At 37.9% G+C, this 57,671-nt stretch carries 56 protein-coding genes (1 of these 56 running past the window's edge); 31 read left to right on the top strand and 25 right to left on the bottom strand.

Translation table 11 applies throughout. The features are described from left to right. The 3 genes in view from AC1DG9_RS02120 to AC1DG9_RS02110 are tightly spaced (at most 1 nt apart) and all read right to left on the bottom strand, a layout consistent with a single transcriptional unit that may run on beyond the window. On the bottom strand, positions 1 to 447 hold the 5' portion of the coding sequence (locus AC1DG9_RS02120) for a DUF4129 domain-containing protein (protein ID WP_337717304.1). It extends 276 nt beyond the left edge of the window; 447 of the gene's 723 nt are visible here — the first part of the coding sequence; its start codon is at positions 445 to 447; its stop codon lies off the left edge, out of view. Position 448: 1 nt separating this feature from the next. Further along, a complete protein-coding gene (locus AC1DG9_RS02115) occupies positions 449 to 1,339 on the bottom strand; it encodes a hypothetical protein (RefSeq protein ID WP_477634257.1) in 891 nt (296 codons plus the stop codon). Beyond that, positions 1,332 to 2,291, bottom strand: coding sequence for a stage II sporulation protein M (locus AC1DG9_RS02110; RefSeq protein ID WP_172661789.1), 960 nt, complete (start codon positions 2,289 to 2,291; stop codon positions 1,332 to 1,334). Before AC1DG9_RS02110 ends, AC1DG9_RS02115 begins: the two co-directional genes overlap by 8 nt. Before the next feature lie 130 nt (positions 2,292 to 2,421). On the opposite strand from AC1DG9_RS02110, the gene AC1DG9_RS02105 reads away from it, so the two are divergent. Further along, positions 2,422 to 3,153 (top strand): RDD family protein, encoded by a 732-nt coding sequence (locus tag AC1DG9_RS02105; protein WP_288883775.1) that lies wholly within the window; start codon positions 2,422 to 2,424, stop codon positions 3,151 to 3,153. A 7-nt stretch (positions 3,154 to 3,160) separates the two neighbouring features. Here the strand turns inward: AC1DG9_RS02105 and AC1DG9_RS02100 are convergent, their stop codons facing one another. The 5 genes from AC1DG9_RS02100 to AC1DG9_RS02080 all read right to left on the bottom strand — a co-directional run bounded on the left by AC1DG9_RS02100 (position 3,161) and on the right by AC1DG9_RS02080 (position 6,171). Continuing rightward, on the bottom strand, positions 3,161 to 3,874 hold the full coding sequence (locus AC1DG9_RS02100) for a GDSL-type esterase/lipase family protein (RefSeq protein ID WP_172661791.1): 714 nt from the start codon (positions 3,872 to 3,874) through the stop codon (positions 3,161 to 3,163). Positions 3,875 to 3,921: 47 nt separating this feature from the next. Next, positions 3,922 to 4,257, bottom strand: coding sequence for a DUF2752 domain-containing protein (locus AC1DG9_RS02095; protein ID WP_172661792.1), 336 nt, complete (start codon positions 4,255 to 4,257; stop codon positions 3,922 to 3,924). A gap of 6 nt (positions 4,258 to 4,263) precedes the next feature. Continuing rightward, positions 4,264 to 4,743, bottom strand: a complete 480-nt coding sequence (locus AC1DG9_RS02090) for a DUF5684 domain-containing protein (RefSeq protein WP_048907804.1) — start codon at positions 4,741 to 4,743, stop codon at positions 4,264 to 4,266. Positions 4,744 to 4,822: 79 nt separating this feature from the next. After that, positions 4,823 to 5,518 (bottom strand): lipoyl(octanoyl) transferase LipB, encoded by a 696-nt coding sequence (lipB, locus tag AC1DG9_RS02085; RefSeq protein WP_172661793.1) that lies wholly within the window; start codon positions 5,516 to 5,518, stop codon positions 4,823 to 4,825. Positions 5,519 to 5,529: 11 nt separating this feature from the next. After that, positions 5,530 to 6,171: a 4'-phosphopantetheinyl transferase family protein gene (locus AC1DG9_RS02080; RefSeq protein ID WP_172661794.1), complete on the bottom strand. Its 642-nt coding sequence runs from the start codon at positions 6,169 to 6,171 to the stop codon at positions 5,530 to 5,532. Positions 6,172 to 6,238: 67 nt separating this feature from the next. On the opposite strand from AC1DG9_RS02080, the gene dcd reads away from it, so the two are divergent. From dcd to AC1DG9_RS02060, 4 genes are read left to right on the top strand one after another with little or no spacing between them, the layout of a single operon-like run. Then, the gene (gene dcd / locus AC1DG9_RS02075; RefSeq protein WP_048907807.1) at positions 6,239 to 6,775 is read left to right on the top strand and encodes a dCTP deaminase; all 537 of its coding nucleotides are present in this window, start codon (positions 6,239 to 6,241) and stop codon (positions 6,773 to 6,775) included. A 47-nt stretch (positions 6,776 to 6,822) separates the two neighbouring features. Then, positions 6,823 to 9,507 carry a carboxypeptidase-like regulatory domain-containing protein gene (locus AC1DG9_RS02070; protein ID WP_477634256.1) on the top strand — a complete coding sequence of 895 codons (2,685 nt, stop codon included), beginning with the start codon at positions 6,823 to 6,825 and terminating at the stop codon, positions 9,505 to 9,507. Positions 9,508 to 9,513: 6 nt separating this feature from the next. Next, positions 9,514 to 10,275, top strand: coding sequence for an enoyl-CoA hydratase/isomerase family protein (locus AC1DG9_RS02065; protein ID WP_337717301.1), 762 nt, complete (start codon positions 9,514 to 9,516; stop codon positions 10,273 to 10,275). A gap of 3 nt (positions 10,276 to 10,278) precedes the next feature. Next, a complete protein-coding gene (locus AC1DG9_RS02060) occupies positions 10,279 to 11,154 on the top strand; it encodes an SDR family oxidoreductase (protein WP_288883771.1) in 876 nt (291 codons plus the stop codon). A 12-nt stretch (positions 11,155 to 11,166) separates the two neighbouring features. Here AC1DG9_RS02060 and AC1DG9_RS02055 read toward each other — a convergent pair whose 3' ends face one another. Next, complete coding sequence (locus tag AC1DG9_RS02055; protein ID WP_477634255.1) at positions 11,167 to 12,048, bottom strand: 3-oxoacyl-ACP synthase III family protein; 882 nt, start codon at positions 12,046 to 12,048, stop codon at positions 11,167 to 11,169. Between the two features lie 46 nt (positions 12,049 to 12,094). Between AC1DG9_RS02055 and AC1DG9_RS02050 the strand changes: the two genes are divergently transcribed. Next, positions 12,095 to 12,358, top strand: coding sequence for an ATP-dependent Clp protease adaptor ClpS (locus AC1DG9_RS02050; RefSeq protein WP_477634276.1), 264 nt, complete (start codon positions 12,095 to 12,097; stop codon positions 12,356 to 12,358). Here AC1DG9_RS02050 and AC1DG9_RS02045 read toward each other — a convergent pair. After that, a complete protein-coding gene (locus AC1DG9_RS02045) occupies positions 12,355 to 12,954 on the bottom strand; it encodes a thioredoxin family protein (RefSeq protein ID WP_288883770.1) in 600 nt (199 codons plus the stop codon). The genes AC1DG9_RS02050 and AC1DG9_RS02045 overlap by 4 nt on opposite strands. 96 nt (positions 12,955 to 13,050) lie before the next feature. Between AC1DG9_RS02045 and AC1DG9_RS02040 the strand changes: the two genes are divergently transcribed. From AC1DG9_RS02040 to AC1DG9_RS02030, 3 genes are read left to right on the top strand one after another with little or no spacing between them, the layout of a single operon-like run. Beyond that, a complete protein-coding gene (locus AC1DG9_RS02040) occupies positions 13,051 to 15,540 on the top strand; it encodes a TonB-dependent receptor (RefSeq protein ID WP_288883769.1) in 2,490 nt (829 codons plus the stop codon). Between the two features lie 20 nt (positions 15,541 to 15,560). Beyond that, entirely contained in the window at positions 15,561 to 16,115 is a 555-nt protein-coding gene (locus tag AC1DG9_RS02035) for an NUDIX domain-containing protein (protein ID WP_172661801.1), read from the top strand. Between the two features lie 40 nt (positions 16,116 to 16,155). Further along, the gene (locus AC1DG9_RS02030) at positions 16,156 to 16,902 is read left to right on the top strand and encodes a lysophospholipid acyltransferase family protein (RefSeq protein WP_288883768.1); all 747 of its coding nucleotides are present in this window, start codon (positions 16,156 to 16,158) and stop codon (positions 16,900 to 16,902) included. Between the two features lie 13 nt (positions 16,903 to 16,915). Here AC1DG9_RS02030 and AC1DG9_RS02025 read toward each other — a convergent pair whose 3' ends face one another. Continuing rightward, entirely contained in the window at positions 16,916 to 17,665 is a 750-nt protein-coding gene (locus AC1DG9_RS02025; protein ID WP_477634254.1) for a LytR/AlgR family response regulator transcription factor, read from the bottom strand. Further along, on the bottom strand, positions 17,662 to 18,693 hold the full coding sequence (locus tag AC1DG9_RS02020; RefSeq protein WP_172661804.1) for a sensor histidine kinase: 1,032 nt from the start codon (positions 18,691 to 18,693) through the stop codon (positions 17,662 to 17,664). Before AC1DG9_RS02020 ends, AC1DG9_RS02025 begins: the two co-directional genes overlap by 4 nt. 229 nt (positions 18,694 to 18,922) lie before the next feature. Between AC1DG9_RS02020 and AC1DG9_RS02015 the strand changes: the two genes are divergently transcribed. Further along, a complete protein-coding gene (locus AC1DG9_RS02015; protein ID WP_161662359.1) occupies positions 18,923 to 19,099 on the top strand; it encodes a hypothetical protein in 177 nt (58 codons plus the stop codon). Positions 19,100 to 19,207: 108 nt separating this feature from the next. Here AC1DG9_RS02015 and AC1DG9_RS02010 read toward each other — a convergent pair whose 3' ends face one another. After that, entirely contained in the window at positions 19,208 to 20,566 is a 1,359-nt protein-coding gene (locus tag AC1DG9_RS02010; RefSeq protein WP_288883767.1) for a M20/M25/M40 family metallo-hydrolase, read from the bottom strand. A 168-nt stretch (positions 20,567 to 20,734) separates the two neighbouring features. On the opposite strand from AC1DG9_RS02010, the gene AC1DG9_RS02005 reads away from it, so the two are divergent. Together AC1DG9_RS02005 and AC1DG9_RS02000 are read left to right on the top strand one after the other, a co-directional pair. Continuing rightward, positions 20,735 to 21,112, top strand: a complete 378-nt coding sequence (locus AC1DG9_RS02005) for a BlaI/MecI/CopY family transcriptional regulator (RefSeq protein WP_048907820.1) — start codon at positions 20,735 to 20,737, stop codon at positions 21,110 to 21,112. Further along, positions 21,109 to 23,409 carry a TonB family protein gene (locus tag AC1DG9_RS02000; protein WP_477634253.1) on the top strand — a complete coding sequence of 767 codons (2,301 nt, stop codon included), beginning with the start codon at positions 21,109 to 21,111 and terminating at the stop codon, positions 23,407 to 23,409. Before AC1DG9_RS02005 ends, AC1DG9_RS02000 begins: the two co-directional genes overlap by 4 nt. A gap of 77 nt (positions 23,410 to 23,486) precedes the next feature. Here AC1DG9_RS02000 and AC1DG9_RS01995 read toward each other — a convergent pair whose 3' ends face one another. The 4 genes from AC1DG9_RS01995 to AC1DG9_RS01980 form a co-directional block, all read right to left on the bottom strand. Further along, entirely contained in the window at positions 23,487 to 24,257 is a 771-nt protein-coding gene (locus AC1DG9_RS01995; protein ID WP_172661807.1) for a succinate dehydrogenase/fumarate reductase iron-sulfur subunit, read from the bottom strand. A gap of 23 nt (positions 24,258 to 24,280) precedes the next feature. Beyond that, a complete protein-coding gene (locus AC1DG9_RS01990; protein ID WP_288884288.1) occupies positions 24,281 to 26,260 on the bottom strand; it encodes a fumarate reductase/succinate dehydrogenase flavoprotein subunit in 1,980 nt (659 codons plus the stop codon). Between the two features lie 24 nt (positions 26,261 to 26,284). After that, the gene (locus AC1DG9_RS01985) at positions 26,285 to 26,965 is read right to left on the bottom strand and encodes a succinate dehydrogenase cytochrome b subunit (protein ID WP_172661809.1); all 681 of its coding nucleotides are present in this window, start codon (positions 26,963 to 26,965) and stop codon (positions 26,285 to 26,287) included. A gap of 170 nt (positions 26,966 to 27,135) precedes the next feature. Next, a complete protein-coding gene (locus tag AC1DG9_RS01980) occupies positions 27,136 to 28,659 on the bottom strand; it encodes a Do family serine endopeptidase (protein WP_288884287.1) in 1,524 nt (507 codons plus the stop codon). Between the two features lie 174 nt (positions 28,660 to 28,833). Between AC1DG9_RS01980 and dapF the strand changes: the two genes are divergently transcribed. After that, complete coding sequence (gene dapF, locus AC1DG9_RS01975; RefSeq protein WP_288884290.1) at positions 28,834 to 29,619, top strand: diaminopimelate epimerase; 786 nt, start codon at positions 28,834 to 28,836, stop codon at positions 29,617 to 29,619. 5 nt (positions 29,620 to 29,624) lie between these two features. On the opposite strand, the gene AC1DG9_RS01970 is transcribed toward dapF, so the two are convergent. After that, a complete protein-coding gene (locus tag AC1DG9_RS01970) occupies positions 29,625 to 31,919 on the bottom strand; it encodes a helix-turn-helix domain-containing protein (protein WP_288884286.1) in 2,295 nt (764 codons plus the stop codon). Positions 31,920 to 32,070: 151 nt separating this feature from the next. On the opposite strand from AC1DG9_RS01970, the gene AC1DG9_RS01965 reads away from it, so the two are divergent. Both AC1DG9_RS01965 and AC1DG9_RS01960 read left to right on the top strand, forming a co-directional pair. Next, entirely contained in the window at positions 32,071 to 34,878 is a 2,808-nt protein-coding gene (locus AC1DG9_RS01965) for an outer membrane beta-barrel family protein (RefSeq protein ID WP_288884285.1), read from the top strand. A gap of 4 nt (positions 34,879 to 34,882) precedes the next feature. Continuing rightward, complete coding sequence (locus tag AC1DG9_RS01960; protein ID WP_337717297.1) at positions 34,883 to 35,659, top strand: GLPGLI family protein; 777 nt, start codon at positions 34,883 to 34,885, stop codon at positions 35,657 to 35,659. Here the strand turns inward: AC1DG9_RS01960 and AC1DG9_RS01955 are convergent. The 3 genes from AC1DG9_RS01955 to AC1DG9_RS01945 all read right to left on the bottom strand — a co-directional run bounded on the left by AC1DG9_RS01955 (position 35,656) and on the right by AC1DG9_RS01945 (position 38,932). Next, positions 35,656 to 36,351 carry a response regulator transcription factor gene (locus AC1DG9_RS01955; RefSeq protein ID WP_172661814.1) on the bottom strand — a complete coding sequence of 232 codons (696 nt, stop codon included), beginning with the start codon at positions 36,349 to 36,351 and terminating at the stop codon, positions 35,656 to 35,658. The genes AC1DG9_RS01960 and AC1DG9_RS01955 overlap by 4 nt on opposite strands. 10 nt (positions 36,352 to 36,361) lie before the next feature. Next, positions 36,362 to 38,203 carry a sensor histidine kinase gene (locus AC1DG9_RS01950; protein WP_172661815.1) on the bottom strand — a complete coding sequence of 614 codons (1,842 nt, stop codon included), beginning with the start codon at positions 38,201 to 38,203 and terminating at the stop codon, positions 36,362 to 36,364. A gap of 363 nt (positions 38,204 to 38,566) precedes the next feature. After that, positions 38,567 to 38,932, bottom strand: a complete 366-nt coding sequence (locus tag AC1DG9_RS01945; protein ID WP_068887713.1) for a DUF3127 domain-containing protein — start codon at positions 38,930 to 38,932, stop codon at positions 38,567 to 38,569. A 72-nt stretch (positions 38,933 to 39,004) separates the two neighbouring features. Between AC1DG9_RS01945 and AC1DG9_RS01940 the strand changes: the two genes are divergently transcribed. The 5 genes from AC1DG9_RS01940 to AC1DG9_RS01920 all read left to right on the top strand — a co-directional run bounded on the left by AC1DG9_RS01940 (position 39,005) and on the right by AC1DG9_RS01920 (position 43,683). Beyond that, positions 39,005 to 40,192: a THUMP domain-containing class I SAM-dependent RNA methyltransferase gene (locus AC1DG9_RS01940; protein ID WP_172661816.1), complete on the top strand. Its 1,188-nt coding sequence runs from the start codon at positions 39,005 to 39,007 to the stop codon at positions 40,190 to 40,192. A gap of 4 nt (positions 40,193 to 40,196) precedes the next feature. Beyond that, positions 40,197 to 40,844 carry an HD domain-containing protein gene (locus AC1DG9_RS01935; protein WP_172661817.1) on the top strand — a complete coding sequence of 216 codons (648 nt, stop codon included), beginning with the start codon at positions 40,197 to 40,199 and terminating at the stop codon, positions 40,842 to 40,844. A 62-nt stretch (positions 40,845 to 40,906) separates the two neighbouring features. Continuing rightward, positions 40,907 to 41,935, top strand: coding sequence for a sensor histidine kinase (locus AC1DG9_RS01930; RefSeq protein WP_477634252.1), 1,029 nt, complete (start codon positions 40,907 to 40,909; stop codon positions 41,933 to 41,935). Positions 41,936 to 42,019: 84 nt separating this feature from the next. Then, on the top strand, positions 42,020 to 42,661 hold the full coding sequence (locus tag AC1DG9_RS01925) for a DUF47 domain-containing protein (protein ID WP_048907832.1): 642 nt from the start codon (positions 42,020 to 42,022) through the stop codon (positions 42,659 to 42,661). Between the two features lie 11 nt (positions 42,662 to 42,672). Next, the gene (locus AC1DG9_RS01920; RefSeq protein WP_172661819.1) at positions 42,673 to 43,683 is read left to right on the top strand and encodes an inorganic phosphate transporter; all 1,011 of its coding nucleotides are present in this window, start codon (positions 42,673 to 42,675) and stop codon (positions 43,681 to 43,683) included. Here AC1DG9_RS01920 and AC1DG9_RS01915 read toward each other — a convergent pair. Together AC1DG9_RS01915 and AC1DG9_RS01910 are read right to left on the bottom strand one after the other, a co-directional pair. Next, positions 43,680 to 44,786, bottom strand: coding sequence for a hypothetical protein (locus AC1DG9_RS01915; protein ID WP_216854419.1), 1,107 nt, complete (start codon positions 44,784 to 44,786; stop codon positions 43,680 to 43,682). The two genes, AC1DG9_RS01920 and AC1DG9_RS01915, sit on opposite strands and share 4 nt — an antisense overlap. Beyond that, entirely contained in the window at positions 44,779 to 45,357 is a 579-nt protein-coding gene (locus tag AC1DG9_RS01910) for an RNA polymerase sigma factor (RefSeq protein ID WP_172661887.1), read from the bottom strand. The genes AC1DG9_RS01915 and AC1DG9_RS01910 overlap by 8 nt, the downstream gene beginning before the upstream one ends. 98 nt (positions 45,358 to 45,455) lie before the next feature. Between AC1DG9_RS01910 and AC1DG9_RS01905 the strand changes: the two genes are divergently transcribed. The 9 genes from AC1DG9_RS01905 (at position 45,456) to AC1DG9_RS01865 (ending at position 55,025) form a co-directional block, all read left to right on the top strand. Continuing rightward, positions 45,456 to 47,351 (top strand): YfbK domain-containing protein, encoded by a 1,896-nt coding sequence (locus tag AC1DG9_RS01905; RefSeq protein WP_288884326.1) that lies wholly within the window; start codon positions 45,456 to 45,458, stop codon positions 47,349 to 47,351. Continuing rightward, the gene (locus tag AC1DG9_RS01900; RefSeq protein WP_172661822.1) at positions 47,338 to 48,072 is read left to right on the top strand and encodes a DUF4197 domain-containing protein; all 735 of its coding nucleotides are present in this window, start codon (positions 47,338 to 47,340) and stop codon (positions 48,070 to 48,072) included. The genes AC1DG9_RS01905 and AC1DG9_RS01900 overlap by 14 nt, the downstream gene beginning before the upstream one ends. 90 nt (positions 48,073 to 48,162) lie before the next feature. Further along, positions 48,163 to 48,999, top strand: coding sequence for a M23 family metallopeptidase (locus AC1DG9_RS01895; protein WP_288884325.1), 837 nt, complete (start codon positions 48,163 to 48,165; stop codon positions 48,997 to 48,999). Then, positions 48,999 to 49,385: a bactofilin family protein gene (locus AC1DG9_RS01890; RefSeq protein WP_172661824.1), complete on the top strand. Its 387-nt coding sequence runs from the start codon at positions 48,999 to 49,001 to the stop codon at positions 49,383 to 49,385. Before AC1DG9_RS01895 ends, AC1DG9_RS01890 begins: the two co-directional genes overlap by 1 nt. Before the next feature lie 55 nt (positions 49,386 to 49,440). Continuing rightward, the gene (locus AC1DG9_RS01885; protein WP_172661825.1) at positions 49,441 to 50,673 is read left to right on the top strand and encodes a DEAD/DEAH box helicase; all 1,233 of its coding nucleotides are present in this window, start codon (positions 49,441 to 49,443) and stop codon (positions 50,671 to 50,673) included. Positions 50,674 to 50,719: 46 nt separating this feature from the next. Beyond that, positions 50,720 to 52,000, top strand: coding sequence for a replication-associated recombination protein A (locus AC1DG9_RS01880; RefSeq protein ID WP_337717295.1), 1,281 nt, complete (start codon positions 50,720 to 50,722; stop codon positions 51,998 to 52,000). Position 52,001: 1 nt separating this feature from the next. Beyond that, on the top strand, positions 52,002 to 53,474 hold the full coding sequence (locus AC1DG9_RS01875; RefSeq protein WP_172661827.1) for a DUF5687 family protein: 1,473 nt from the start codon (positions 52,002 to 52,004) through the stop codon (positions 53,472 to 53,474). A gap of 2 nt (positions 53,475 to 53,476) precedes the next feature. Next, positions 53,477 to 54,175, top strand: coding sequence for an ABC transporter ATP-binding protein (locus tag AC1DG9_RS01870; protein WP_172661828.1), 699 nt, complete (start codon positions 53,477 to 53,479; stop codon positions 54,173 to 54,175). A 169-nt stretch (positions 54,176 to 54,344) separates the two neighbouring features. Beyond that, entirely contained in the window at positions 54,345 to 55,025 is a 681-nt protein-coding gene (locus tag AC1DG9_RS01865) for a YiaD family glycine zipper/OmpA-like lipoprotein (protein ID WP_099440429.1), read from the top strand. 78 nt (positions 55,026 to 55,103) lie between these two features. Here the strand turns inward: AC1DG9_RS01865 and AC1DG9_RS01860 are convergent, their stop codons facing one another. Continuing rightward, positions 55,104 to 55,448, bottom strand: coding sequence for a hypothetical protein (locus AC1DG9_RS01860; protein ID WP_048907844.1), 345 nt, complete (start codon positions 55,446 to 55,448; stop codon positions 55,104 to 55,106). A 134-nt stretch (positions 55,449 to 55,582) separates the two neighbouring features. Here AC1DG9_RS01860 and AC1DG9_RS01855 point away from each other — a divergent pair, with 134 nt between their 5' ends. Next, positions 55,583 to 56,596, top strand: coding sequence for a Gfo/Idh/MocA family oxidoreductase (locus tag AC1DG9_RS01855; protein ID WP_288884367.1), 1,014 nt, complete (start codon positions 55,583 to 55,585; stop codon positions 56,594 to 56,596). Between the two features lie 3 nt (positions 56,597 to 56,599). Further along, positions 56,600 to 57,379: a M90 family metallopeptidase gene (locus AC1DG9_RS01850; RefSeq protein ID WP_288884366.1), complete on the top strand. Its 780-nt coding sequence runs from the start codon at positions 56,600 to 56,602 to the stop codon at positions 57,377 to 57,379. Here AC1DG9_RS01850 and AC1DG9_RS01845 read toward each other — a convergent pair. Next, a partial coding sequence (locus tag AC1DG9_RS01845; protein WP_477634251.1) for an alpha/beta fold hydrolase occupies positions 57,374 to 57,671 on the bottom strand: 298 nt, incomplete at its 5' end. The genes AC1DG9_RS01850 and AC1DG9_RS01845 overlap by 6 nt on opposite strands.

The raw sequence follows: 57,671 nt of genomic DNA, 5'->3' as shown, positions 1-57,671 counted from the left end.
TATCTCCTCATTAAAATTAATTTCATGGATGTTATCATCAGACTCATTATAGGGCACCTCCACTATTTGAGACTTACGGGAAAATATTTTCAGATCTGCACCAATTATTTTTAAGACAATGAAAACTACCAATCCAACCAGTGCAATAATTGCTAAGTATTTTATTAAACCACCAGACACCTTGTTACTTAGTGCTTGGCCTATCAAGCGCCAAAACCATCGCCAAAACCTGTCCCAAAAGCTAAGATTTGGCGCAGGGACATCATCATAAATGAAGTCTGTTTCTTTACTATGTGCTTCCAGTTTACTTTTATCGAACCCACGCAGATCAACCTTAGTCGTATCCAGTCTGACGACTGTTTTTTGTGCAACAGAATCCTGCTTTTCTACATTAGCCTGAACCTGTAGCATTCCAAAAAAAAGAAAAATGAAGAGCAGTAAACGCATGCTAATAATCCTCAGGGGTAGAATTTAAATTCGTTTCGGACTTTCCAAGTTGATTTATCCTTTCCAATAATCCGGTATTATCCAAACGTTCTACCAGATTAAAATAACAGAGTGTAACACCTATAACAGGCAAGATCATAAACACCTGACATACATATTGAATAACTGTAGAAATAACAATGATAAAAGTACTCATACCACCGGATGCTTTGGTAAATGCAGAAACCATAGTAAGTATTATAGCTGGCATAGAGGCCATAGACATGCATGCATAGGTAATTATCCATATAACAAAYATTGCTCCTGCGGTTACCCACCATTGATCTTTTAAGAGTTTGAAAGATCTGCTAAATGAATATTCAAAGCTTCCATTCTCTACCACCATTATGGAATAAAAAAGAGACATCGCCGGAAACACATAAAAAAACGGCAAGCCACAGAATAGAAGGCAAATAATAAGAAAAATACACACAGCAATACTACTCCCAAATACCCTAAGGAAATAATATTTGAAATATGACCAAACTTCTTCCACAGTTGGCGCCTGGTTTCCTTTTTGAACGTATAATGCAATAAAGCTTAAGGTTGAAACAGTTATTGCAGTATAATTGAGTAATGAAAATATGATCACAACGAAATAATTGAATGAGAACAACTGACCAAACCTGTTGAAAGGGTTGGCGTTTGCCTGATTGCCACCGTAGCCGAAATTAATCTTTTGTAAGCCAACCTGATACATTATTGCCGCTAACATTCCGGCAAGTACAAAGAAGCCGCATAAATAAATATAGGTTTTCATTAATGGCTTAAAGTTCTGTTTTATGAACTGGAACATATCATTAATGATCTCACCAAACTCTCTGAGCTTTCTAAATTCTAATTTATCAGACATTGTTTATATTTTGAGTGCGTTTAATAAGTTGGGCAGGATACAATACTACATACCAAACCATAAATAAAAATGAGCCTCCAAGAATGGAAACACTTAACCAAATCGGCATATCGGTATGCCTGGTAACAAAACTTTCAAATATTGCTGCCACCACAATTATAGGTAATATTCCCAAAGCTATTTTAGTTCCGTCTTTTGCACTTTTTATAAATGCCTGAAGGCGTGTATATGTTTTAGGAAACAATAAGCCATGCCCTAAAACCAAACCTGCACCACCGGCAATTATGATGGCAGATATTTCCAAAGTCCCATGAATCCATATTACCAATATAGATTCCAGTCCCAAACCTTTACTAAAGAAATAATATTCGAATGAGCCAAGCATTATTCCATTTCTTAAGATAAAGAATACAGGCCCAATCGAGAAGAATATTCCACTTACAAACATCAATAAAGACACATAGATATTGTTGGCAGCAATCATAAAAAACATGCTGAACTCACCTTGCTTTTTATAAACGCCAAATGGATCTCCCTTAGCAATGTTCTCATTGGTCATATTTACATACCCATCTCCAAGTATTAACCTTAAGAAAGAATCATCATATTTTGCAGACAGAATTCCTATTAAGCTTGAGATTACAAAAAATATTAGTGCATACAGCAACTGCCTGCGATAGGTATAAAAAAGGATAGGTAACTCAAATTTCCAGAATTCAATGAACGTATTGGTGTCCTCTTTTTTATTCTTATAAATAGATTGATGCAGCAATGCAGCAATTCCGTTTAAATATTCTGTTGTTTTTGATTTTGGATAAAATGTTTTGGCGTAAGCCAGATCATTGGTAATGTCAACAAACCTATCAGCCAGCTCATCTGGTGTGGCTGCACTCATTTGTTCATAGGATTTCCATTTACTGGAATTCTGCTTAACAAACAACGATTCTCTCATAGGTTTTGTGAGGGCTCTAATTTTCATGTAAAATAGCATAAAAAAGATTTTTACAAGAAAAATTCACTATCATTATTTTAATTCTCCTGAACATTTCTTTGTTTTAAATTTTATCTAAGTTTGAGTTTATATGGAAACAATACAGGTAAACACAAGTCAGCATGTGGCTATAGACTATCCGGTTGCAGGATTGGGAGAACGGGTGGCTGCAAGGTTGATTGATTTGGGCGCTTTTATCGTCGTAGCAATTCTGCTTATGGTATTAACTGCACTTACAGGCTCTGCACAGTCAAAAATCCTTGTCATTTCCATATGGTCAATTTATGGTGCTTGCTTTGTTTTTTATGACCTTATTTCTGAGATCTTTATGAACGGACAAAGTATCGGCAAAAAGTTACTAAAGATAAAAGTGATTAGCTTAAACGGAGGCCAGGCAAGTTTAGGTCAGTATTTTATCCGCTGGTTGTTTAGACTCGTAGATTTTACACTAACCGCTCAGGTAGGCGGATTAATTTGTGTGGCTATAACAGAAAACAAGCAAAGAATTGGCGATATAGTAGCCGGCACCACACTCATAAAAACAGTTGCCCGTACTGGCTTTAACCACATTGCTTTTCATCCGGTAGAAGAAGAATATACCCCCGTTTTTGCCTATGCTGATCAGCTTACAGATAGAGATGCAGAGCTAATCCATGAAGTTATCAGTACTTTTTACAGAACAAATAATGCTGATTTAATTTATGCAATGTCAGCAAGAATCTCAACACATCTTGCCATTAAAGTGCCAGTGGGAATGAACGAATTAGAATTCTTAAAAACGGTAATTAAAGACTACAGACATATTACTTCAAAGAGAGATTAGGTAATAATTATTTCAAATTCGTCAATACTAACGGAGCAACATTCGCAACCCATCCGGCATACATCTTTCCTGAGGGATGCAGGCCATCTCCGGCAACCAAGGTTTTGTCTGACAGTGCTAATCTGGAAAATGGTGTAATGTTGGAATAATTCAAACCCGCGGCCAATGTCTCTTCTTTGTTTATTACATTAAAAGCATCTATTTCCTTAGCAATGACTTGTGGATCACGTCCGCTTTGCTGGCCATGCGGTGTAGCTCCCCAATCGGGAATTGATATCACAAAAACATGCGATTTTTTGTCTTTTGTGAAATTAATAGCGATTTGCAGGAGCTCTTTAAATTCCTTACGGTAAACATCTTTTGATTCACCTCTATATTGATTATTTACACCTATTAGTAAAGTAACAATATCAAATTTATGCTCAGGTACCCCAGAGTCTTTGATTCCAGATTTCAATTCGCTGGTTGTCCATCCCGTCCTCGCAACTATGATCGGGGAGTTTATTATAAGGCCCTTTTTTGTAAGGTCATTTGCAAGCTGGTTTGGGAAATTCTCATAACGTTCTACTGACTCTCCTATGGTATAGGAATCGCCAAGCGCAAGATAATTTAACGGGTTCACAACCGTGTTTGTAGTGCTATCATTAACCATCGACTTTACCTCTCCTTTCTTACAGGCTAATATCAGTAATAATGATAGAATTACCATCGAATATCTCATATTCGACATTTACGGAATAACAAGAGATACGGATTTGAGAAATTTTACTAGTGCGGATGAGGTATCCACATTTTATAAACGTAACTGACTAATATAATTGACCCCGTAATAAGATATAGTGTTTTAATGAGCTTATCACTTCTTTTGCCGAACCAGTAGTTTGCCGATAACCCTACAATAAAAGTAATGAGAAGAGGAACCGTTGGTGGATACATATCAAAACTCTTTTCCCAATCCCCTTTTAGGAGAAATATTAGTGAGCGTTGAAATCCACATCCCGGACAGTCGATTTTAAAGAGATACTTAAACGGACATGGCAGCAAAAAAATATCCGCCTTGTCTAAGAAAGAAGACCAGGCGGATAAGATATATGTTATAAACACTAACAATTAAATTCCAGGGGTGGTAGGTGGTTTGTTAAATGGATCGTTGAACGGATTATTATTACCAAAAGGGTTGTTTGGATTATTAAAACCATTTTGTGCTTCTGCAGCAGATGGGCCTAAATACTTAGCATCACCAAAGCCTAATATAGGATAGAACACAATTGGCAAAATAATAAGTCCGACGGTAAAGCCTTCTGTTTTTCCGAAACTTTTACTTAGCAGATTCATTAGCCAAACACTAAATACAATATTTACACATGGTATTAATAACCAAAGTATCCATATTGTCGGTTTACCAACAATTTCGATAAGGACAATTAAATTGTAAATTGGTATTATAGCCGCCCATCCTGGTTTTCCGGCTTTAACGAAGGTTTTCCATAATCCGGCATAGACAATAACTAGCACGATTAAACAAAAGAAAACGGTTCCGGCGCCCAATCCGGCGGCGGCTGCTGAAGAGTACTCTGAATTGTAGTCCATAGGTTTTTGAGTTTTAATTTATATAAAGATAATCTTTATGTCAAAAAATCAAAATTTCAAATCCCTTTTTCAAGATGAATCAGATCAGCTGCATGCCAAACAGACTGGCAATATGATTTTTCAGCTTACCTTTAACCTCTTCCATATCTAGCGGATAGCCTAATTCACGTTGTATCGAGGTTACATCCTTATCGTCTATCCCACAAGGAACAATATTTTTAAAGTAGTTAAGATCTGTATTTACATTGAACGCAAAGCCATGCATGGTTACCCACCTGCTGCACCTCACACCCAATGCACATATTTTACGTGCTCTCTCATTATCAGCGTCCAGCCATACTCCTGTATAGCCTGGATACCGACCAGATATAATCCCGTAATCATTCAAGGTTAAAATAACCGCTTCTTCAAGTGTTCTTAAATAAAGGTGGATATCAGTAAAAAAATTATCCAGATCAAGAATTGGATAACCCACTATTTGCCCTGGCCCATGATATGTTATATCACCACCACGGTTAATTTTATAATATTTTGCCTCTTTTTCTAATAAACCTTGTTCATTAAGCAACAAGTTTTCCGGGTGACCACTTTTCCCTAAGGTATATACATGAGGATGCTCACAAAACACCAAAAAATTAGGGGTCTCCAGATTTGTGTTATTTGTTCGGTTTTGTGTTTTCAAAGCCACGCTTTGATTGAACAAAACTTCCTGTTTATCCCAGGCATCCTGATAATCAACAAGACACCAGTCTATAAATTCAACTTTCTTATTCATTTTATGAAAAGTTAAGCTACCACGTAACCTAACATATAGCCATCGTTAGTTTTAAAATAGTGCACAGTAAGCTCCAAAGCTCCTTCAGGAAGATCAACAAGAGCCTTAAGACTTCCTTCATCTTTAAGCTTAAAGGGCTTGATATGAATGTCTCGTTTAAACTCCAGTCCCTTTCTCCCATTCCATTTATAGATAGCTTCTTTTGCACACCAGCACACATATAATCCATTAGTGTTATCACCAATTTGTTTTTGAGCAAGTTCCGAGTCAGACAGAAACTTATTCCTTATGCTCTTTATTTTGTGTTTAATAAGTTCAATATCAACCCCCACCTTCTTCTTCTTACCAACAATTACCGACGCGTAATCGTAAGAATGACTTAAAGAAATATGGTATCCGAGGTTAGGAAGATATGGCTTACCGTGCTCATCCATGCGGCAGTCGATATATTCTGAAGTATTAAGCATTGTTCTTAATAGCACCCTTGTGCTTAGCCAATGAAGCAACCGCTTTCCATTATTTAACGATGAAATCACATCAAGCTCATGCTGCTTCAGTTGTAAACCCGAAATCAGCTGCTCTTCAGTTTCTTCGATTTTCCATACAGCAAGTATGGTATCCTCGTCAATATTTTTATTAAAAACTACAGGCATCTCTATTTTAGAAAACTATGCAAAAGTATCTTAAATTAATCATAATTTCGTCCAAATACTAGATAAAATGATACTGTCCGACAAACGAATACTGGAAGAAATAGATAAGGGAACCATTATAATAGAGCCTTTTAACCCCGAATGCCTTGGCACAAACTCATACGATGTTCATTTGGGCAAGTATCTGGCTACTTACAAAGACAGGGTTCTTGATGCAAAAGCACACAATAAAATAGATCATTTCGAAATTCCAAAAGAAGGATATGTGCTACATCCAGGCACACTGTATCTAGGTGTTACTTTAGAATATACAGAAACCCATGCCCATATTCCCTTTCTTGAAGGAAAATCAAGCACCGGTAGATTGGGAATAGATATCCATGCAACCGCGGGTAAAGGTGATGTTGGTTTTTGCAATACATGGACATTAGAAATTTCATGCGCACAACCTGTAAGAATATATGCCGGAATGCCAATTGGCCAATTAATTTACTTTATGGTTCAAGGCGATATTCAAACAATGTATAACACCAAAACTAACGCTAAATACAACAACAAAACCACAAAACCTGTAGAAAGCATGATGTGGAAGAATAAGTTCTAAAGTTAATATTTCGTATATTGAGGCTTTATTTGTTAAGGTTCTTATTTATGAAACGTAAGCTAATTCTGCCTTTGTTACTATGCTTTGGGATACTTATAACTTTTGCTTACAAAGCGGATGACGATCCGTTTAGTGCATTGATAAAGAAACTGGAGGCATATATTGAAAAGTATCCTCAGGAAAAAGTGCACTTGCATCTTGATAAACCCTTTTATGCCATCGGCGATGACATTTGGTTTAAGGCTTACGTTGTAAATGCTCAAACAGGAAAACCATCAACAATCAGCAATGCACTATATGTTGAATTGATCAGCGAAAAAGATTCCGTTAAAAAGCAGATTAAGTTGCCTGTGATTTCGGGATTTACCTGGGGCGACTTTAAACTTCCTGATTCTTTTACGGAAGGGAACTATCGAATAAGGGCATATACCCAATGGATGAAGAATGCGGGAACAGAATTCTTTTTCGATAAAACCATAAAAATTGGCAATTCATGGGCTAATAATGTTTACACAAACACCAGCTATGCTTTTAGCAAGCAAAATACCGCAGAAAAAGTAGATGCCAACATCAGGTTTACAGATAAAAAAGGTGTTCCATATGCACAAAGTGATGTCTCATACGAGGTTCAGTTAAACTTCAGAAGCCTGGCAAAAKGAAAAGCAGTAACCAATGATCAGGGAGAGGTAAACATCAGTTTTTTAAATACTCAGCCATCTTTGTACAAATCCGGAAAAATTATAGCTACGCTGACTCTTCCAGATAAGAAAAAGATGATCAAAGAAATTCCCGTTAAAGCAACATCAAATGCAATAGATGTCCAGTTCTTCCCCGAAAGCGGAAACCTAGTAGAAAGCCTACCTAATAAAATTGGAATCAAAGCCGTAAATGCTTCTGGATTGGGCGAAGATGTAAAAGGATCAATAATAGATAACGATGGTCAGGAAGTTACTCAATTTAGCACACAACACTTAGGAATAGGTAGTTTTATACTCAATCCACAGCCTGGAAAAACTTATGCTGCTAAAGTAAAATATAAAGACGGGTCTGAAAGCACTATAAATCTACCCCGAGTATTACCAAGTGGTTATATCATTACGGTAAACAGCAATACGGAAAATGTTGTTGCTAAAGTTTTATTGAGTCCCGATCTAATAGGAAATGGTGAGTTAAAACTAGTTGCACAAAACAATGGAAATGTTTATTTCATATCCAAAGCCGCTTCTCAAAAACAAATTATAACCACCTCAATTCCTAAAAAAGATTTACCATCAGGCATAATTCAGCTCACCTTATTCTCTGCTCGGAACACTCCCGTTGCAGAGCGCCTTGTTTTTGTAAATAATGTTAAGGACAAGATAACAACAAAGGTTTCAACCGCTAAAGAAAGCTACGCARGGAAGGAAAAAGTTAACGTAAATCTTCAGGCAGATTTTGCGGAAAAGCCTGCGCAGGCAAGTTTTTCTATAGCTGTTACCAATACTACATCAGTAAAGCCTGACGAAGAAAATGAAAGCAACATTTTTACGACCCTGCTGCTTACTTCAGATCTTATTGGTTACATAGAAAAACCTAACTACTACTTTTTACATGATGATCAAAAAACACAACAGGATTTAGATAACCTAATGATAACCCAGGGATGGAGAAGAATATTATGGAAAAATATAATTAATAATGCAGGTCCAAATATTCGCTATGAACCAGAAAAATCATTAAAAATCAGCGGAGTAGTTACAAGTTATGGCGGCAAACCTTTACCAAACTCCAAGGTATCACTTTTCTCCTCCTCTGGAGGATTGTTCGCAATTGATACATTATCTGATGCACAAGGACGTTTCAATTTCGACAACCTGATCTTTAATGACAGTACTAAATTCATTGTACAGGCAAGAACCGCAAAAAACAAAAAGAGTGTAGATATAGTTCTTGATGTTGTATCAGGACAGATAGTTACTAAAAATAAAAATACCGGCGACATAGAGGTGAATGTTAATGAGGCCTTATCAGGATATCTGAAACAAAGTGAAAACTATTTTGACGATCTAACTAAACGCGGAATACTGGAACGTACAATTTTGTTAAAAGAGGTGAATATTGTAGAGAAAAAAAATCCAGCTAAAAATTCCTCAAATCTAAATGGTGCCGGTAACGCCGATGCTATTATAACGACAGACCAGCTTCAATACTGCACTACATTGTCGCAGTGTTTACAGGGTCGTGTTGCTGGCTTGATTATTAGAAATGGAACTCCATATTTAATGAGAAACAACGGCACACCAATGTCAATAGTTTTAGATGGTATGCAAATGGAAGGCGATTTTCTGGATAATATTAACCCAATGGATATTGAGACGATTGAAGTATTAAAATCTGCTGGCAACACTGCAATTTATGGTAGTCGTGGAGGTGGCGGTGTATTAGTCATTACCACTAAACGCGGAGGCGGCTATTCCAGCGCATCTACGTTTACACCAGGCATCATTCCTTTCTCGCCCAAAGGATATTATACACCAAGAGAATTCTATTCACCAAAATACGATGCTCCTGATAACAGACCAGATTACAGGACCACCATTTACTGGAATCCTAATATTGTCACAAATGAAAGTGGAAAAGCAGCCTTCAACTATTTCAATTCAGATGAACCCGGAACCTACAGAATCGTTATAGAGGGCATGGATATGCTTGGAAATTTAGCACGTACAGTTTACACCTATGAAGTAAAATAAATATAAATGAATACAATTAGAGTCACCATAAAAGATCACTTAAGCATTATCACGCTCGATAGAGGTAAATCTAACGCACTTAACCGTGAAATGATTACTGAATTAAATGACATACTCATAAACATAGCGGGTGATCCCAATATTGCTGGTGTAATTATCACCGGCAAAGAACATTTTTTCTCTGCCGGGTTAGACCTTATAGAATTATACAACTATTCAGAAGAAGAAGCTGAATCATTCTGGCATCTGTTTCTGAATTTTACAGCAACTATAACTGCATTTAAAAAACCACTAATTGCTGCCATAAACGGGCACAGCCCTGCCGGCGGATGCGTTATAGCCCTGGCTTGCGATTATAGAATAATGGCCGAAGGCAAATACATTATCGGGCTAAATGAAGTTCCGGTAGGCATAATTGTACCTAACAGCATTTTTAAGCTGTACTCATTCTGGATTGGACAGGCTAATGCTACCAGAAGTCTTTTAGAAGGGAAACTATTTACCCCTGGAGAGGCATTGCAGGTTGGTCTGGCCGACGAGATTGTAAATCCAGCCAGTATCCTCACAGCTGCCGAGAGAAAGATCAGAAAATACATGGCTATGGAGCGTAATACCTGGGAACAGAGTAAGCTCAACATCAGAAAAGATTTAATTACAGCAACCAGTGCAGATCAAAGTGAAGCATTGCAAGTAATGCTAAAACAGTGGTGGGCCCCCGCAACCCGTAGCATTTTAAAAACAATTATAGATAACCTGCAAAAGAAATAAGCCATGTTCAATCAGCCAATGTTAAGAGATGATGCCTTAAAAGGAAAAACAATTGTAGTTACGGGTGGTGGTACCGGTTTAGGGAAAGCCATGGGAACCTATTTTCTGAAATTAGGAGCAAACCTGGTGATCACAAGCCGTAAGCTTGATGTGCTTCAGCAAACAGCTTTAGAAATGGAGAAAGAAACTGGCGGAAAAGTCCTCGCGCTAGCTTGCGACGTCAGGGAATATGAACAGGTTGAGCATGTGTTGGTCGAGACATTAAAAACCTTTGGGAAAGTTGATGCACTGCTTAACAATGCCGCTGGTAATTTCATTTCACCAACTGAACGCTTGTCAGCTAATGCTTTTTCTTCGATAATAGATATTGTTTTAAAGGGCTCTGTAAACTGTACCCTTGCTTTTGGCAAACATTGGATAAAAGAAAAACAAACCGCAAGTGTTTTAAACATTGTTACCACCTATGCTTTTACAGGCTCTGCATACGTAGTGCCTTCTGCGTGCGCTAAAGGCGGTGTGCTGGCCATGACACGCTCTTTAGCTGTTGAATGGGGCAAGTATGGTATCCGAACAAATGCCATTGCCCCTGGCCCCTTTCCTACTAAAGGTGCATGGGAACGGTTATTGCCCGGCGATCTGGCAGAGAAGTTCGATTTCAAGAACAGGGTTCCTTTGAAACGCGTAGGCGAACATCAGGAACTCGCTAATTTAGCGGCATTTCTAATCAGTGACTTCGCAGGCTACATTAACGGAGAAGTAATTACCATTGATGGCGGCGAGTGGTTACAAGGGGCTGGTCAGTTTAATGGTCTCGAAGCCATTCCGAATGAGATGTGGGATGCCTTTGAACAAATGACAAGATCAGCAAAGGGAAGCTAGCGCCTATTAAGCTTACCACCTGATTAAAGCACTTGCCCAGGTAAAACCAGAACCAAAAGCCGCAAGACAAACAAGATCTCCATCTTTAATCTTACCCTCTTCCCATGCCTCACAGAGTGCAATGGGAACTGAGGCTGCTGTGGTATTTCCGTATTTCTGAATATTATTAAATACCTTGTCGTCACTTAAGCCCAGTAATTGCTGTACATATTGGCTTATTCTTAGGTTAGCTTGGTGAGGAACCAACATATCAATATCTTTCTCTGTAAGATTGTTGGCGTTTAAAGCTTCTTTTATTACTTCCGGGAATTTTACCACTGCTTTTTTAAATACAGCAGGCCCATCCATATAAGGCAATGCGGCACCACTTTCCAACTGTTCTGCGGTCATGAATAACCCCCCAAGTTCCTGATCAGGATATCCGGGCTTATCCTTAAGCCATTTATTTGCCGAAGCGCCAGGATAATACATTGCCAAAATCTCTGCATCAGCACCATCGCTATGTAAATGTGTGCTTAATATACCCTGGTTCTCTTTCTGGGTAGGTTGTAAAACAACTGCCCCTGCCCCGTCCCCAAATATAACAGAAACATTTCTGCTCCTTGTTTCAAAATCCATCGCAAACGAATGTTTCTCACTACCCACAACAAGTATGTTCTTATACATGCCTGTTTTTATAAACTGATCTGCTACAGATAGTGCATAAACAAATCCTGAACATTGATTTCGGATATCAAGGGCACCTATTTCTTTCATTTTCATTTCGCGCTGCAGCAGAACCCCGCAACCGGGAAAATAATAATCAGGACTAAGTGTGGCAAAAATGATGAAGTCAACATCCTGTGCAGTAATGCCAGCACGTTCGATAGCAATTTTGGCAGCCTCAACACCCATCGTTGTAGTTGTTTCTTCAAGTCTATCCGCAAAACGACGTTCTTTTATTCCGGTACGCTCATTAGAAGAGATCCTTACCTCATTAAAAACAGTTCACCGCTTAATATTATGGAACGATGATGTAAATACTTTTGATCATGTAATTCATTGCATGATGAAATATCTGGACTATTCTGAAACCCAGGCAGAAAAAATTGCATGGGAAGTCCATAACAAAGGTAAATGCGCTGTTTTGGAAGGTTCTTTTACTGAAATGGAAGTTTACCGTAAAATTCTTCAGCAGGAAGGGTTAACAGTATCTGTAGATTAGGTTAAATCCTTAAATATTTTCGTTAATTCTTGTTGTGTAGTTTGGGTTTTATCCTTTGCGTACCAGCCATGAAGTTTTTCGGCAATTTCCATCATATCACTGCTGTCTCTTTTCCAACCGGCCAGTAACTCCTGCAGAATGTCAGGTCTTGGGCCCCATTTCTTAACGACATCCCCTTTTTCATCTAGAATTAATAATACTGGAATGGCCCTGCCACCTTTGGTTAGATGCGCATCAATCAATGGCAAATTTTTATCCCTCAAAACAAACCTGAGTTCAAATCTATCAGGAAAGCTCGTTGCTATTTTATCAAAAACAGGCACAATCTGCGCTGCATCCCCACACCATCCTTCGGAAATTACCAGAAACCGATATTTATTTTTTACGTTGTTAAGCACATTCAGGAATTCCTCATTTAATTTCACCGTTTTATCAACCCTGCTCATTCGTTGCACATTCATTTTAGTGTAATGCAACATTGCATCAGAATCATCAGGACCTGTGGTTTTATGTTGTAATAAAAGCTCATCAATCAGAATTCTATACTGCTGATAGGTCATCCCGTCGTTAGAAAAAATATTAGTGTAGTTGATCATATTTGCTGTAATAAAATAGTTACTCCTGTATTATTAAACTTTCCCTCCGTTTCTTTGTCCCTCCTTAAAGAAACCTAATAAAAAAGAAAGATCCGAATGAAGAATTCTACGTGCAAAGTTCTGTTTTTAGCTATTGCCTTTTGTATTACAACTGTAAAACTTAATGCCCAAACCACTGGAGAGGGTCAAATTACAGCCAAAGTTGTTGATGCGCAAAGTAATGAAACTGTACCATTTGCTACAGCCACTATCCTTAACAGAAAAACAAAAGCAATTATTAAAGGTGCACAAACTGATGTAAATGGTAATTTACTTATCAGTAGTCTACCTAAAGGCGTATTTACCTTCAAAATAAGTTATGTTGGTTACCAAACAATGGTTAGAGATTCCATTTCTATTTCCGATGCTCAGAAAGTAATTAATCTCGGCACAATCAAAATGAAGCCAGCCAAAGGAACTGTACTAAATGAGGTGGCTATCACTGCTCAAAAAAGCGCCATTCAACTTGGAATAGATAAAAAAGTTTTCGCTGTTGATCAAAGTTTAGTTAGCGAGGGAGGATCTGCTTCAGATTTACTTCAAAACGTACCCTCTGTTCAATCTGATATTGATGGTAATGTAAGCCTTAGAGGTTCAACCGGAGTAAAGGTTCTGATAGATGGCAAACCATCACTTATAGCCGGTGGAAACGTGGCTCAAATACTGCAATCTATACCTGCAAGCTCCATTGAAAGCGTTGAGCTCATTACCAATCCATCCGCAAAATATGATGCAGAGGGCCAATCAGGAATTATCAATATCGTATTAAAAAAGAATAAGAAATTAGGTTTCAATGGCTCCGCAGCATTCAGTGCAGGCAACCGAGATAATTATAACGCAAGCACAAACTTGAGTTTTCAAAACAAAAAGATAAACCTTTACGGAAATTATGGTTATCGTTATGGCAACCGTATTGGTGGCGGATATAGCAATATCACCTATCTGGACAGCCCCTTCCCTACAATTTTTGCCAATCAAAACACCGATTCAAAATCACAGGATAAAGGCCACAACATAAAAGCCGGTATCGACTATAGTATTACAGACAAAAGTGTAATCAGTTTTTCGGGAGGCTTCAATTCACGAGATAACGACAGGAACGAATTTCTGAATATCGATAAGCTTGATGGTGGTAAAAATCCTCTGGAATTGAGCAATAGAAACAATACAAACAAAGGATTTGGGAGTAGTTATGATCTTAACTTGGACTTTAACCAGAAATTTAAAAAACCAAGAGAAGAACTAACCTTTAATCTAAGTTTCTCTGAAGGCACAAACGACAACGATCAGATCTACAGCACAAACATCTATAATATTGATGGGGATGCAGCCAGCTCACTGCCGAACATCCAGCGAAATGATGGAACGGGCTTTAACAGAAGTTACAATGTTCAAACGGATTATACCTTACCAATTGGTAAAGCTGGGAAAATTGAAGCAGGTTACAGAAGTCAAATTCGTTTAGCAGAAAACACAGCATTTTCTGATCAGTTAAACAACCTTACCGGAGAATACGAAGTAAATTTCGCCCTAACCAATGAGTTTAATAGTAAGGACCAGGTTCATGCCCTTTACTTTAATTATCAAAATCAGGTTAAGAATTTTGGTTATCAGGTGGGTGTAAGAGCAGAAGATGCCACATTAGATACTCGTTTAGGGATGTATAAGTTGAATCAGTTAGAATATATTCCTGGAAAAGTAGCCTATACAAGATTGTATCCAAGCGTATATTTAACCCAAAAATTTAAAGGTGAGCAACAAGTACAGCTTAGTTATAGCAGAAGAGTTAACAGGCCAAGAGGATGGGATACCAACCCATTTCTTGACGTATCTGACCCGCTTAATTACCGTCAGGGTAACCCCAATCTGAAACCGGAGGATGTACATGCTTTTGAACTAAGCTATAGTAAGTTCTGGCCTAAAGTAACATTCACTTCCAGTGCATATATACGCCAAACCAATGATGTTATACAGAGGGTAAGAACAGAACCTGATGAAAATGGAATCACAATTGTAACTCCGCAAAACTTAACAAAACAACTATCAAGCGGACTTGAATTAATCGGACGGGTTGATGTTGCTAAAGCCTGGAACTTTACAACTAACGTAAACTTATATCAAAGCAAAATTAATGGAGTACCTGCTTTCGGAATTGTGGAAAACTCTGGTTTTAGCTGGAATGCCAACTTAACCAATAACTTCGTTTTACCTTACAATGTATCTCTTCAGATTAGGGGGGATTATCGTGCACCAGAAGTAATGGCCCAGGGTAAAAGAAATGCAATGTACGGCGTAGATGCAGGTGCTAAGTATGATTTCAAAGACAAAAAGTCTTCACTTAGCCTAAATATAAGGGACGTGTTTAGTACACGAAGATGGAGTATGACCACCAATGGAGTCACCTCAACAATCGATTTTAGAAGATTTATGCAGGGAACCATGGCCAATTTAACTTACTCTTATCGCTTTGGCAACAACGATTTTAAGTTCAAAAAAACTAAAAAACAAGACCAACAGGATTCCAGACCTGACGAAGAATCATTTTAGTTAATTTGTATATTGCGAACATGGAAAGTACAAACCCTTGGAAGACCATCGAGAGCAATAAAATATATGAGAACAATTGGATCAGTTTAACTGAGCATCAGGTTATCAATCCTTCAGGTGGCAAAGGCATTTATGGCGAAGTACATTTCAAAAATATCGCCATAGGAATTTTGCCACTTGATGAAGATTTAAACACATGGCTTGTTGGACAATACAGATACCCGATAAAAGCCTACAGCTGGGAGATACCTGAAGGTGGGGGAGCTCTTTTGGCAAATCCGCTGGATGGCGCCAAACGTGAACTTATTGAAGAGACCGGCCTGATGGCGACAGAATGGATCGAAATTCAACGGATGCACCTGTCTAACTCGGTAAGCGATGAACTCGCAATTATTTATGTCGCTAAAGGCCTAACTCCTGGTGTTTCCTCACCTGAGGAGACAGAGCAGCTTGTAGTTAAAAAGCTGCCTTTTAATGATGCCTACCAAATGGTTATAAATGGAGAAATTACCGATAGCATGAGCGTGGCAGCTATCTTGAAAACTAAAATTCTATTACAGGAAGGTCATTTATAACCAAAATACAGTAATTTTGTTCAGCTTTACCGTATAAACTATGAATAAGTTTTTTGGCTATATTTTTAGCCCCATCTTTTATCTGTTTTTCTTTTTAACACTGGTTATATTCCAACCCATTCAATGGGTCTCTTATCGTTTGTTTGGATATAAAGCCCATAAAACTTCGGTAGATGCACTTAATTTCTTTCTCACTTATTGTGACATTTTCTTAGGCTCTTCAATAACATTTAAAAACGACCAGAATCTGCCGCTCAACAGGCCTATCATCTTTGTTGCCAACCATCAAAGTATGTATGATATTCCGGGCTTAATATGGTTCCTCAGAAAGTACCATGTTAAATTCATTTCTAAAATTGAATTAACAAAAGGCATCCCCTCTATTTCGTTTAACCTGAAATATGGAGGCGGTGCAAACATAGATCGCAAAGACAGTAAGCAAGCTATTTCTGAAATTATAAAACTGGGCAGAAGGATGAAGGAAAACACATGGTCTACTATGATCTTCCCTGAGGGTACACGCGCAAAAGACGGCAAGCTAAAAAGTTTTCAGGTAGGTGGTATTGCAACCCTGTTAAAAGTTGTACCAAATGCATTGATAGTTCCTGTGGCAATAGAAAACTCATGGAAGCTGGTTCGCTACGGCAGTTTTCCTTTAAGCTTCGGCGAACGTTTACGATGGACAGTTTTAAATCCAATAGAACCCGAAGGCAGAAACCCCGAAGTRGTTACTCTTGAAGCTGAGAATGCAATAAGAACAAAACTAAATCAAATAGCTGTGTTATAAGCCGCCATTCCATTTATATATTCTTGTTATCTATGTGTTTAAAAAACTCATCACGATAGGTATCTCCAATGGGAATAATCTTCCCAAAAATAGAAATACGACTTCTTTCTATACTCTCTATTTTATCAAGCGAAATGATATAAGATTTGTGAACCCTTACAAACTGGCCCTTTGGCAAAGTCTCATCCATTTTTTTCATATTCTGCAGTGTAATAATACGCTCTGCCTTTGTATAAATAGATATGTAATCTTTTAAACCTTCTATATAAAGAATATCATCAAGTTGAATCTTCTGGATTTTATGCTCTGTTTTAACAAAAATAAAGTCCTGTATTGGATTCGACGCCACTGGCGAAGGAGCTGTCGCTACAAAGGATTGAGGCACAGCAGCTGGTTCTGCAATCTTCATTTGATTATGCACCTTTTCCACAGCTTTATAAAAACGATCAAATGCAATCGGCTTTAACAAATAATCAGACACATTTAGATCATAGCTTTCAAGCGCATACTGAGAATAAGCTGTTGTTAAAATGTAATTAGCCTTTCCATTCGCTATTTTAAGGAACTGTATACCTGTTAACTCTGGCATCTGGATATCTAGAAACACCAAATCAATGCCCCCAGCCTGAACAAGCTGCAAAGCCTCTATAGCATTTTMAGTCCGCTTAACTAATTCAAGAAACGGAACTTTAGAAACATAGTCCTCAATAATATCAAGTGCTAACGGCTCATCATCAACCGCAATACATTTTAACTTTGTCATATATCAAGCATTAACTCACTGGTGTAATGGGTAGCCGAATTTACAATATTTAATTTATACCTATCCGGATAAAGTAATTGCAATCTCCGTTCAACATTGTTTAGGCCTACGCCACCCATCTCATCCTTATTATATTTATTCTTTTTATTGGTTATACTAAAATGCAATATCTTTTGATTGGCAATAATATTGATCTTAATCGGATTTTTAGGATCATTAGCTACCCCATGCTTAAAAGCATTCTCAACAAATGATATTAATATTAAAGGCACGATCTGTTGATTATCAATTTCTCCATTCATTGTAAATTCAACAGCTGCACCATCTTTAAATCTCAATTTCTGCAGTTCTATAAAACTTTGCACATATTCAATTTCTTTACTTAAAGAAACCCAGCTGTCATTACTTTCATAGATCATATAGCGCATAATTTCTGAAAGCTTTAGTATTGCATCAGCAGTTTTATCAGATTTCTGATAAGCCAGGGAATAAATGTTATTCAAAGAATTGAACAGAAAGTGAGGGTTCAATTGTGACTTTAAAAATTGCAATTCCATTTCCTTCTTTTCACTTTCCAAATTACGCTGCGTATGTTCATTACCAAACCAGTCTATTGCTAATTTAAGCAGCGAACTAACAACTATAAAAAAGCCCGAAATAAACAATGCACTAATTGCATAGGTAGAAATAGGTGTATACTCGGCAACGCCATTACTGTTAAGGTGCTGCAAAATAGTCTCGGCATGCAAAGTAGCTATAACCGTTTTGATGAAACTCATCATCAACATTAGTAAAATGATGGATATGATGTAAAGGCCATACCTCTTGTTCTCTTTTACCAATAAGGGAATTAACAGTGTATAGTTAATATAAAAGATAGAAATATTGATCAATCCCGAAAAGCCAAAGTTTATGGCCAGCTTATATAAAGACACCGGTTCTTTGCTGTAAATAACCAATACAGTCACAAACAGAACAATAAAGAGCCAAAAGAGAAGATGTATAATAATGGAGTTTCTACTTTTCATTAAACGATGACTAAACAAAATTTCATAGGTCCAAAATAAATTAATTAGCGTGCTTAAGCAGTTCGCTTTCGACGAACTGGCATTTTTTTTCTACCAACTCGCAAAATAATACAACTAATCACAAAACTATTCATTTTAACCGTTTATCTAGGATAATATGTACTTCGTCTAAAAGATTTTAGCAGCATTTTTTTATTTATTCTATTTGTTTCATCAAAACAAAACGATTATGAAAAAGTTAGCAAACGTATCGCCATTTTTACTTTTACTGGTTCCTGTTTTCATCATGATGATTTTAACATTTGCCACAAGTATATCAAATAGCCATAATGAAGACGTTGCTTTGAAATCTTCATCAGCCAACAAAACTGAAATGGTAAAAGTAAGCAACCCTTTCTCTAAATAAGAGAACGGTACTATATATAGGTGTACTAAACCTTGTTTAGTACACCACAAAAAATAAGTTTAGTTTTAGTTAATAGTAAGAGATGGCGGTTTAGGTCCGCCATTTTCTTTATCTGCCCGGTCTGGGTGTAATAATCAGACTTTCATGTCCATCGGCATCTGTAGACTGTACTCCAAAAAAATAGTTATCCTTTGAATAAGCAATAGTTGCAGAGGTATCATTTACAAAAATCTTCTTTTCCCAAACTGGCGAGGTAGTTTCGCGCACCAACACATAATAGCCTGACGGAAGTTTTCCTTTAGGAGCATTCCATTTGAGCGTTGTTTTATTGGTAAGTGCTGATGTCAGCATGATTACGTCTTCAGGCTCCCCGGCTGATGAAGCAAGATTTGAAAGTACTGCCAAATTCATTCTGGCTATTTTCTGCAGATAGCCATAGTCAACATATTCCGGTAAATCACCATATTTAAATCCACCTTCAGTCCTAATATCCTGATGCTGCCTATTAAAATCTTCATTCATTTCAGTTATTCTTACAGCAGTAAATCCTTGCAAAGAAAAGGGTGTATGATCTCCCCCTCTTAAAAACCTGTCCCTTCTGTAAACCAATTTCACAGTCAGATTATCTACATACCGCTCTCCAACCTCTTTAATATATCTCGAGGCCTGTCTTGCCATACCATCATTTTCTGCTCCTATAGATTGGCGCATAGTTGCCTCTTCTTTGGTTTCTGCAGCAGGAACACCTTCACTAAACACCCTCACCATTGTGTTATTTTTAATGTCAGTTTCCATTCCATAAGAATTACCTATCATATCATTATTCATTACCAGGTGAACATTCCAGCCTTCTTCCTTTGCTCGCTTTGCGAGGTTTGCAGCCCCGTAAAGCCCCTGTTCCTCGCCAACCATTGCTACAAACATTATTGTGCTGCGAAAATGACCTTTACTCATTACCCTGGCCATCTCCAATACACCAGCTACACCTGAAGCGTCATCATTTGCACCCGGAGCAAAATCTTTAACATTCATTACATCCGTGACTCTTGAATCATAATGTCCGCACACCAATAAAATCCTCTTGTCACTCGGATCTGTTCCAGGCAACACAGCAACCACATTTTTGAGCACTGAAGGGGTAATTATTCTCTTCCCATCTGCTTTCTGAGTAAATGCATCATAAGAAACTTGTAACCGGCCTCCTCCCAGTTTGCCATATTTTTCAAACTCTGATTTTATCCATGTTCTTGCAGCTCCTATCCCTGTTTTTTTACTGGAAGTATCACTTAGCGTATGTCTGGTATTAAAGGACACTAGCTTTCTTACCAGATTTTCCAAATTAGTTGCAGATACGTCATCAACCATTTTACTGATCGTAGCATCTTTTACAATCACTTGCTGTGCATTTACCGCAGCCGAATTAAGAAAAAAGAGTAAGGTAAACCAGAGCAATCTGTTTATTATCATAACAAAGGGTGTAAATATTCTGAGGAAGATACGATTCAAAAATAAATCTTCAATAAATATTTTGAAAACTAAATAATTAGTTTTAAGTTTATACTAAGTTTTTAGTTATACAAATATTGCGCAGTATACATATAGCTAAAATCACACTAAACACTAAACTAATAATTCATGGAAATTAAAGATTTAACAAAAGCAGAAGAACAGATTATGCAAATTTTATGGCAGATAGAGAAAGGGTTCGTTAAAGACGTAATGGATTTCCTGCCAGAGCCTAAACCGGCTTACAATACTGTTTCTACAATCATCCGCATTCTGGAGGTAAAAGGATTTATTGATCACGAAGCCTTTGGCAAAGCCCATAAGTATTTCCCTTTAATTAGCAAGGAGGAATACAAACGTCATGCTACAGAAAAACTGTTGGGCAACTACTTTGAAAATTCAGTGGAAAGCATGTTCTCTTTCTTTGTTAAAGAAGAGAAACTTGATCTGAGTGATGTTGATGAAATTCTTAAAATGATTAACAAAATTAAAAACAGACCAAGATGACCTGGGCACATTACATCCTTCAAGTCAATATTTACCTAGTTGTATTTTATGGCTTTTATAAGTTATTGTTAGACAAGGAAACTTATTTTCTATTGAATAGAATTTATCTGGTTGCTGCCGGAATATTATCTCTTGCAATACCCTTTTTAAGATTTGAATGGTTTACAACACAGCCGGCTACTCAACCGGTATATACCGGGGTTGTTCAAATCAATGATTTTATCACTCAAATGGCAGTCGTAAAAGACGATGCCAACAGCTTTAATCTAGGCAATACGCTGGTGTTTATTTACCTTGCCGGTATTTTATTCTTTGTTGGCAGATTTATCTTTCAGCTCATTTCTGTACAGATTTTACTAAAAAGAAAAAAAAGCGGATCAGCATTCTCCTTTTTTAAGAAAAAAGTTATTGACCAAAACCTACCGCAAATTCAAACCATTCAAAAACACGAGGAAATTCACATCCGACAATGGCACACRCTTGACGTACTCTTTTTCGAAGTGGTGGGAATAATCACGTGGTTTAATCCTGTAATCTATTTTTATAAGACAACGGTTAAACACATCCATGAATATCTGGCTGACGAAGAAGCCGCAAGCTATCAGGGAGATAAAGAACAATATGCATTATTACTATTAAGCAGTGCATTTGGAATTCCTGCAAATACACTAACGAATAGTTTTTTTAATAAATCATTGATTAAAAAAAGAATCTATATGTTACATAAACCAAGATCCAGAAAAACTGCAATGCTAAAATACGGGATGTTTGTTCCTCTATTTGCAGTTACCCTGATTATGTCTTCGGCAACAATCAGAAACAATGAGAAAATAAAAAAAATAGCTGAGGAAATTCCTTTCGAAGAACCTTTAAACATTGTTAAACAAGCTATCAAAACAACCATTGTTGCTCCTCTTACATCAAATACTACAGGTATTGATTCATCGTGGACAGAATTTTATAAATACTTAAAAAGATCAATAAGGTATCCTGGAAATGCTTACAATTCGAATATTCAGGGAGCGAGTCAAATAAAGTTTACCGTTAAAAATGGAGTAATTGAGGGGGTAAGTGTTGCTACGAAAGCTTTAGGTGGAGGATGTGATGCAGAGGTAATGAGAGCTATATTAACCTATCCGGACTTTAAAGCAAATAATGACGGAAAGTACAGCCTTCCCTTTTCATTCACATTGATGGGTGACGAAAAMACTACTACTACTTCCAATGAAACAAAACCTACACCTATTAGCGGTTATACCCAATTAAGTGAAATCGTTATAAGAGGTTATAAACCGAAAACAACTGATAAAAACGAAACCTTGAATGAAGTCGTTATTAGGTCTGGCGAAGGAAACATCAATGTGCAAAGCGAGCCAGTGTATGATTTTGTATCACTAGAAACACAACCTAGTTTTCCTGGAGGAATGAACCTATTTTACGAATACTTAAAGAAAAGCGTTAGGTACCCAAAAGAAGCTTTTGAAAATAAAATAGAAGGTAAAGTGTTTCTAAGTTTTGTTGTTGAAACAGATGGTTCATTAACAGATATCATGGTAGATAGAAAACTTGGTAGCGGCACTGATGAAGAAGCAGTAAGGGTATTAAAGGAAAGTCCAAAATGGATTCCGGGAGTTCAGGATGGCAAAAAAGTACGGGTAAAATATAACATTCCTATAAGTTTTGCACTAAACAGAACTACTGCCGATTTGCAAGGAAAAACACCAGGAATACAAATCAATGACGCTAGGCTATCAACTATTAATAGTCCTACACAACCTTTGTACGTACTCGATGGGGAAAAACAGAAGGATTTTAAATTAGCAAATCTAAATCAGGATGACATTGCCTCCATAGAAGTATTAAAAGATGAAGCCGCAACTACATTATACGGAAAAGATGCACAATATGGAGTCGTAAAAATTACTACTAAAGCTAAACAAGCACCTGATTTAAAGAAGAAAGAAGCCAAAGAGAAAGTTTATGACTTTGTCTCAACAACTACTCAGCCTTCATTTCCAGGCGGTATGGAGAAGTTCTACGACTACTTAAAGAAAACAGTTAAATACCCAAAAGAAGCACAGGAGAAAAACATTCAGGGAAAAGTTTTTATTTCTATGATCGTTGAAAAAGACGGCTCTTTAACCAATATTCATATAGACAGAAAACTTGGTGGAGGCACGGATGAGGAAGCAGTAAGGGTTATGAAAGCAAGTCCAAAGTGGACCCCTGGAACTCAGGGAGGTCAAAAAGTAAGAGTAAAATACAACATACCGATTTCATTTACGCTCTCTAAATAACGCTCAAATAACACAAAACCCCAGCTAAAATAGCCGGGGTTTTGTGTGTAATACCCTTGTCTCGTTAGATAAATCTATTAAATAGATTCCTCAGATACAAATTTTGCTGAATAAAAATCTCTATTCATACGTGCGATATTCTCTAATGATATTCCTTTAGGGCACTCTGCTTCGCATGCACCGGTATTGGTACAGTTACCAAAACCTTCAGCATCCATCTGAGCAACCATACTTTGAACCCTGCGATAACGTTCTGGCTGTCCCTGAGGCAATTGCGCCAACTGTGATATTTTTGCAGATACAAATAGCATTGCGGAAGCATTTTTACAAGTAGCAACACAAGCACCACAACCGATACAAGCTGCAGCCTCAAAAGCTGAATCTGCCTGAACTTTAGGAATAGGAAGATTGTTCGCATCCTGAGCATTGCCCGTATTTACTGATATAAAGCCTCCAGAAGCAATGATTCTGTCGAATGCAGTACGATCTACCATCAAATCTTTTATCACTGGAAAAGCCTTTGCACGCCATGGCTCAACAACAATGGTATCACCATCTTTAAATGAGCGCATGTGCAGCTGGCAGGTAGTGATACCTTCTTTTGGTCCGTGCGGTCTTCCGTTGATGAACATAGAACATGCCCCACAAATTCCTTCCCTGCAGTCATGATCAAAAACAACCGGTTCTTCACCTTTAGCAACCAGGTCTTCGTTCAGTACGTCGAACATTTCTAAGAAAGACATATCAGGAGATACTTCTGATATCTTGTAATCTACCAAACTGCCTTTGGCTTTGTTATTCTTTTGACGCCAGATCTTAAGCGTTAAATTCATATTTCCTGTACTCATAATATTGAGATTTTAGTACTTAGCTATTTATAACTTCTTTGTGCAACTTTGATATTTTCAAACTTCAATTCTTCTTTATGAAGTTCAAAAGTTACATCACCTTTATATTCCCATGCAGCAACATAAGCATAGTTTTCATCATCACGTAATGCCTCTCCCTCTTCAGTTTGATACTCTTCTCTGAAGTGACCACCACATGATTCATTTCTATTCAATGCATCCATACACATCAACTCACCTAGTTCAATAAAGTCGGCCACACGACCAGCTTTTTCAAGCTCTGGGTTCATTTCATCTGCACTGCCAGGTACACGTAAATCGCTCCAAAACTCTTTACGAAGTTGCTGAATTTCAGCGATACCTTCTTTCAGACCTTTTTCATTACGCGCCATACCACATTTCTCCCACATGATCTTTCCTAATTTTTTATGGAAATGATCTACAGATTTGGTTCCTTTAATAGACAAGAACTTGTCAAGAATCGCCTTGGCACTTGCCTCAGCTTCTACAAATGCCGGGTGATCTTGTGGAATTGGTTTAGTAGCCAGTTCTTTTGAAAGATAAGCACCAATAGTATATGGGATAACAAAATATCCATCAGCCAAACCTTGCATTAAAGCCGAAGCTCCTAAACGGTTCGCTCCGTGATCTGAGAAGTTAGCCTCACCTAAAGCATATAAGCCCGGTACAGTAGTCATTAAGTTGTAATCTACCCATAAGCCACCCATTGTATAGTGAACAGCAGGATAAATACGCATTGGCAATTCATAAGGATCTTCTCCGGTGATTTGCGCGTACATATCAAACAGGTTACCATATTTTTCTTTGATTACCTCACGACCTAATTTCATACAGGTTTCTTTATCCGGATTGTGGATATTGTGCTTACTAGCCTCAATTCGGCCGTAACGCTCTGTATTTGCTTTAAAGTCAAGATAAACGGCAAGCTTAGAATTACCCACTCCGTAACCGGCATCACAACGCTCTTTAGCTGCACGAGATGCAACATCACGAGGAACAAGGTTACCGAAAGCAGGGTATCTGCGCTCTAAATAATAATCTCTTTCATCTTCAGGAATTTCTGAAGCCTTACGAGGATCGTCTTTTTTCTTAGGAACCCAAATACGTCCATCGTTACGTAACGACTCAGACATCAGGGTCAGTTTAGACTGATGATCTCCCGAAACCGGGATACAAGTAGGGTGAATTTGAGTGTAACATGGGTTACCAAAGAAAGCTCCCTTTTTGTGCGCTTTCCAGGCTGCAGTTACGTTACTGCCCATTGCATTTGTAGACAAGTAGAATACGTTTCCGTAACCACCACTACACAATAATACAGCATGGCCTGAATGACGCTCAAGCTCACCGGTAAGTAAGTTACGCGCTATAATCCCTCTTGCTTTGCCTTCCACTACAACAACTTCGAGCATTTCATGACGGGTAAACATTTCAACTTTACCCATACCTACCTGACGCTCTAAAGCGCTATATGCTCCTAAAAGCAATTGCTGACCGGTTTGTCCGGCAGCATAAAATGTTCTTTGAACTTGTGTACCACCAAAAGAACGGTTGTCTAATAAACCACCATATTCTCTTGCCAACGGCACACCTTGTGCCACACACTGATCTATAATATTAGCACTTACCTCAGCCAAACGGTGTACGTTAGCCTCTCTGGCACGGTAATCACCACCTTTTATCGTATCATAAAACAAGCGATAAGTACTATCACCATCATTCTGATAATTTTTTGCCGCATTGATACCACCTTGAGCTGCAATAGAGTGCGCTCTTCTTGGTGAATCCTGAAAACAAAAACACTTAACCTTATAACCCATTTCTGCAAGGGTTGCTGCCGCAGAGGCGCCAGCAAGTCCGGAACCTACTACAATTATTTCGATGCTTCTTTTATTGGCCGGATTAACCAATGGCATAGAAGAACGTAATTTAGTCCATTTATCGGTTAATTCTCCTTCGGGTATATGAGCATTTAATTCTGCCATGTTATTTAAACTTAAGATCAAAAATTAATTAATATAGCCCAGATACATCACAATGGGCATCAATGCAAAAATCAAAGGGATAATGATTGAAAACCAAAAACCGAATCCTTTGATGAGCGGAGTATATTTCTTGTGGTTCCAGCCCAATGTCTGAAATGCAGAAGAAAAACCATGTAATAGGTGATAAGCTAATGAAACCATTGCCAGTACATAAAGTAACACCAACCACGGATTTTTAAACGTTTCTACCATTACAGCAAATAGGTCGTGGTTTCCGTTCGCATCTACTGTAGGAATTCCTGTAAAACGAGACATTACCCAGAATTTAGAAATATGAACAATCAGGAATATCAACAATAATGTTCCCAATAAACCCATAGAGCGGGAGTACCATTTACTATTAGCGGCACCATTGTTCACTGCATACCTTTCAGGTCTTGCAGCACGGTTTTGAAAAACAAGCCTAAATCCTTGAACAATGTGAGCAAGCAAGCCTGCAAACAACACAACTTCCATTGCGCGGATTATCCAGTTGGTGCCCATAAAATGTGCGCCCATATTAAAGGTTAAGCCACCGTCATTAACAATAATCAGTGAATTGATGAAACAATGCACGACAAGGAATGAGATAAGGAACAGGCCGGTGATACCCATTATTAATTTTTTTCCTATAGATGAGGAAAAAGCGTTTCCGAAACTAGCCATTAGAATTATATTTTAGTTCTGTTGTGCAAAAGTATTTAATAAAAGAATTAATATGTTAATTTCAGATACAAATCGACTATTTAGAAACATTCTAATATTACAATATTATGATAAATAAAAAACGGAGAACAACTTTCGTTATCCCCCGTTCCAATTATAGAAAAATGAGCTTAGAAACTRAATGTGTAATTCCCATTCGGTCCAACACCTGAAATGGTAGTCATTCCATTTTTTGATGATGGCAATGCGTCTTCTACATCTTTAATACTGTTCACGGGTTTACCGTTTACTGTTGTAATTAACATTCCTTTAGGAATATCTATAGAATCAAACACCTTACCTTCTTGTATGTCAGTAACAACCACTCCGTTTTTAACGCCATACTTAGCTTTTAGCGCCGCTGGGGCTGGGGCAAAAGAAGCACCAAGTTTCCCAATGCTGGCTCCGGTAGCTTTTCCTGTCGAAGCAGTTTTAGTTGAAACGCCACCTGTATTATCTCCTTTCAAAGTAATGGTAGCATTTTTCTCTGAACCATCTCTTAGATAGGTAAGCTGAACTTTATCACCAGGACTTAAACGTCCAATTTTTTCTTGCAAATCTGGTGAATCATAAATTACAGCACCTTCAACCTTTTTAATGATGTCTCCTTTTTGCAAACCTGCAGCTGCTGCTCCGCTACTAGGCACTACATCAGTAACATAAAGTCCGGTATTTTCCTTAATCTGGAATTTCTCAGCCTGATCCGCATCTAATGGAGCAAACATTACACCTATATAGCCACGCTTAACTGTACCAAATTTTCTGAAATCATCAAGAATCTTTTTAGCCAAATTGATTGGAATAGCAAAGCCGTAACCCACGTTTGTACCAGTTTGTGATGCTATAGCTGCATTAATACCAATTAACTCACCATTTGCATTTACCAACGCACCCCCGCTGTTTCCAGGATTAATAGCCGCATCTGTCTGAATGAAAGATTCAATACTGCTGTTTGTACGTGTAGGCAATTTACCTGTTCTTTGGTATTCATCATACTCTTGCTGAGTTGGCTGATCCTGAGTTCTGGCCAAAATACCTATGCTACGTGCTTTTGCACTTACAATACCGGCTGTAACAGTTGTTTGTAAATCAAGCGGGAAACCTACAGCCAATACCCACTCACCAATCTGAACATTATCAGAATTTCCCATTTTTACAACTGGCAAATCAGTTGCATCTACTTTTATAAGGGCCAAATCTGTATTTGGATCTTTACCGATCACTTTAGCACTCACCTTGCGTCTGTCAGACAACACCACCTCAATTTTATCAGCATTTTCTACCACGTGATTATTGGTAACGATATAACCGTCTGGAGTCAATATTACTCCAGAGCCGGAGGCTGCTCTTGGTGCACGTTGCATTCTTCTGCCCCCTCCACCAAAAAACTCATCGAACATATCCATTGGAGATGACTCGCCACTACCGCCTGAATATGAGGTTCTGATATGCACTACCGCAGGCGAAACTGCAGCCGCCGCTTCAACAAAATCAACCGCCCCAGCCGAAGAGATCTTAGAATTACTTGCAAAAAGTACTTTTTGCTGATCCTGAAACGATAATTGAGCAGTTTTTGGTTCTAACAATTTGTAGCCACCAATTGCAGCTGCACCACCTATAAATGCAGCCAACACTATTAATCCTATTCTTTTCATTTATATATTATTTATTTTATTTCCTTTTGTAAACTCATACAAGTCTCATATTTGCTTACAATTGCTTTTCTTTTCATTGATTTAGTCAAATTTAATACCATATCAACGATATTTGCATCTGAAATAAGTCACGAATACTGTTAAAAAATGTTAAATGAACACCACGCATTAAAGATGAACATTCACTTCTTCAAATACCAGGGAGCTGGCAACGATTTTATTCTGATTGATAATCGCGATCTTTCCTTTAAATATACGGATAATAATGCTGTTTTACAACTCTGTAACAGGCGTTTTGGCATTGGTGCAGACGGTTTAATGCTTTTACAAAACCATGCAGATTACGATTTTGAAATGCTTTATTTTAATTCAGATGGTAACCTGGGCAGTATGTGTGGAAACGGGGGAAGATGTATAGTAGCGTTTGCCAAACACCTGGGTGTAATTGATCAAGAGACTGATTTTTTGGCAGTTGACGGGCCGCATTATGCCAAGATTTCAGAAGAAGGCAATTGGGTAGACCTCCAGATGATCGACATCGACACCATTAATAAAGATGGCGACGCGTATGTTCTAAATACAGGATCGCCTCATTATGTAGCAGAAATGCAAAACTTAAAGGATTACGATGTTTATCAAAACGGCAAGGCGATAAGAAACAACGAAACTTATAAAAAAGAAGGAATCAATGTAAACTTCGTAGAAGATAAAGGCGATTACCTGTTTGTCCGCACTTTTGAAAGAGGTGTAGAAGATGAAACCTATGCCTGTGGAACCGGTGTAACTGCTGTTGCGCTATCAATGGCTCAGCACAATCATCAAATTGGACATATAGAAACTCCAATTAAAGTTCTTGGCGGAGATCTGAAAATCCAATTTGATTACGATGGAAAACAGTTTACCAATGTATTCTTGTGTGGTCCGGCCGAACAAGTTTTTGAAGGGGAGATTAGTATTTAACAATACTATCTCTCTGCAAGATGAGCTGCTACACCTATCTTAATTTCCCCGAAAGAATAATCCCGTCCAAGGTAGTCTCTAATGGGACTCATCTGCAGGGTTTTCAACTCTGTTATTGCATCCAGTATTTTATCCAGTTTTTTCGATCCAATAATATCTTTAGCCGAGACCTCTTGCCTGGCAACATAATGTGCAAGATGCCCTTCAATAGTCCCTATTACCATTTTGCGTTCGGCTGCAATTTCAGCTATCGTTTTTCCCTCCTTTAATAATACAAGCGACAGCTCTTTGGTATCAACTTTAGGTGCCTTTTCTACCTTGGCTTTACCAACACCCGATTTCGGCTTAGAGGTCTTAGATTTCTTTTCTGTAAAATCAAGCTTACCCGGCATAGCAAATACTTTTTCCATCTGAGACGCTCTCTTTGCCTGATCAATGAGCTCACTAACATCCTTCTTGGTAAATTCAACACCATTTATGGTTGCCTTTAATAATGCCGTTGCTTTACTGATTTTCTTTACCTGCTCATAAAACAACCCTTCCATCTCTAATAGCTCTGTTAAAAAAGCCACTACTTGCTTATCCTGCTTTACCAATTCCATTCGTTCAAAGATCCTCTTTGAAAATCCGGACAGTAAAGGATTAAAATAGTTCTCAGCTGCAACAGTTCTATCGAATAATGCAGACAACCCTTCTTCTGTTTTAAGTTGCGACAGTCGTTGTATTTGTCCTAGAAATTTATTTGCATGTGCCTTCAGCTCACTTAGATCCTTTAACAGCTGTGCAGCCCATTTATGATGTTTTTGCTTTGCAGATTTATTGATATCCTTGGTATAAGAATGCACGTGGTCGTAAACGTAATTATCAAGCGGATTCAGATCAAAACACTGCAATAGATAAGAACGCAAAAACGCGTCACTTTCTTCCTTTATCTGCGCTTCCAGCCGGGCTGGTTCCTGCTTATTTCTCGAAAAGAAAGACACATTCTGATCTTGTCGTATACCCGATCCTGAGATAAGAGAGGTAAGAATCAGACCATCTAATGAACGGAGACGAGAAAGCGCCACGTATATCTGTCCGGGCGCAAATGCATTCCCAATATCAATAATCGCCTTTTCAAAAGTTAAACCCTGACTTTTGTGTACTGTAATTGCCCAGGCCAGTTTAAGAGGATATTGTGTAAAAGTACCTGCCAAGTCCTCATGAATTTCGCCTGTAACCTTATCAGTAGTATACTTTATATTCTTCCAGGTATATTTTTCCAGAATGATCTTTTCGTTACTGCCTTCTGCCTGCACTTCAATCAGGTCGGTTTTTAACGCAGTAACGACGGCTATCTTACCATTAAAGAAGCGTTGCTCACCAGTTGGGTCATTTTTAATAAACATTACCTGCGCCCCAACCTTTAACTCTAAAATATGTTCTGCAGGATATGAATACTCACTAAAATCATCTTCAATTTTTGCCACATATAAATACGAAGCAGCCTTTAGCTCTTCAAGACTTTGCTTATTCAGCGTATCGGCCTTATTATTATGTGTAGTTAAGGTAATGTATTTGTCGTTTATCGAGGGCTTAAAATCTGCCTTGTAATACTTTTCAAGCAAAGCTACATCCTGCGCAGTTACCGTATTATTACGTAAATTATTAAGCAGGTTTATAAAAACTTCATCGGCCTGCCTATAAATTTTTTCAAGCTCGATATATATCGGCGGATTGTTTTGCAGAGCAAGTGCATCAAAGAAATAAGCGCTTTTATAAAATTGCCCAAGTAAATTCCACTCAGTCGATTTTACAACCGGGGGTAACTGATGCAGGTCGCCAATAAACAATACCTGAACTCCACCAAAACTTGCCGAATTGTTTCTTCTGATATAACGTAAAATCATGTCTATTGCATCCAGCAAATCTGCACGCAACATACTCACCTCATCAATAATCAGCAATTCCATATCAATAATAACCTTACGTTTTGCTGCGGTCATGTTTAAATGCCTTACAATAGATTTCGGTGTATTATATTGCTGATTGTAGTGATCTCCATCCGCATCCGGCTGTTTTGGCAAATAGGTTCCAAAAGGCAGCTGAAACAAAGAATGTATGGTAACGCCTGCTGCATTTATAGCAGCAATACCTGTAGGAGCAGCAATAACAGCTTTCTTGTGCGTAAGCTCAATTAACCTTCTTAGAAATGTTGTTTTACCCGTTCCTGCTTTTCCCGTAAGGAATATATGCTTAGAAGTATAATTCACAAACCTTGCAGCAAGTTCCGCAGGATTAGCACTTTCAGAATTCGACATGCTACAAAGTTAATAAGAACTTACTACTTAAACCTAATCGGTAAAAAATGCGTTACAATCTGCGTTTTAACATTCTTTAACAAACTTTAACAATTCCCTAATTTCATTACTAAACTTTTAGTTATATCTTGTACCCAACAAAACTCCTAATATGAAATTAACCTCTCTAACACTCCTGCTGGTGTTCAGTTCGATGTTATTGTTTGCTCAGAACCAATATTCGATCAAGGGGGCTGTAGTAGATACTGCTGCCACCTATAAGATGGTAAACACAACAATAACGGTATTAAATCAAAAAGATTCCACACTTGTAAAGTACACACGGGCCACCCCCGAAGGCACATTTGCTTTAAACAACCTAAAAGCTGGAAAATTCATCCTCATGGTAACCTACCCTGGTTATGCCGATTATATTGAAGATTTCGCTCTAGACTCTGCCAAATCAACTAAAGACTTTGGCAACATTAGCGTAATCCTTAAAGCTACCCTACTTGAAGGGGTAATTATACAAGGAAAAGCCGCAGCAATTAAAATTAAGGGAGACACAACCGAGTTTAATGCCGCCAGCTTTACCATACAACCCAACGATAAAGTAGAGGACCTGCTTAAACAACTTCCCGGCATACAGGTCGATAAGGACGGAAAAATTACTGCGCAGGGTCAAACCGTACCAAAGGTATTGGTAGATGGCGAGGAATTTTTTGGTGATGACCCAACTCTGGTAACCAAAAACCTTCGTGCCGATATGGTTGATAAAGTACAGCTCTATGACAAGAAAAGCGACCAGGCAACATTTACAGGAATTGACGATGGAGAAAAGACAAAAACCATTAATATAAAATTGAAGGAGGACAAGAAAAACGGTTACTTCGGAAAAGTTGAAGGCGGCTTAGGCACAGATAAATTCTATAAAAGCCAGGCCATGTTTAACGCGTTTAAGGGGAAACAAAAGTTCTCTGCTTATGGCATATCAGGAAATACCGGCCAAACCGGGTTAGGCTGGGGAGATAGAGATAAATACGGAGGCTCATCCAATAATATGGAGTTTAGCGATGATGGTGGAATATATTTCTATGGGAACAACGACGACTTTGACTCTTTCGACGGACAATACAATGGGCAAGGTATTCCATCAGCTCATAGCGGTGGGCTGCATTATGAAAACAAATGGGATAGTGATAAACATGCCATCAACTCAAACTACAAAATAGGCTCAATTGGTGTTGAGGGAACAAGGGATAACCTCACTCAAAACAACCTGTCTAACGGCGTTACAAACAGCAGTTCGCATCAAAAGTTTGACAACCTGATGTTCAGGCAAAAAGCAGACTTTACGTATACCATAAAGCTAGACACAACATCAACATTAAAAATAATGGTTGATGGAACATTAAAAAACAGTAAAACAAGAGATAATTTTATCTCATCAACCTTAAGGGGAGACAATTCGTTACAAAACTCGACCGACAGAGAGCTAAGTAATGATGGCGACCAGAAACTATTCAACGCAAGCGCCTTATGGACTAAAAAGTTAAAAAAGAAAGGAAGAACCCTCTCAATAAATGTTAAACAAGCAGTAAATGAAAACCAAACTGAAGGACACCTTAATTCAACAAGCGAATTCTTTAATGAACTTGGCGATAAAACCCAAACAGAATCAGTAAACCAATTCAAAACCAACAACACACACAACCAAACATTTAACTCCAACATTACTTACACCGAGCCACTATCCAAAACAATAACACTTGCATTAAGCTATGGTCTGGGTGTTAACAACAGCAATTCCGATCGTAAATCATTTAACCAAACCGCATCAGGAGCGTATGACGAATTGGATAGAGAGTTCAGTAATAACTTTGACCTGGATCAGCTTTCGAACCAGGGAGGAATAACATTCAATTACAAGAAAAATAAATCGACAATAAATATTGGCACCAAGGTAAGTGATGTAAAGTTTCAACAATTCGATGCATATACCGATAAAACCTTTAAAAGAAACTTTACAAACTGGAACCCTCAATTTACTTATCAATACAGGTTTTCTCAACAAAAATCTCTGTATTTCGGGTACTATGGCAATACCAACCAGCCTAGCATTGATCAGATTCAGCCAATTAGGGTAAATACAGATCCATTAAATGAAACCATTGGTAATCCCGATCTAAAACCGTCTTTCAGAAGCGGCCTTAACTTGTATTACAACTCTTACAAAATACTGAGCGACCAATATGTATACTTTAGCAGTAGCTACTCTTTTACCACTAATCCGATAGTAAACCACACTACAACAGATCGTCTTGGGAAAAACTTTTATCAGTCTATTAATCTAAGCGACAAAAGTCCGTACAACTATTATTTCAATTTCGGAACAAGCAGAAAGATCAAATCTATAGATATGAGTGTGGGCCTAAACCTTAGTTCAAACGGAAATGTAAATTATACAAGAGTAACAGACACGGTAAGAACAGAGCTAAACACTACCAAATCGTATGGTTATTCAGGAAGCTTGAACATATCCAAATACAAAGAGAAAAAGTTTGATTTCCGGATTTCCGGAGGACCAAGCTACAACGTTATCAGCTCTTCTTCAAGAAACAGCACCAACAACAAGGGCTGGGGATTTCAGGGAAATGCAAACTTTAACATATACCTACCCGGCAAAATACAAATTGGCTCTGATGGTAATTACCAATTCACCGGAAAGACACAAACCTTTAACGAGGATCTGGAACGCTTTATATGGAATGCAAGCATCACCAAAAAGTTCTTTAAACAAGAAAACCTAAGGGTTTCACTATCCGGAAACGATTTACTTAACCAAAACGTAGGCTTCAGCAGATATGCCAGCGGCAACATGGTTAATCAAAACAGCTATACAACTATACAAAGATATTTTATGTGCACAATTAGCTGGGATTTCAGCAAAATGGGCGGATCAGCACCTACTAAAAAATAAGAATATGAAACACAAACTAATTATACTCAGCTTCTGCTTCTTATTAAATGTAAGCAGCCTGTTTGCACAAAATGTAAGGTTTGCTACAGATGGCGTAATAGAATTCGAAAAGAGCTCTAACATGTTCGCTATAATGAAAAGACAAATGGAAAAAAGCTCCAGCGGATTTATGCAACAAGCGTACGAAGCATACAAAAGAAACCAGTCACAATTCAAGGTATTAAAAAGCACATTAGCCTTTTCTAAAGATAAAACCCTTTATACACCCATAGCCGATGAAAATAATTCAAGAAATTATTTCTTTAGCGATCCATCAACGGGGCAAAGCAATACCATATATACAGATCTTGCCTCAGGGTTGTTTACCACGCAGAAAGTAGTATACGAAGAAACGTTTTTAGTAAAAGATACCACAAGAAAAATAAATTGGAAAATTACCAGCGAACTAAGAACTATAGCAGGCTACGAATGTCGCAGAGCAAATGCCGTTATTTTAGATTCTATTTATGTAGTAGCCTTTTATACCGATAAGATTCCTGTATCCGGGGGGCCAGAATCATTTACCGGCCTGCCGGGAATGATCCTTGGTGTTGCACTTCCTCATGAAAACATAACATGGTTTGCAAAAACAGTAACAGACAAGCCTGTTACCCCAAATGAACTAAAGGTACCTACCAAGGGTAAACCAGTAAACAATAAAACCTTAAGAGAAACTATAAATTCGGCTTTAAAGGATTGGGGAGACTATGCCCAATCAGCCTTAAAGGCTTTCCTGCTTTAATTTACAAGCAGCTTATACCCCTTGCCATGAACATTAAGAATCTCTACCTTAGGGTCTTCCCTAAGGTATTTTCTTAGTTTACTTAAAAACACATCCATACTACGACCGTTAAAGTAGTTGTCGTCATGCCAGATACTCAACAGCGCTTCCTCTCTGGTAAGAACAGCATTCTTCTTTAAGCATAACAGCTGAAGCAATTCGGCCTCCTTTGTCGACAGCTTTTGCTGTTGTCCTTTATAATCTATAAGTTGGGTTGTATAGTCAAAGCTATAGTCGCCAATTTGAAACAGTGTCTGAGCTGCTCCTGATTCTGGTGTTTCCTTTACCGCTACCCGCTTTAACAGCGCATTTATTCTTAAAAGCAACTCTTCAATTCTAAATGGCTTTGTGATGTAATCATCTCCACCCAGGTCATATGCCGATGCTTTATCTTCCATCATGGCCTTGGCTGTTGCAAAAATAATAGGCACATCCTGATTGATCTTTCTAATCTCTTTACCTAACGTAAATCCATCCTTTTTAGGCATCATCACATCAAGTATGCACAGATCAAAATCCTGCTTTGTAAAAGCCCTTAACCCTTCGTCACCATCAACACACAGTACAACATCAAATTTGCCTTTAAGCTGTAGGTAATCCTGTAAGAGAAGCCCTAAATTCGGATCATCTTCTACCAATAAAATTCTTTTCATGTGTGTGTCGTTAATTATGGTTTAATGGTAAGCTTATTTCAAACACAGTTCCTTTATCCTTTTCACTATGCACCTTTATTGTTCCACCCATCTGATTAATGATGTCCTGCACATAGTTCAGTCCTAAACCAAAGCCTTTTACGTCATGTAAGTTACCTGTTGGCACCCTATAAAACTGGTCAAAAATACGCTTGGTCTGATCTTTAGTCATCCCTATTCCTTCGTCCGCAACTTCAATAATCAGGTGCTTACCTGTATTTCTTGTACTTATATTTATTTTAGGGATCTCTCCGCTATACTTATTTGCATTATCGACCAGGTTGTAAATTACATTAGAGAGATGTAGTTCATCACCATAAATGATAGATTTTCCAGCATTCAGGTTTAGGTTAATTGCAGCATTTCTTTTTTGTAACTGAAGCTCCATACTATCTACAACTGCAGCAACAACATCATTAACATCAACTTCACTCTGCTCCAGCTTTAACTCCTTTTTCTCTAATCTTGCAATACTTAAAACCCGCTCTATATGATTCCCCAGACGAACATTCTCGTCATATATAATACCGGCTAATCTACTGATGCGGTTTTTATCTTCAACAATCTCCGGATCTTTGAGTGCCTCGCTGGCAATCATAATTGTAGCCACCGGAGTCTTAAATTCATGAGTCATGTTATTAATGAAATCCGTTTTCATTTCCGAGATCTTTTTTTGTTTCATTATTGCATAAATGGTATAGGCAAAAATAAAGATCAGCACAAATAACAAGGCCGCAGACGAGGCCATAGTAGCCCACATATTGCTAAGGATTAAAGAATTTTTGTCGGGAAAACTGATGTAAAGCATTCCCGGATCTCTAATGATATAACTATAAAGAGTAGCCTTGAATGTATTTTTAGGCAACACATTATCAATATTGGTCGAAGCTTTTACATATACTAGCGAGTCCTTTTCTGCAAGGCTAACCCAGAAATCATAGTTCAGTGTTATATTTCTATTTAAAAGTTCCTTTTGAATTAATGTATCCAGGCTTTCCTTTGATATCATCTTGCTGAGCGGGACATTCGCTTCTCTCATCTCCTGCGCTACATCTTTAACCTGAGTTAGAATATCAGAATCACTTTTTAAGGGAATTGTATCAGACATCAGCCTATTCAATCCATCATCATACCTTCTTTTGGCAAGGTTATTTTCAAATTGAAATTTACGTGATAGCTCATTGCTTACTGTGGGTACACTAATGAGCACGCTTTTTCCTGTTGCCGGGTTAACGGCATGGTATCTGATTGTATCGGGCAACTGATTAGAAGCAATGATGAATGATTTTGTTTCCTGCGGCACAAAGGTTGATCTGAATTGCCCGTTGATCAGGTTCCCGTAGGCATCTAAACCTACATTCACATCAACGTGCACTGGCGACTGCAGTGGGTTATTCAAATCAGATGCCGCAAGGTATTCGGCTTCGGTAATCAGTATTGGGTTGGCATAAGACTTTTTAATCTCTAAATCATTCTGATTTAAATCGGCAACAATTAATTTACGCTGCTCAAGTAATCGTTTTTGTTCCTGATCTTTAAAGCGTTCCTTATATTCTACCAGCTGTTGTGCCTGATTGCGAACTTCTGCTTCGCGATCACGTTCCAACTGCTGGTCTCTTTTAGTAATGTAAAGTGCTGCATTACGTTTTTGCACTTTATTAACTACGCTATTAAGTGCCTGATTTACATCCTGTTCAAAAAGCTGTGATTTAAGACTATATGCCTCCCTTATATAATACAATTGCATTACAAACACCCCAAGCAAAGCTATGGTCATAAGGCCGGTGATTAACCAAAGGCTTCTTTTTTTCATATCGGATATTCAAAATTAACGAAGCATTAACACAAAAGCTTTAATTTAACAAATTTTAACAGTCAAATCAGGCAATATCTGCCTTCATGTCTATGAACCTTTCAAAGTTTACTCACCATGATTCGCTATTTGATATGTTTAAACAGGCACTTCGGCTTGGACAGAATCAAGGCAGAATAAGGACTGGAAGCACATTTCTTCGGAAAACAGGTACCTTTTCCCGAAGAAGTCTCGAACCAGCCTTAACGCAGGCCTAAGTTTGATCCTACCAATGTGGCTAGGAGCCGCGGTCTGTGCAAAAAAAAAGTGCCGCCCTGAATCAGGACGGCACGGTGGTCAATTTGTTTATTTAAAAAAGATCTTTTAAAAAGGAAGATCATCTTCCTCGCCCGGTGCGCTGTTTAAATCAGCTGGCGGAGCATATTCTGGAGTAGATGCCGCTGCACTGTTTGTTAATGCATTAATACGCCATACTACTAAACTGTTAAAATAAGATGTTTTTCCGGTTTTATCAGTCCACGGACGACCACGTAAATTAAATGCTACTTCTACATCATCGCCTGGTTTTAAGCTATCAAACAAAGCTGTTTTATCTTGTAAAGCCTCAAACCTGATGTATTCAGGATAAGTAGGGTTTTCTGCATATTCTATGATAAGGTCGCGTTTCTTAAAAGTCTCACTCACCTGCTGTAATGCACCAATTTCATGCACTTTTCCTTTTAATTCCATAACAAATACTATTTTATTCTACTACGAAGTTCAAATCTCTATATTTTTATTGATAACTTCGTACAATTAATTATGCAAGTTTTCCACACAAAAAGTAAGGTTATCATAACCTGCAACAAGCGTCTGTCGCCGTATTTACTAGAAGAAGTTAAAGCCCTTGGCTATGACATAGTAAGAGATTTCTCTACAGGCTTAGAATTAGACATCACTTTGTCTGAATGTATTCGATTAAATTTGAATTTAAGGTGCGCCAGCCAGATTTTATACTGCTTAAAGAGTTTTAAAGCAGCAAATCCGGAAGAGCTTTACCGCGAAATGGTGGAGATGCCATGGGAAGAGTTAATTGATTTTTCAGGTTATTTTTCTGTTACCTCAAATGTTGATAACCCAACTATTACCACTCCTCTTTTTGCCAACTTAAAGGTAAAAGATGCAATAGTTGACCGCATTAAAGACAAGAAAGGTATCCGTCCGAATTCAGGTTCTGATGCCAATAAAGCTGTAATTCATCTATACTGGAAAGATAATGATGCCGACGTATTTATTGATACTTCTGGCGAAACACTTGCTAAACACGGATACCGTAAAATTCCGGGAAAAGCCCCAATGCTGGAAGCACTTGCTGCAGCAACAGTATTAAGCACTAAATGGGATCAGAAGTCTCCTTTTGTAAACCCAATGTGTGGTTCCGGAACATTGGCTATAGAAGCCGCTCTTATTGCAACCAATCGCAGACCAGGTTTATTTAGAATGAACTATGGCTTTATGCACATTATTGGCTACGATGAACAAGTATTTTTTGCTGAAAGAAGAATCCTGAAAGATCAGGTGGTAAAAAATGCTGATCTTCAGATCATCGCTACCGATATTTCTGAAGACGCTGTAGATGTAAGTCGTAGAAATGCTAAAACAGCAGGTGTGGATACATTGATCACCTTCGAGGTATGTGATTTTGCTGAAACACAAGTTCCCGAAGGAGGCAAGGGTGTAGTAGTATTTAATCCGGAATATGGCGAGCGCCTAGGTGTACATTCTAAACTGGAATCAACCTACAAACGTATGGGTGATTTTATGAAGCAGGAATGCAAAGGATATTTTGGATATATCTTTACAGGAAATCCTGATCTTGCCAAAAAAATCGGATTAAAAGCCACACGTAAAATAGAATTCTACAATGGAAAACTAGACTGTCGTATGCTCGAATACGAGTTGTACGATGGCACAAGAAGACCTGAAGGCGAAAGGCTCATTAAGGAATAGGCCAATGGATCCAATAATCAAAAAAACTATTCAATTTGTTAAGGAAACGCTTGCAGATGCAGAAGCAGGCCACGATTGGTTCCATATAGAACGTGTCTACAAAACAGCTTTAACCATTAATGCGCAAGAAAAAGGCGACGAATTAATTGTTGCACTGGCAGCCTTGCTGCACGATATTGCAGATCCTAAATTTAATGACGGCGATGAGGAAATCGGCCCACGTATAGCAGGTGAATTCCTTGAAAGTATTAACGTTGATCCATCAATCATTGAACATGTAAAACAGATCATCATCAACCTAAGCTACAAAGCCAGCTTAGGCATTGTGACATTTCATTCAAAGGAACTTGACATTGTGCAGGATGCAGACAGATTGGATGCTATTGGCGCCATCGGAATTGCCCGTGCATTTACTTACGGAGGTTATAAAAACCGGGTGCTTTACGATCCGGAGATTAAGCCCAACCTGAGTATGAGTAAGGAAGAATATAAAAATAGTACCGGCCCTACCATTAACCATTTCTACGAAAAACTCTTTTTACTTAAAGATTTAATGAAAACTCCGGCAGGAAAAAACATAGCTCAAAAACGTCATAATTTTATGCAAGAATATCTTGATCAGTTTTATGACGAGTGGGCAGGAATGAAATAAAATAATTGTAAATTGCCTGCACCCTGTAAGCGCTCTATCTTACAGTTAATTTGAGTAAAAGAATGAAATTAAGTGTATTAGTTTTAATTGCAGCATTAGCAGTTGGTATTTCGATAGGTCTTGTAAATTTCTACTTTCAGCATAGCTGGTATTTTATGCTGATGTCATTTGGCGTGTCGTTTTTAACATGCTTTATTGTTTTCTACTACCTGCTCGAAAAATACATTTACTCTAAAATAGTTCTTATATATAAGCTTATCCACAATTTAAAATTGGGAAAGGACCTTAAAGATGCGCTTGGCGAATATGTGAGCTCTGATCCAATTAATGACGTTGAACAAGAAGTAAAAGAATGGGCAGGGGCAAAAAAACGTGAAATTGATGTTTTAAAGAAACAGGAACAATTCAGAAGGGAATTCCTGTCTAACGTTTCGCATGAGTTTAAAACGCCTCTTTTTGCCATACAGGGCTACATAGACACCTTACAGGATTGCCTTGTGGATGATCCGGAAATGGCTGCTAAATTTTTAACAAAGGCAGGTAAGAATGTTGAAAGGTTAAGCTATTTAATAAATGATCTTGACTCTATCTCCAAATTAGAAACAGGTGAGATTCCAATTAACTATGAGAAATTTGACTTTGTGCTGCTTGCAAAAGAGGTAATGGAAGGTCTGGAAGACAAGGCAAAACTCAGAGAGATTACACTGTCATTTAAAGAAAAATATACACACCCTGCTTTTGTAAACGCAGATAGAGAAAAGATCAGACAGGTAATGATTAACCTGATCCAGAATTCACTAAAATACGGCAGAGAACATGGTGGTTCAACTGCCATAAAGATCTTTGAACTTCACGATCAGTATCTGATCGAGGTAACTGATGATGGCATAGGCATCGACGAAAAACACCTGCCTCGCCTATTTGAGCGCTTTTATAGWATTGACTCGCACAGATCAAGAGAAGAAGGTGGTACCGGACTTGGGTTGGCTATTGTAAAACACATACTTGAAGCCCATCAGCAAATCATATCTGTAAGGAGTACTTTACAGATCGGAACAACATTTGCCTTTACACTTGAAAAGGTTGGCTAATCATAATCCGCTTAGTTAAAAAAACTTAACACTTAACATTAACTTAACATTGTACTCATACTTTTGTATCATATTTTATAAAAGATGAATAGTATTTTTAAGTTCTTCACCCCTAAAGACAAAAAGTTCCAACCGCTATTTGAACAGGCTGGAAGTAACGTATTGAAAATTTCTGAAGCTCTATTGCTTGCATTAAGTGCAACTGATACAGAAAAAAGAAAAGAATACATTAAGGAAGTTGAACGTTTAGAGCACGTAGGTGATGACATTACCCATTCGATTTTCCTTGAACTTAGCAAGAACTTCATCACTCCTTTTGACAGGGAGGATATCCATGCGCTCGCCAGTGCAGTTGATGATATTGCAGATTACATCCATGCTTCGGCTAGTAACATTGAATTATACAATGTTAAAAATGTAGGTGATGCAATGATCAAACTTGCTGAATTATTGGTAGAGATGTGTACCGATTTGGATAAAGCAATTAAAGAATTAAGAAGTTTTAAAAATATTCGTGTTATCGCTGATGCCTGTGTAAGGATTAACAGCGGCGAAAATCAGGCTGACTACGTTTGTAATTTGGCAATAGCCCGTTTGTTTGAATTTGAAACCAACGCAATTGAATTGATCAAACAAAAAGAGGTTCTTCAAACTCTTGAAATGGCTACTGATAAATGTGAAGATGCGGCTAATGTGCTGGAATCTATTTTGGTAAAGAACGCTTAAACCTTCAAAAAATGGTAACTACCTTATTGGTTGTTGTAATCGTCCTCGCAATAGGATTCGATTATATAAATGGCTTTCACGATGCGGCAAATTCAATTGCTACTATCGTTTCTACAAAAGTGCTTTCTCCTTTTCAGGCAGTGCTATGGGCAGCAGTATTTAACTTTGCTGCTTATTTTTACTTTACAGACCATAAAGTGGCTAATACTATAGCCAAAACTGTAGTAGAGAATTTTATAACGCTTGAAGTTATCCTGGCTGGTCTTATCGCCGCCATTACCTGGAATCTTTTTACATGGTGGTTTGGTATCCCTTCAAGCTCCTCGCACACCCTGATTGGTGGTTTTGCTGGTGCTGGTATGGCTAAAGCGGCTACGGTAGGCGCAAGCGTAATGTCGGCAATTAACCTTGCCCCCATTTTAAAAGTGGTTGCGTTTATTGTTCTGGCACCCGTAATTGGTATGGTGATCTCGGTTATTATATCCATTATCATTTTACATATATCTAAAAATGCCCGGCCTTCTGTAGCTGAGAAATGGTTTAAAAGATTACAGCTGATCTCTTCTGCTGCATTAAGCTTTACACATGGTGGTAACGATGCTCAAAAAGTAATGGGCATCATCTATGTTTCTATGGTTGCGGCAAATGTACTACACACCGGAGATGCAATGCCTGAATGGATTCCTATTTCATGTTATGCTGCAATTGCATTAGGTACCATGAGCGGTGGCTGGAAAATTGTAAAAACTATGGGCTCTAAAATTACTAAAGTAAATGCTTTTGAGGGTGTAGCTGCAGAATCTGCAGGTGCAGTAACCTTAGGTATTACGGAACACTTTGGTATCCCGGTTTCTACAACCCACACTATTACAGGTTCAATTGTAGGTGTTGGTTTGTTAAAAAGAGTATCGGCAGTACGCTGGGGAGTTACCGTTAGCTTACTTTGGGCATGGGTATTAACCATTCCGGTTTCTGCAACGCTAGCAGCAATTGTTTACGGAATTATACATTTGTTTTTTTAGAACTCAATTGTAAGAAATACGATTGGATGTGCAGTGTCCTGCACATCCCAATCTGGCCCTGTCTGTATAAGGCGAATCACTTCCTCATCGAATCTTTCTGAAAAGCCGCGTATCACGGCAACATTTATAGGTCTGAGATCTTTGATTTCAAATCTGAATTCAACAGACTGCCCTTTCTTCGCATCTGTTATATAGCTATTTTTTTCAGTAAGGTAACCGTTGAACTTTGGCCACCCAATTACAGGATGGGTAGTTTCAGACTTTGAATCTTTAGCTACACTCTGCAGTAACTGGTTTTGACGGGCAACTGGAATATCATTAATATCTTTGCTATTGATTGTGAACCTCACGGCATAGGTATCATCAAATTCTTTTTGAGGGGTTGCAAGCCCTCTAATTCTTACGGTACCTTTTACTCCAGGTGCACCTAAGGCTTGCTTAGCAGTTTTTTTCCCATAAGCAGCAACAACAACTTCATTTAATGCAGCACTTGAATCATCTGATACCCTTGCTGCTGATGCTGGAGCTGCTGCTAAAGTTGCCTCAGCAATCGGCGTTGGTTCAGTACTGTTTGCAATGGATTTTGATTTAGGCTTTGAATTGGCAGCATAACTGTTAGTTTTGGCTGCTTTTATTGCTTTATCAATTTCAGAAGAAGCTTTATCTGTACTTTCTGTTTTAAGTGTGGCTACGGCATCTGCATTTTCGATCACACTATCGCTGCTCGGCTTTGGAGCTATGTTTACATCAATCTTTTTAGGTCTTTTGGATGCCATCTCCTGATAATTCACCTGTTTCATCCAGAAAATAATTCCAACAGAAATAAATATCACAGCAGCAGCAGCGGCAATACTTAGGCGTTGCCAAGTTATTACTGTTGCTTTTTTAGCAGAATGATGCTCTGCAACACGTTCATGCAATTGCTTTTGAAGCAAAGAAAGGGATTCAAGAGATCGCTTAGGCGACATGCTTAAGCCAGCCAGCGCTTCGGCTACGAAAGGATCCTCGAGCGCTTCACGCTCTACCCTGTTCATAGTCTTTGCATCAAGCTTACCATCAAGATAATCTTCTAAAACTGCTATATCTAACCAATCGTTATTCACCACTATTCTTTTCTATACAAATTTTTAAGTTCCTTTTACCGTTCTGGATATAGCTCTTAACTTTTAGCATATCGTAGCCGGTAATATCCGCTACTTCTTTATAACATTTCTCTTGCAGATAGAACAAGTCTACACTTACGCGCTGTTCTTCGGGAAGTGTTTCCATACACTTTTCCATAACGGTAAGTTTAGTCTCTTTTGTATCATCAATATCAAGATGCACAAAATCTGTGTTTTCCACAAAAGTATCTTCTAATGAAACGGTTGTATTTTTTGAATTCTTACGAAGGGCCATTAAGCAATGGTTACGAGATAATACATGCAACCAACTTTTAAAGTTCTGTACTTCGTGAATTTTGAGCTTAACCACAAGTTCTTCAAAAATCTGCATTACTGCATCTTTACTTTGCTCCTCGTCTTTTAAATAGTTTAAACACACACCAAATACAAGGTGCATATACTTGTTATAAAGTATACCCAATGGTTCCAGATCACCGCTTTGCCTATAGCGCGTAATTAAAGCAGTGTCGTCCTGCTCCTGGATTTTGGCGTTATTCTTTATGAACTTCAAAGGGTCTTTCAGGTATAATTTTCTCAAGTATAAAAATATTTTTCGACACTGGTGTGGAATTTCTGCAAAGCTTACATCATTTAGAAAAACAGACGATTATGAAAAAGCTATTGTTACCAATATTTATTGTTTTACTGTTTACCGCATTCAAAGCTCCCAGAAATTCGGTTAGGACTATTAGGGGTATAGTAACTGACAGAAATGACAAAACACCTCTCGCGGGCGTTGATGTGTTTTCACATGACAAAAGGATTAGTGCATCAACTAATAAAAATGGGTTTTATACCATTTCAGTTCCGGAAAACGAACAAACTTTAACATTTGAATACATTGGCTATAAACCTTTGACGTTAAAAATTAACGGTACTGTTTTAAATGTTAAATTGGAAAAAGAGAGCATTTCTCTGAAAGAAGAAGTTATAGTTGGTTATGGCCAAAAGGCAATGGCAGCTCCGGGATTAAGAGGAGCGGTTCATATAAGAGGCATCAGCCAATCGACCGTTGTAATGAACTCGCTTCCAGTTACTGAATCATCAGAATCTTATGCTTCTATTAACGAAAATCGATTCAGGGATGCCATAAAAAACCCCCTTTCAACATTTTCTATTGATGTAGACGCCGCATCTTACACTAATATACGCAGGTTCATTAACAACGGAGCCCTGCCTCCTGCTGATGCTGTGAGAATAGAAGAAATGGTGAATTACTTTGATTATGACTATCCGCAGCCTAAAGGTAAAGATCCGATTAATATTGTAACCGAGATAGCTGATGCTCCCTGGAACACAATGCATAAACTGGTAAAGATAGGCTTACAGGGTCGTAAAATTTCTACTGAGAAGTTACCTGCCTCAAATTTGGTATTCCTCATCGACGTGTCTGGATCAATGGCCCAGGCAAATAAACTTCCTTTACTCGTGTCGTCATTTAAATTATTAGCTGAACAACTTAGATCTTCAGATAAGGTAGCCATTGTAGTATATGCAGGCAATGCAGGTTTGGTTTTACCCTCCACTCCTGGAGATCAGAAGATCAAAATCAAAGATGCACTGGATAAATTAAGTGCAGGGGGATCTACAGCAGGCGGGCAAGGTATTGAACTGGCTTACAAGGTGGCTTCAGAAAATTTCATAAAAGGCGGAAATAACAGGGTGATTTTGGCTACCGATGGTGATTTTAATGTGGGTGCATCGAGTGATGATGATATGGAAAAGCTCATTGAGAAAAAACGCAAAAGCGGAATCTTTTTAACCACTCTTGGCTACGGAATGGGAAATTACAAGGATAGTAAAATGGAAGTGCTTGCAAATAAAGGAAATGGGAACTATGCCTATATAGACAATATCACCGAAGCAAGGAAGGTTTTAGTAAATGAATTTGGCGGAACATTATTTACCATAGCTAAAGATGTAAAGTTGCAAATAGAATTTAATCCATCGAAAGTACAATCCTACAGATTAATTGGTTATGAAAACCGCATGCTGAAAGCTAAAGATTTTAATGATGACCAGAAGGATGCAGGTGAACTTGGCTCTGGTCACACGGTAACAGCATTATATGAAGTTATACCTGTTGGTGTAAAGAGCATTTTTTCGGGTAGTATAGATGATTTGAAATACCAGAAAAACGACAAGCCTGTCATTTCAGGAAATAATAAGGAATTGTTAACTGTTAAACTTCGTTATAAACAACCAGATGGAAATGTGAGCAAGCTAATTGAACAACCAGTAATTGACAATAGAATTGCTTTCGACAAAACCACTAACAACTTTAGATTTAGCGCTGCGGTTGCTGAATTTGGGATGTTGTTAAGGCAATCCGATTTCCGCCAGAACTCAAGCTTTGACCAGGTAATTCGTAATGCACAAAAAGCGATGGGAAATGATAATGAAGGCTATCGGTCTGAATTCATCAAATTAGCTAAATCAGCCAAATTATTGGCTAAAGATTTGCTAAGTTTGGAGGATAAGACAGCATTAAATGAAAAAAACTAAAATTTATCTGCTCGCATTAGTAGCCGCAACATTAAGCAGTTGTGACGTACAGAGCCAGGCTCAAATTGGAAAGATATTAAATCAGGTTCAAACAGGTGGCACCCCAACAACAAGTGAAATGGGCTTAGGGATTAAACAAGCTTTGGAGTTGGGCACATCGCATGGAGCAGATCTGCTCTCGGCAAAGGATGGTTTTTTAGGCAATATGGCCGTTAAGATCCTCTTTCCTCCTGAGGCACAAAAGGTAGAGAAAACGCTTCGCAGTGTTGGGTTAGGTTCTCTTGCAGATAATGTAATTACCAGTTTAAACCGTGCAGCAGAGGACGCAGCCAAAGAAGCTAAACCAATATTTGTATCTGCAATAAAACAAATGACTATTGCTGATGCCACCAACATACTTTTTGGAAGCAAAGATGCTGCAACTAATTATTTTAAAAGAGTAACAACAGCTCAACTGATGGAAAAATTTAAGCCTGTTATTACAACAAGTTTGAATAAGGTTGGCGCTACAAAATATTGGGGCGATGCCGCCAATCAGTATAATAAGATTCCGTTGGTAAAACCAGTATCTACAGACCTTTCAGACTATGTAGCACAAAAAGCTATCGACGGAATGTTTATACAGGTAGCCCAGGAAGAACTGAAAATCAGAGACAATATAGGTGCCAGATCTACACCTTTGTTACAGAAAGTATTTGGCTACGCTGATAAGAAAAAGTAGCACTAATATCTTTGCCAAATTGTACGGATGCTTTTATATAAACCTGAAAATGATATATTTGCATCCGTACAAATTTTAAATTCTTAAACTATGGCAAGGAAGAAGGATAGAACAACCATCATCTTTGTAAACAACAATCAGAACTCAAATAAGCCAATACAGGTTCCAAGCAGTTATATATTACATTGGAAAAAATATGTATTTGGATTACTAGGTACTTTTGTTTTTTTACTTGGAATGATAATCTATCTGTCATACAATATGACATTAGTTGAATCATCAAAAGAACTCTTGAGCAAGCAATTGCGGGAGAATAAAAAAGAAGCTACAGTTCTCGATACTTCTGCCCTAAAAAAACACTACGAGTCCATCGACAAGAAGTTGCTTACAATAAATAAATTTCTAAAAGCAAGAGGTATAAAAACCATTGTTAAAAATGAAGGAGGCGAGGGGAATTCTGATATCCTTTCGGTTGAAGAAATAGGTGAGTTCTACGAAGGATACCTTAATAAGATGATTGACTATGTGGCTTTTACACCAATGGGCTATCCCCATTTCGGAGCCATCACTTCTGGCTATGGCCATCGTGAAAATCCTTTTACCGGAGAAAATGTAGAGACGCATAAAGGGCTAGATTTCAGGGGGAAACGTGGTGAAATAGTTAAAAGCACTGCAAGCGGACGGGTAACCTATGCTGGTAGAAGAGGTGGATATGGCAATTGCATTGTGATTAATCACGGCAATGGATTTGAAACCTACTATGGTCATTTGTCAAGGATATTAATCACTGAAGGAACACAAGTAAAAGCAGGCGATAACATAGGAAAAATCGGTTCTACAGGCAGATCTACGGGTCCGCATTTACATTACGAAATCCATAAAAATGGTAAAATAATCAATCCCAGATCTTTTTTAACAATAGAATAATGTTTAAGAAAACCAAACAGTCTCAGATACCAGACATCAATCAACAGGAAATTTCGACATTAATAGGCGACGGTTTTGTTGTTACCGGAGAGCTTACAGGAGCATCGGTTATAAGAATTGACGGCAAAGTAACAGGAAACGTAAAGACTGGAAATGGCATTATTTTGGGCGAAAAGGGCATTATTGTAGGTGATATTGAAACTACGTCAGCCATTATTTACGGAACGGTAAACGGAAAAGTAAAGGTTAGCCAACTTGAAATAAAAAAAACGGGGAGAGTAAACGGTGATATTAAAACTGAAACGCTGGAGATAGAATTCGGTGCGCAATACAATGGAAATCTGGAGATGAAAAAGCTAATTCAGGTTGAAGAGAAAACCGTTTGATGTGTGGCAGAAAAAGGTTACTTTTATACGGATAATGCAAACAACATAAAGTATATTGGATTTTAAAGATTTTAATTTTAACCCTGATTTGTTTGAAGGGTTATCGGCAATGGGTTTTCGTGATGCCACACCTATTCAGCAACAGGCAATTCCTTTAATTTTAAGCAAAAAAGATTTAATTGCCTGTGCACAAACAGGAACCGGAAAAACCGGAGCCTACCTTCTGCCAATCATGAATATGATTGCCGGAACAGAAGAACGTCATAATAACACTTTGATCCTTGCTCCTACACGTGAGCTTGCTCAACAAATAGATTTACAGGTTGAAGCGCTTTCTTACTTCACAAACATCAGCTCTTTAACTGTATATGGTGGTGGTGATGGGATTGCCTATGAACAGCAAAAGAGATCGATGCGTGAAGGGGTGGATATTATTATTGCAACTCCTGGTCGTCTGATTTCTCATCTTTCATCTGGCGTTTTAAAGCTGGATCAATTGCAGCATTTGGTATTGGATGAAGCGGACAGGATGCTTGATATGGGCTTTTATGATGACATTATGCGCATTGTAAGCTATCTTCCTGAAAATAGACAAACTGTAATGTTTTCTGCAACTATGCCTCCAAAGATCAGGAAGCTGGCAGGAACACTGCTAAAACACCCTGAACAAATTAACATAGCCCTATCTAAGCCGGCGGAAGGGATATCGCAACAGGTTTATCTGATACATGATGAACAAAAAGTGCCATTGCTTTCTTCTATTCTAAAAACAGATGAGTATAAGAGCATTATTGTTTTTGCATCGACAAAAGAAAAGGTAAAAAACCTGGGTAAAGTTTTTAGAAACCTGGGACTTAAAGCTGAAGCTTTTCATTCGGATCTTGGCCAGAAGGAAAGAGAAAGCATATTATTAAAATTCAAAAACAGACAATTGCCTATAATAATTGGTACAGATGTTCTAAGTCGTGGTATTGATGTAGAAGGAATTGATCTGGTAATTAATTTTGATGTACCTCACGATGCAGAGGACTATGTACACCGTATTGGAAGAACTGCCAGGGCTGCAACTAAAGGTACTGCAATTACTCTGGTTAATAACAGGGACAAGCGTAAACTGGCAAGCATTGAAAAATTGATTGAAAAACAAATAGAAAGAATGTCTTTACCGGAACATCTTGGTGAAGCCCCTCTGGAAAGTGCAGCTGATTCTTCGGAAAGACCTGTTCGCCACGACAAACCAAAACGTAAATTCTGGAAGAAAAAGCCCGCTAAAAACACGGGATCATAGTATAAAACTATGATATTTTAAACTGGGGTTTTGTATCTTTACTTTTATGCAAAACCTCCCTCCTTTAGCTGAACGCATGCGTCCGCAAAATCTGGACGAATATGTCGGCCAGAAACATTTAGTGGGGCCTGATGCTGTACTAAGAAAGGCCATACAAAGCGGACAATTACCCTCAATGATTTTTTGGGGTCCTCCCGGTGTTGGCAAAACTACCCTTGCATATATCATTTCTCAAACACTTGATCGTCCATTCTTTAATCTAAGTGCTATAAACTCAGGAGTAAAAGATATAAGAGATGTGATAGACAGAGCCGCTCAACTTAAAAACAGTTTAATGGGATTGCCCATTTTGTTTATTGATGAGATCCATCGCTTTAGCAAATCACAGCAAGACAGTTTATTGGGTGCTGTTGAACGGGGCCTGGTAACGCTAATAGGAGCCACAACAGAAAACCCTTCTTTTGAGGTAATCTCAGCTTTGCTTTCCAGATGCCAGGTCTATATTTTAAAAGCACTGAATGAGGAAGAGCTCTCTGGTTTATTACAGACCGCCATTAAAAAGGATGTTGTTTTAAAAGAAAAGAAGATCACCATTAAAGAGCATGAAGCATTGATCAGGTTATCTGGCGGAGATGCCAGAAAGTTATTAAATGTTTTGGAGATTGCAGTTAATGGAATTGGTGGCAATAAATTAACGTTGAATAATGAAAACGTTCTGGCTCATGCTCAGCAGAATCTTGCCTTGTATGATAAGGCTGGTGAACAACACTACGACATTATATCGGCTTTCATTAAATCTATAAGAGGAAGCGATCCAAATGCGGCTGTTTACTGGTTGGCTAGAATGATTGAAGGTGGCGAAGATCCTTTGTTTATTGCCAGAAGGCTACTAATCCTTTCATCGGAAGACATAGGCAATGCCAATCCAAACGCATTGCTACTTGCAAACAATTGCTTTCAGGCAGTAAATGTGATAGGGTATCCAGAAGCCAGGATTATCCTCTCTCAAGCAGTTACCTATCTGGCATCTTCGGTAAAAAGCAATGCTTCTTACGAAGCGATAAATAAAGCTCAGGCTTTGGTGAAACAAACAGGTAACTTACCAGTCCCACTACATATCAGGAATGCACCAACCAAGCTCATGAAAAATATTGGATACGGTAAAGATTATGAATATTCGCACGCTTATGAGGGAAATTTCTCCGCTCAGGAATACCTTCCGGAAGAAATTAGCGGAACCAAATTATACGACCCCGGTAAAAATCCGGCTGAGGAAAAATTAAGAGAAAAACTAAAACAGAACTGGAAAAACAAATACAATTATTAATATGCTCATCACTTTTCTACATCATCAATGGAAAGCCTTTTGGCGCTCTAAGAATAAAGGGGGATCCATTGCTGCACAAATTTTTATTGGCTTTATCCTTCTGTATTTGCTTGCAGTAGCAGTTATTGCCGGACTTAGCCTCGAGATTCTGATTGAAAAATCCTTCCCTGGAAAAGATATATTCGGTGTATTTAATGGGTTTATTTTATATTATTTTGCCATCGAAATGATGATGAGGCTTCAGTTACAGGATTTACCCACCCTGAGTATTATACCTTATTTACATCTAAAAATCTCAAAACAAACTATAGTTAACTTCTTAAATGCAAGAGCATTATTTTCTGCTTTTAATATTTTGCCGTTATTCTTATTCGTTCCCTTTTGTGTAACCGCAATAGCCGATGTGCATGGTTCACTTGTAGCAATAATGTATATTGTTTCTATTATTTCCCTTACACTTTTTAATAATTACGCAGCGCTTTACATAAAGAGAATGAGTATATCCAATTTAAAGGTTATACCTATAATGCTTGCTTCAATTTTGACACTGGGGCTATTAGAGTATTTTAAAGTTTTTTCTATTTCGGCAATATCGAACCGCATATTTAATGTGATTTCTTTACATCCTTTAGTTGCGCTAGGGTTTAGTGGGATTGCCCTGGTGATATTTCTTGTGAACTCCAGATATCTTCGTAATAACTTATATACAGAGGAGTTAAGTAAAAATGAAGAGAAAAAAACGAGTACGGATTACCCTATCCTTGGTCGTTTTGGAGAAATAGGCACTTTAGTTGCCCTAGAGCTAAAATTAATTCTTAGACATAAAAGGACACGATCTAGCCTCATTATGTGTGTGATCTTTGTTTTTTATGGCTTCCTTTTTTACAAGAAAGATTTTTTACAGAAGGACAATTTTGCCGCCATGCTATTTGCTGCTGTTTTTATGACTGGCAGTGTAATTAGTATTTACGGTCAATTTATGTTTGGCTGGCAGGCCGCTCATTTTGACGGGCTATTGGTTAACAAAATTGACTTTAGAAAATTCATTAAAGCTAAGTTTTTACTATTCACTGTAATGTCCAGTTTTACCACATTGATCATAAGTCTTTACGGGTTTATCAGCTGGAAGATTTTGGCTGTTCAGTTTGCTGCTTATCTATACAATATTGGCATAGGAACTATAATAGTTCTCTATTTTGCAACTCGCAACTATAGGGCAATAGACCTGACCAAAGCTGCAACATTTAACTTTCAGGGGGTGGGCGCAAGTCAGTGGGTTTTAGGATTACCTTATTTCTTGCTACCTTATGTAATATTCTTGCCTTTCTTCTTTGTTGATCACCCTTATTGGGGCCTTGCTGCATTGGGAACATTGGGTGTCCTTGCTCTTTTAACCCGGGAATTCTGGGTAACCTTTTTAGTGAATCAATTTAATAAAAGAAAATATAACATTGCCGAAGGCTTTAGAGAATAACCATGATGCTAGAAATTTCAAATCTAAAAAAGATATACGGGAATAAAACCGTCGTAAATATTGAAGAATTACAGATCAATGCCGGAGAAACCATCGGCCTGGTAGGAAATAACGGAGCAGGAAAAACAACGCTATTTCGAATGCTGCTTGATCTGATTCGCCCAAATGCAGGTCAGATCCTGTCCAAAGGAGAGAATGTTGCAAAACACGATAAATGGAAAGACTACACAGCATCTTATCTTGATGAGGGTTTTCTGATAGATTATTTAACTGCCGAAGAGTATTTTACTTTTATTGGAGGTCTGCATAATTTTAGTCCGGCCCATGTAATGGATTATCTAAATCAATACATTGAGTTCTTTAATGATGAAATCCTTAATAAAGGCAAATATATTCGTGATTTTTCAAAGGGCAATCAAAATAAGATTGGTATTGCCGCAGCGCTTATGCAGAACCCCGAATTGTTAATATTGGATGAGCCTTTTGCTAATCTTGACCCTACTACTCAAATTCGGTTAAAATCATTAATTAAGAATTTGAAACAGGAGCACAAAATGACAACGCTAATATCCAGTCACGACTTAAATCACGTTACAGATGTTTGTGACAGGATTATTCTTTTAGAAAAAGGCCTGGTAATTAAAGATTTTCTTACAGATGAAAACACCTTGAAAGAATTAGAAGAATATTTTTCAGAATAATAGGTGGTTGTACTGAATTTTGGTCGCTTTCATACAAATTAAAATACGCCATTGTCCTTTTGTAACATTTATGTTTGCAAAAATTGACGGTGCAGGACAATAAAAATATGAAACAATAAAACTGGCATTAGGTTTGAGTTAGGCTCAAAGTAAAACAAACAATTATATTATGATTACTTCAAAATTTAAAATAGCAACATTTAGTATCGCTCTTTCTCTTGGTGCAATGGCATTTCAAGGTTGCGATAGTTTAACAAAAACACAAAAAGGAGCAGGTATTGGAGCTGCAGCGGGTGGTGTGATTGGTGCTATTATCGGTAAAAAAGCGGGTAATACAGCGGTAGGTGCTATTATTGGTGCTGCAGTTGGTGGTACAGCCGGTGGATTTATTGGTAAAAGGATGGATAAACAAGCTGCTGAAATACAGAATGCTATCCCAAATGCTGAAGTTATCCGTGAGGGTGAAGGTATTATCGTTAAGTTTGATAGTGGTATTCTTTTTGGTTTTGACAAATCAGATTTAACTGCTCAGGCTAAAACAAATATTAAATCTTTAGCTGGGTCAATAAATCAATATCCTGGAACTGACATTAAAGTTATTGGTCATACTGATAACAAAGGTACTGAAACCTATAACATGGCATTATCTGAAAGAAGAGCTGCCGCTGTTAAAGCGTATGCAGTTTCTCAAGGTGTTCCTTCATCACGTTTGATCACTTTAGGTAAAGGTTTCTCTGAGCCAATTGCTGATAATGCAACTGAAGAAGGAAGAGCTGCTAACCGTAGAGTTGAAGTTGTTATCGTTGCTAACGATCAATTGAAAAAAGAAGCTCAACAACAAGGCAAATAAGAACATTTACATCTACCTATAAAATAAAAACCCGTCGTACTATGTACTTCGGGTTTTTTACTTTTTATGATATTCTTCCTATTGGTAGATATCTTCAAAATAATGTATAGCAAGGGATTTAAGGAGTAATTCCTGCTCCATCATTGCAAACGAAGGAACCGGCTTTACAAGTTTCCAATGAGGCCATCCGTCCTGATCCAATCCTTCTAACTCGTAGAATCCCATTTCACTTAATAAACGACAGGTGGCAATATGCATTAGCTCCTCTTTTTGACGTTTACTATATTTTCCCGGACCTTTCCCTAACTCCTGAACACCAATCAAAAACAGTATAACTTTTAGATCAGGTACATCAGAATCAAATTCCTGTGCTATCTTTTGTTGCAAAATTTTCCATTTCGCATGTATTTCTGCAGGTTTCATATTACAAAGATACAATTAGACATGAAGCTTTATTACAATAATATTAAGCGTTTAGTAAAGTGATTTCTTATTTTTAGCACAATGTTACGGAGGTTATAATAGCTTCGAAGGATTAAAAGGAAATTTATATTAAAATGGAAAAAAAAATTATAACAGGCTTAATGGCCTACGGAATGTCTGGAAAGGTATTTCATGCCCCTTTTGTTGATGCACACCCAGGTTTTAAATTACATGCTGTAACTGAACGCAACCAAAAACAAGCCGCRGATGATTATCCTGGTGTAATTAGTTATAATACAATAGACGACTTAATAGCTGATGAAGCTATTGAACTTATCATTATAAACACGCCGAACTATACCCATTTTGATTATGCTACCAAATCGCTAAGTGCTGGAAAGCATATCTTAGTAGAAAAACCATTCACTGCTACATCAGCAGAAGCAAAGGAACTTTTCGAATTGGCTGACCGTATGGGTAAAAAAATATTCTTTTACCAAAACAGAAGATGGGATAGTGATTACATAGCTGTACGTGAAGTTATAGAAAGTGGAAAGCTTGGAAAACTGAACGAAGTTCACTTCCGCTATGATAGATATAGATTAGCCATAGGACCTAAAACCTTTAAAGAGGAACCCATAGCAGCAAGCGGATTAATGTATGATCTTGGACCGCACCTATTAGATCAGGCAATTAGCATATTCGGAAAACCAGAAACATTTCATAAAATTCTAGGCAAAAACCGTAAGGATACTAAAGTTGATGATTACTTTTCTATCCATTTAGGTTACCCAAATAGTGTCAATGTTTTTGTCCACTCTAATTTGCTATTGGTTGATCCACTTCCAGCTTTTGTATTACATGGTGAAAAAGGATCTTTACATAAAGAAAGAACTGATATTCAAGAAGAGCAGCTGTTAAAAAGAATGAAACTTTCTGACAGCGCCTATGGAATTGAACCTGAAGGAAAAGAAGGCAAATTGACATTAATTGATGAGCAAGGAAATAAAACGGTGCACTCAGTACCTTCTTTAAGAGGAAGCTACCTACCTTTATTCGAGGCAGTTTATCAGAGTGCTGTTAATGATGTTCCTTATCCGGTTACTCAAGATCAGGTGATTACTCAATTAGAAATTCTGGAAGCATAATAAATGGAAGGTTTATTTATTCTTATCCCAATATTACTTCTGGTAGTTTATTTTATACTTAGAAAAGATAACCGCCATAATTATGTGACCTTAAGCGAGTGGGATAAACAGTTGTTATTTAAGAATGTAAATTATTATCAACAACTGGAAGTAGACGATAAACCCAGATTTGAACAGAAACTTTCCGAGTTTTTAAGCTACGTCCGAATTGAAGGTGTTGGAACTGAGATTACCGTTTTAGATAAACTTTTAATTGCTTCGAGTGCCATTATTCCAGTCTTTGGTTTTGACAACTGGAAGTATAATAATTTAAGCAATGTAGTTTTATATCCAGACACCTTTAATACTGAATTTCAATACGAAGGTGGAGAAAGAAGGGTTATGGGGATGGTAGGTAACGGATTTATGAACGGGCAGATGATCTTATCGAGATCTGCCCTTCTTCAAGGTTTTTCAAATAGTGCAGATAAAGAGAACACTGCAATTCATGAGTTTGTTCATTTGCTGGACAAGTCTGACGGAGCAACCGATGGAGTACCTGAGAACTTATTAAAACACGAGTATACCATTCCGTGGGTTAAAATGATCCATGAGGAGATACAGCGCATTGAAAATGGCAAATCAGATATTAACCCTTATGCCATAACCAATGAAGCAGAGTTTTTTGCCGTAGTTTCAGAATATTTCTTTGAAAAACCTGAACAGTTTAATGTAAAACATCCTGAACTATACAACATCTTATCTAAAATATTTTTACAGAATCCGGCAAAGAAAACATTATAAACTACCCAATAGCGCTACATTAAATTCAGTAGATATTTCTATATGTGGAATATGGCCACAAGCTTCGAATTCAATAATTTTCGCACCTGGTATTTTAGCAGCAGTCTGTTTACCCAAAAGTTTATATTGTCCGTATAAAGCTTGTTGATCAGGACTAAGCAGCCCCTTTCCAACTATGGTCTTATCTTCCTTACCAATAAACAGTACTGTTGGCACCTTAATGTTATAGAATTCATAAACCACAGGCTGTTCATAGATCATAGTATACGTCATGGCTGCAACTTTTGCCCAC

Source organism: Pedobacter sp. 05L430 (genome assembly GCF_056397585.1).
Note: the sequence above shows the minus strand (reverse complement) of the source record. Positions and strands in the feature narration are given on the sequence as shown.

What these genes read in the sequence shown, in the direction of transcription:
- AC1DG9_RS01995 (WP_172661807.1), bottom strand. Translation starts at nt 24,257, where the DNA reads ATGAGTACAGGAAATATGAATTTAACGCTTAAGATCTGGCGTCAAAAG.
- AC1DG9_RS02105 (WP_288883775.1), top strand. Translation starts at nt 2,422, where the DNA reads ATGGAAACAATACAGGTAAACACAAGTCAGCATGTGGCTATAGACTAT.
- AC1DG9_RS01900 (WP_172661822.1), top strand. Translation starts at nt 47,338, where the DNA reads ATGAAAAAAACTAAAATTTATCTGCTCGCATTAGTAGCCGCAACATTA.
- AC1DG9_RS02080 (WP_172661794.1), bottom strand. Translation starts at nt 6,171, where the DNA reads ATGCCTGTAGTTTTTAATAAAAATATTGACGAGGATACCATACTTGCT.
- AC1DG9_RS01990 (WP_288884288.1), bottom strand. Translation starts at nt 26,260, where the DNA reads ATGGCAGAATTAAATGCTCATATACCCGAAGGAGAATTAACCGATAAA.
- AC1DG9_RS02065 (WP_337717301.1), top strand. Translation starts at nt 9,514, where the DNA reads ATGAATACAATTAGAGTCACCATAAAAGATCACTTAAGCATTATCACG.
- AC1DG9_RS01870 (WP_172661828.1), top strand. Translation starts at nt 53,477, where the DNA reads ATGATGCTAGAAATTTCAAATCTAAAAAAGATATACGGGAATAAAACC.
- lipB (WP_172661793.1), bottom strand. Translation starts at nt 5,518, where the DNA reads ATGAATAAGAAAGTTGAATTTATAGACTGGTGTCTTGTTGATTATCAG.
- AC1DG9_RS01985 (WP_172661809.1), bottom strand. Translation starts at nt 26,965, where the DNA reads ATGGCTAGTTTCGGAAACGCTTTTTCCTCATCTATAGGAAAAAAATTA.
- AC1DG9_RS01950 (WP_172661815.1), bottom strand. Translation starts at nt 38,203, where the DNA reads ATGAAAAAAAGAAGCCTTTGGTTAATCACCGGCCTTATGACCATAGCT.
- AC1DG9_RS02005 (WP_048907820.1), top strand. Translation starts at nt 20,735, where the DNA reads ATGGAAATTAAAGATTTAACAAAAGCAGAAGAACAGATTATGCAAATT.
- AC1DG9_RS01970 (WP_288884286.1), bottom strand. Translation starts at nt 31,919, where the DNA reads ATGTCGAATTCTGAAAGTGCTAATCCTGCGGAACTTGCTGCAAGGTTT.
- AC1DG9_RS01860 (WP_048907844.1), bottom strand. Translation starts at nt 55,448, where the DNA reads ATGAAACCTGCAGAAATACATGCGAAATGGAAAATTTTGCAACAAAAG.
- AC1DG9_RS01875 (WP_172661827.1), top strand. Translation starts at nt 52,002, where the DNA reads ATGCTCATCACTTTTCTACATCATCAATGGAAAGCCTTTTGGCGCTCT.
- AC1DG9_RS02015 (WP_161662359.1), top strand. Translation starts at nt 18,923, where the DNA reads ATGAAAAAGTTAGCAAACGTATCGCCATTTTTACTTTTACTGGTTCCT.
- AC1DG9_RS01925 (WP_048907832.1), top strand. Translation starts at nt 42,020, where the DNA reads ATGAATAGTATTTTTAAGTTCTTCACCCCTAAAGACAAAAAGTTCCAA.
- AC1DG9_RS01955 (WP_172661814.1), bottom strand. Translation starts at nt 36,351, where the DNA reads ATGAAAAGAATTTTATTGGTAGAAGATGATCCGAATTTAGGGCTTCTC.
- AC1DG9_RS01850 (WP_288884366.1), top strand. Translation starts at nt 56,600, where the DNA reads ATGGAAGGTTTATTTATTCTTATCCCAATATTACTTCTGGTAGTTTAT.
- AC1DG9_RS01945 (WP_068887713.1), bottom strand. Translation starts at nt 38,932, where the DNA reads ATGGAATTAAAAGGAAAAGTGCATGAAATTGGTGCATTACAGCAGGTG.
- AC1DG9_RS02055 (WP_477634255.1), bottom strand. Translation starts at nt 12,048, where the DNA reads ATGGGTGTTGAGGCTGCCAAAATTGCTATCGAACGTGCTGGCATTACT.
- AC1DG9_RS02035 (WP_172661801.1), top strand. Translation starts at nt 15,561, where the DNA reads ATGGAAAGTACAAACCCTTGGAAGACCATCGAGAGCAATAAAATATAT.
- AC1DG9_RS01905 (WP_288884326.1), top strand. Translation starts at nt 45,456, where the DNA reads ATGAAAAAGCTATTGTTACCAATATTTATTGTTTTACTGTTTACCGCA.
- AC1DG9_RS02040 (WP_288883769.1), top strand. Translation starts at nt 13,051, where the DNA reads ATGAAGAATTCTACGTGCAAAGTTCTGTTTTTAGCTATTGCCTTTTGT.
- AC1DG9_RS02010 (WP_288883767.1), bottom strand. Translation starts at nt 20,566, where the DNA reads ATGATAATAAACAGATTGCTCTGGTTTACCTTACTCTTTTTTCTTAAT.
- AC1DG9_RS02090 (WP_048907804.1), bottom strand. Translation starts at nt 4,743, where the DNA reads ATGGACTACAATTCAGAGTACTCTTCAGCAGCCGCCGCCGGATTGGGC.
- AC1DG9_RS01960 (WP_337717297.1), top strand. Translation starts at nt 34,883, where the DNA reads ATGAAACACAAACTAATTATACTCAGCTTCTGCTTCTTATTAAATGTA.
- AC1DG9_RS01880 (WP_337717295.1), top strand. Translation starts at nt 50,720, where the DNA reads ATGCAAAACCTCCCTCCTTTAGCTGAACGCATGCGTCCGCAAAATCTG.
- AC1DG9_RS02020 (WP_172661804.1), bottom strand. Translation starts at nt 18,693, where the DNA reads ATGAAAAGTAGAAACTCCATTATTATACATCTTCTCTTTTGGCTCTTT.
- AC1DG9_RS01935 (WP_172661817.1), top strand. Translation starts at nt 40,197, where the DNA reads ATGGATCCAATAATCAAAAAAACTATTCAATTTGTTAAGGAAACGCTT.
- AC1DG9_RS02100 (WP_172661791.1), bottom strand. Translation starts at nt 3,874, where the DNA reads ATGAGATATTCGATGGTAATTCTATCATTATTACTGATATTAGCCTGT.
- AC1DG9_RS01865 (WP_099440429.1), top strand. Translation starts at nt 54,345, where the DNA reads ATGATTACTTCAAAATTTAAAATAGCAACATTTAGTATCGCTCTTTCT.
- AC1DG9_RS01890 (WP_172661824.1), top strand. Translation starts at nt 48,999, where the DNA reads ATGTTTAAGAAAACCAAACAGTCTCAGATACCAGACATCAATCAACAG.
- AC1DG9_RS02045 (WP_288883770.1), bottom strand. Translation starts at nt 12,954, where the DNA reads ATGATCAACTACACTAATATTTTTTCTAACGACGGGATGACCTATCAG.
- dcd (WP_048907807.1), top strand. Translation starts at nt 6,239, where the DNA reads ATGATACTGTCCGACAAACGAATACTGGAAGAAATAGATAAGGGAACC.
- AC1DG9_RS01965 (WP_288884285.1), top strand. Translation starts at nt 32,071, where the DNA reads ATGAAATTAACCTCTCTAACACTCCTGCTGGTGTTCAGTTCGATGTTA.
- AC1DG9_RS01895 (WP_288884325.1), top strand. Translation starts at nt 48,163, where the DNA reads ATGGCAAGGAAGAAGGATAGAACAACCATCATCTTTGTAAACAACAAT.
- AC1DG9_RS02060 (WP_288883771.1), top strand. Translation starts at nt 10,279, where the DNA reads ATGTTCAATCAGCCAATGTTAAGAGATGATGCCTTAAAAGGAAAAACA.
- AC1DG9_RS01940 (WP_172661816.1), top strand. Translation starts at nt 39,005, where the DNA reads ATGCAAGTTTTCCACACAAAAAGTAAGGTTATCATAACCTGCAACAAG.
- dapF (WP_288884290.1), top strand. Translation starts at nt 28,834, where the DNA reads ATGAACATTCACTTCTTCAAATACCAGGGAGCTGGCAACGATTTTATT.
- AC1DG9_RS01920 (WP_172661819.1), top strand. Translation starts at nt 42,673, where the DNA reads ATGGTAACTACCTTATTGGTTGTTGTAATCGTCCTCGCAATAGGATTC.
- AC1DG9_RS02110 (WP_172661789.1), bottom strand. Translation starts at nt 2,291, where the DNA reads ATGAGAGAATCGTTGTTTGTTAAGCAGAATTCCAGTAAATGGAAATCC.